The organism is Terriglobia bacterium, assembly GCA_020072815.1.
GTDB lineage: Bacteria > Acidobacteriota > Terriglobia > Terriglobales > Acidobacteriaceae > Angelobacter.
Window position 1 is genome coordinate 57,672 of the sequence record JAIQGE010000018.1, and the last position, 57,671, is coordinate 115,342.

The following is a 57,671-nucleotide window of genomic DNA, read 5'->3' on the forward strand; positions in this document are numbered from 1 at the left end:
TTTGCAACGCGCACTTTCCCTGTGCAGCAAGGATTCCGTGAGCAGCAAGGCTGTGTCTTTCCTGGATCTGCAGACCATGGCGGATGCCGATTTCCCGCATGGCCGGCGCTATTACACGAAATCCGGTTACTTCACTTATCTTGACGACAACAGTATTGATCTCCTGGTGGCCGCCGTCGCCTCGATTCCTTCGCCTGAAACCATGATTGAGCTTGCTTATCTGGGCGGCGCTGCGGCGCAGGTCGGCGCGCAAGAGACTGCGTTCGGTGATCGCAGCGCGCCGTTCGTGATGACCGTGCTGGCGAACTGGCAGGACGCGTCCGATGACGCTGCGCATATTTCCTGGGTCCGCGGATTGTTCCAGCAACTCCGGCCGGCAATGAAGCCGGGCGTTTACGTAAATTTCATGAGTGGCGACGAGCAGGACCGCGTGCCTGAGGCTTATCACGAGCGCTGGGACCGCATGGTCGCGGTCAAATCGCACTACGACCCCAACAACTTCTTCCGGCTGAATCAGAATGTTCCGCCGCGGAAAGTCGCGGAGAAGAGCTGACGCTGAGGTGCACTGTGCTCACTCGAAACACGCTTCATTGATAAAGAGAGTTAGCGCCGGTTCGCATTTACAGCCATGCGCCTTACTGCTCCCATCCGCCACCGAGAGACCGGTAGAGCTGGACAAACGAATTCAGTTCGTTCAATTGCGCCTGGGCCAGATTGAGCTCGGCAGAGAAGTAGTTCGTCTGGCTGGTCAGCACTTCCAGATAGCTGGCCGTCCCGCCTTTGTAGCGGATATCGGAAAGACGCGCGGCATCTTCCGCCGCACGGGTCAGTAGTTCCTGCTGTCGCCGGAATTCCTGGTTCTTTTGGTACGCGATCAGCGAATCAGAAACATCGCGAAACGCCTGCTGAATGGTCTGCCGGTACTCCAGCAACGCTTCTTCCTTCTGCGCCTCTGCAAGTTTCACGCCGGAGCGGAGCCGTCCGGCGATAAAGATAGGTTGCACCAAGCCAGCTCCCAGACTGAAGAAACCCGCTGCGCCGCTGAACAGGCTGGAGAGTGCAGGACTCTGGTAGCCGCCGTCTCCGGTCAGCGAAATTTGCGGAAAGTAAGCGGCTTTGGCGACGCCGATCTGCGCGTTGAAAGCTACCAACCGCTGCTCCGCCTGGCGGATGTCCGGCCGGCGTTCCAGGAGCGAGGACGGCAATCCGGCGGGGACCTGGGGCGCGTGCGGTTGCTCCGTCAACTTCAGCCCTCGCTGGATTGTGCCGGGATTCTGCCCCAGCAACGTGCTCAGGAAATTCTCCTGCTGCGCAATGCGCCGTTGCAGGTCAGGCACTTGTTCGGCGGCGGTGTAGACAAGCTGCTCCGCCTGTCGCACGTCCAGCATGGACGTGGCGCCGTGGTCGGCGAGCAACTGCGTCAGTTTGACCGAGTCCCGCCGCGAAACCAGCGTGCGCTGTGAGATTTCCAGTTCAAGATCGAGTTCCCGCAGCTGAAAATACGCAGTGGCCACGTTGCTGACCAGCGTGCTGATCACCTGCCGCCGCGCCCACTCGCTGGCCAGCATGTTGGCCCGCGCAGCTTCGGTGGCGCGCCGGAACTTGCCCCAGAAATCAAGCTCCCAGGCCGCTGCCACGCTCAAGGAGGTCGCACTGCCGTTGGTCGCCGACGGTTGGGCGGGCTGTGCCGCGTTGCGCTGAACTTTGCTGCCTGCTTCGGCAACTACCTCGGGAAACTGGTTCGATCGGGTAATCCCCAGCTGCGCTTGCGCTTGAAGAATGCGCGTCGCCGCGATGCGCACGTCGTAGTTCTGAGCGATGGCGGTCCGTATCAGTTGTTGCAACTGCGGGTCCTGAAAAAGCTCTGCCCATTTCTGGTCCGCGAGTGACGCAGTTTCCGCCTTCGCGGGATTCTCCTGCTCAATCCCCCGGTGCGCGACGGGAACATCAACCGCCGGGCGTTTGTAACGCGGCCCCACCGTGCAACCGGCAATGGCGAAGGACAAAAGTGCGACGACGGCAATTCTCTTCATTTCGTTCCTAGTCATCAGCCCCGGTCGGAGAGGGATGAGGCATGGTTGAAGTGGTGCGCGAGGTGCGGCGCAATCGCGCCGCAATCTTTTCCACCACCACAAACAACATGGGGATGATAAAAATAGCGATCGTAGTCGCGGCCAGCATTCCGGTGATCACCACGGTGCCCAGAATGCGCCGTCCCGCCGCGCCCGAGCCGGACGCGAACCACAACGGCACGCAGCCCAGGATGAACGCGAATGAGGTCATGAGAATGGGACGCAAGCGAAGCTTGGCCCCGGCGATAGCGGCTTCCACCAGATCGCGGCCTTTTTCATGCTCCATCTTGGCGAACTCCACGATCAGGATAGCGTTCTTGGCGGAAAGACCGATCAGCATGATCAGTCCGATCTGCGCGTACACGTCAAGATCGAAGTGGCGAAGCTGTAATCCAAGAAACGCCCCGAAGACCGCCACGGGAACCGACAACAGAACCGAGAAAGGCAGCGCCCAGCTTTCGTACAGCGCGGCCAGAATCAGGAACACCAGCAACATGGAGAGCGCGAAAATCGGTCCGGCCGCGCCGGAAGCTTTTCTTTCCTGGTAAGAGAGATCGCCCCAGTCGTACCCCATATCGGCGGGAAGAGTTTCTTTGGCTACCTGTTCCAGCGCGTCCATGGCTTGGCCGGAGCTGTAACCGGGCGCAGCGCTGCCCAGCACTTGCGCGGCGCGATAAAGATTGAAGCGGTTGGTGTATTCCGGGCCGGCCGTGGGCTGGATGGTGACCACCGACGACAGCGGCACCATGCCGCCTTTGCTGCTGCGCACGTAGTACTGGCCGATTTTGGCCGTGTTGGCACGGTCCTCACCTTCGGCCTCCACAAACACCTTCCACTGCCGCCCGAAGCGATTGAACTGGTTTACAAACAGACCGCCGAGATACGCCTGCAGGGTTTGATAGACGTCGCCCACGGCAACACCTTGCTTCAGCACCTTATCGCGGTCCACGTCGGCGTAGATCTGCGGGATATTGGTCGAGAAGGAAGCATTGACGCCGCTCAACTCCGGCCGCTTGCGCGCCGCCCCAAGAAATTTCTGGAGGTTCTGGTTGAGATACTCGGCCGATCCGCCGCTGCGGTCCTGCAGCCAGAAGGAGAAACCGCCCGCGCTGCCGAGTCCGGGAATGGCCGGTGGCATGAACCCGAACGCGTTGGCCTCGGGTACTTCAGAAGCCAGACGCCTGTTGAGCTTGTCCAGAATGTGGCGAGCGTCAAGCCCGCCGGAGCGGCGGTCGTCCCATGGCTTGAGGCCCACGAAAAAGAAGCCATTATAAGAAGATGACACGCGCGTCAGCAGACTGAACCCCGCCACACGGCTCACGTACTGCACCCCATCGCTCTCGGCCAGGATCTTTTCAATCTTCTGGCACACCTGGTCGGTGCGCGCCAGAGACGCCGCGGGAGGAAGCTGGGCATTCAGCAGGAAGAAGCCGTAATCCTCTTCGGGAAGAAAGCTGGTAGGCAGCTTGCGGCCGACGAGGCCGTCAATCAGCACAAATCCAACGAGGATCAAGATGCCGACCACCGCCTTGCGAATCAGGCCATGGCTCAAGCTGCCATAGGTTTTCACGCCTTTTTCAAAGTACCGGTTGAAGAGCCCAAAGAAGCGCGCCAAAGGCCCGGTTGATTTCTTTCTGGGGCGCAGCAGCATGGCGGACAACGCCGGCGAAAGCGTCAACGCATTGAAAGCCGAGATCAACACCGAAATGGCGATGGTTACGGCAAACTGGCGGTTCAGCCGGCCCTGAATCCCGCTCATGAAAGCGATGGGCACAAACACTGAAGACAAGATGAGTGCGATGCCGATGACCGGGCCCGACACTTCTTTCATCGCCTGCAGCGTCGCCTCGCGGGGATTCATGCCTTCTTCAATGTGGTGTTCCACGGCTTCCACTACGACAATGGCGTCGTCCACCACCAATCCAATGGCCAGCACCAGGCCGAAGAGAGACAGCGTGTTGATGGAAAAAGCCAGGAACGGAAAGAACGCAAACGTCCCGATCAGCGAAACCGGAACGGCGATCATGGGAATCAAGGTCGCCCGCCAGTTCTGCAGAAACAGGTAAACGACAAAGATCACCAGCACCATGGCTTCAGACAAAGTGAAAACGATTTCCCTGATGCCTTCGCGCACCGGCCGCGTAGTGTCCAGCGAAGTGACATAATCAAGGTCGGCGGGGAAGCGTTGCTTCATCCCGGACATGACCTGCTGCACGCCGTCAGCAACGGCGATGGCGTTGGATCCCGGCGCCTGGAACACCACGATGATGCAGGTCGGCTTGCCGTTCATGCGTGCTACCTGCTGGTAGTTCACAGCGCCCAGTTCGATTCGGGCAACGTCTTTCAAGCGCACCAGCGATCCATCAGAGTTGGAGCGCACCACAATCTGGCCGAACTGGTCGGCGGTAATCAGCCGGCCTTGCGCGCGGACGGTGTAGGTCATTTCGTTGCCCGCCGGCGCAGGCTCCGCGCCCACCTGGCCCGCGGGGTTCACGTTGTTCTGCTGCTGCACGGCCTTGGTGATGTCCGGGACAGTCAGCCCCAGTTTGGCCAGGACGTCCGGTTTGATCCATATGCGCATGGCGTAATCGCCCGCGCCAAAGACCCGGACTTCACCCACTCCGGGTATGCGATAGAGCGCGTCATTGATGTTGATGTTGGCGTAATTGGCCAGGAACAGAGAGTTGTACGTGCCTTTGGGCGAATACAGCGCCACCAGCATCATGGGGAAGCCGGTGGACTTGCGCAGGGTCACGCCGAACTGGTTTACGTCAGGCGGAAGATTGGGCTGCGCTTGCGCCAGGCGATTTTGCACGTTCACCTGGTCAACGTTGGGGTCGCTCTCCACGTCAAAGGTCACGGTTTCTTGCAGCGAGCCGTCATTGGCGTTGGTGGACTGCATGTAGAGCATGTTGTCCACGCCGTTCAGTTGCTGCTCCATCGGCGTGGCCACCGATTGCTCGATGGTGGCGGCGTCGCCTCCGGTGAATACGGTGCCGACGATGATTTGGGGCGGAACGATCTGCGGGAACTGCGCCAGCGGCAGCTTTCCCATGGAGACCAGTCCAGCCAGCACGGTGATAATGGATATCACCATGGCCACAATCGGACGGTTGACGAAAAACTTGGCCATCTGCTGCCTGCCCCTCTCTTACAGGTTCGCTGCTTTGGGTGTTACTACGGTGCCTTCTTTTACTTTTTGCAGACCTTCCACCACGACGCGTTCGCCCGGGTTAAGGCCGCTTTCAATGATCCACATCTTGCCGAAGCTGGGCCCGACCTTCACCGGACGCAGGTTCACTTTGTTGTCGCTGCCCACTACGGCGAGTTGATAGCTGCCCTGCAACTCGGTGACGGCACGCTGCGGGACCAGCAAAGCGGCCTTCCGGGTGCCCATTGCCGCCAGCACGCGGCCGAACTGCCCGGGACGAAGCAGGTTGTTGGGGTTGGGAAACGAGCCCACCACGCGGATGGTCCCGGTGTTGGCGTCCACTTGCCGGTCAGCCAGAAGAAAAGACCCTTCGTGCAGATAAGTGCTACCGTCGGAGAGAACCAGTTTCAGCTTTACGCCCTTCCATGCATCCTTCTGCGGGCCGCTTTTGCCGCCGCCCTGTGACACCATGTATTGCTGCTCGCTGATGGAAAAATAGGCCTTGATGGGGTTCACCTGCGAAACCGAAGTCAGCACCGTGGTGTTGCTTACCAGGTTGCCGATCTGCGTCTGCGCGATGCCCGCAATTCCGTCAATGAGGGACGTCACTTTGGTGAATCCCACGTTGAGATCTGCCTGCTCCACTGCGGCCCGTGCCGTCTCCACCGCGGCCCTGGCGCCAAGCTCGGCTTGAATGTCATTGTCGAACTGGCTCTGAGCAATCGCTTTGGCTTCCGCCAGCGGCCGGTCGCGCTTCACGTCCTGCTGGGCTTTGCCCAACGCCGCCTCCGCCTGCGCCAGTTGCCCTTTCATCTGGTTCAGGATCGCCACAAAAGGCCGCGGATCAATCTCAAAAAGCACTTGCCCTTTGTGGACGTACGAACCTTCCTTGTAATTCTGCTTGATGAGATAGCCGGCGACCCTGGGTTGGATCTGCGCGTTCACGTAGCCATCCAGAGTGGCCGTCCATTCGCTGACGATGGGCACGTCTTGCTGCCGAACATTGGCCACTTCCACGTCAGGTGGTTTCGAGGCGGGCGCATTGGCTTTCACTCCTCCGCATCCGCCGAGCGCCAGCAGCGACAATGCGAGAAGAATGCAGAGGGCGCCTCGCGTCCGCGTGCGACTCAGCAGGGAAGTGCTCTGTCTGGAATTCGCCCGCGGGGAACCCGCAAGTCCAGTATTGAATGCAGAAACTCGCAGCGACATCACAAAGTCCTTTCTTTTCTCAACTTGCCGTCGGACGCAACGCGGCATTAATAAAATGAAGCAGAAAATCAATGTCCTCGCGGGCCGTGGTGGCCGGCGTGGTGGCCAAGCGGCGCTGCAAGGCGCCTGTGGTCAGATCGGCGACGGTCCACGCCAGAATCTCCGCAGGGACGGGCCGGATCTGGTTGCGGGCAATTGCATCTTCAATCGCCACCGTCAGCGCGCGCACCGGTTCGCGCAGCCACTCGCGCGCCTTGGCTTTGCTGAGCACCGGAGATCCCGAGGGCTCGATGTACATGATGCGAAAAAAATCCCGGCGTTCTTCGCAATAGTCAAAGCGGGCGTTGATGTAGGCTGAAATTTTTTCCAGCGCCGTCCCCGCGGCGGCGATCTTTTCCAGCGTCAACCGGCGCAAAGTTTCCAGGTCGTTGGTCATCACCGCGTTGTAAATATGTTCTTTGGACTCGAAGTACAGATAAATGGTGCCCTTGGCCAAGCCCGCGCGGGCGGCAATCTCGTCCACCGTGGCTGAGATGTAGCCCTTTTCCGCGAAGACTTTCCGGGCAGCAGTGATGATTTCAGCTTGGCGAAATTCCCAGACGACTTGCTTCTTCGACTTGGCGAGTTGGGCGAGGTCCGGCATGAATGACCTAATAGTACAAAGTTATGACTGCCCGGTCAATCTGGCGAATGTGCGCGCGGGGGCAAACGCGAAACATCTGCGACGCTGACCGCGGTTGGCACCAGCGGCATTCAGAGCGCCAGCATCAAGCTGACCTGACCATCACGCACTGATCTGTATACTCGTGGTGTAATCTCAGCACCACGATCATGCGCGGGAGAGGGGACGCTCGATGCAAATATGGCGGCGCAAGCGTGTCCGTATTGCGTGCTCAACCTTGATTCTGCTGGCTGCGCTGATGGGGAGCACTCCTCTGTATGCGCAGGACATCGCGGGCGACTGGCAGGGAACCCTCAAGGCGGGTCTGGATCTCCGGATCATCGTGCACATCGAAAAGGGGACGAGTGGCGGCTGGACGGCCATGCTGTACAGCATTGATCAAGGCCCCGATGGCATCCCCATCACTTCGGTGACGCTGAAAGATTCGATCTTGAAGTTCAGTGTTGAGCTGGTGCACGGCGCCTATGAAGGCAAGCTCAGCGCGGACGCACAGACGGTCACCGGGACGTGGACTCAGCGTTTGCCGCTCCCGCTGGAACTGCGTCGCGCAACCAAAGAGACGGCCTGGCAGCGCGATTCGTCGTCGCACACCGCGCAATTTGTGAGCGTGGACAGCAACGTCAAACTAGAGGTGCTCGACTGGGGCGGCTCCGGACGGCCCTTGGTCTTTCTAGCAGGTCTGGGCAACACCGCCCACGTGTTTGATACCTTCGCCCCCAAATTTACCCGCGCGCACCACGTTTACGGCATCACGCGGCGCGGATTTGGCGCTTCCAGCGTCCCCGACTCCGGCTACTCGGCCGACCGTCTCGGCGACGACGTGCTCGCCGTGCTGGACGCGCTCAAGATCAACCGGCCGGTGCTGGTGGGGCACTCCATCGCCGGGGAAGAGTTGAGCTCCGTGGGAACACGGCATCCGGAAAAGATCGCGGGCCTGGTTTACCTGGATGCCGCCTACCCGTACGCGTTCTACGATCCAGCGCTCGGAGATTTCAATATTGACTCCCTTGAGCTGCAAAAAAAACTGGAGCAACTGCGGCCGGGGAGAGCGCAGGCTGATCCCAAGAAGTTGATCCAAGACGTGCTGCAAAGCCTGCCCCGGCTGGAAAAGGACCTGCAAGAGGAGTTGAAAGATCTGGAAGTGGAGCCCGCCAACGCGCGTCAGGTTGAGGCGCCGGCGCCGGCGCCGGCCAAGGCGATCATTGCAGGCGAGCAGAAGTACACGGAAATCCGCGTGCCGGCCCTGGCAATCTATGCCGTGCCGCACTCCGGTGTGCCGGCCGCCGGCAACGACGCTGCCGCGCGCGCGGCGGCGGAAGCCAGAGACACGATCAGCACCGGGGCACAGGCCAAGGCCTTCGAGAAGGGCGTACCCACGGCACGCGTAGTTCGCCTGCCGAACGCGAACCATTACGTCTTCCGGTCCAACGAGGCGGACGTGCTGCGCGACATGAACGCTTTCCTCGGCAGCTTGCCGTAACGGCGAGCAGAAATGCGGCGCATCGCCGGGGATTTGAGATGAAATTTCATGGCGCGCCCTGAGAGATTCGAACTCCCGGCCTTCTGATTCGTAGTCAGACGCTCTATCCAGCTGAGCTAAGGGCGCGCTCGGGTGTAGCGGGACTTCATTGATTTTATAACATGCTGGTGTTTTGCGCACCAGGTTGGGGTCCTCGGCGGGCGCCCAGTGATTTATGCGGTTTCTCCTCTGCTATGCTGGTGCCGGACATTCGAGGAGGCCTTCAAGTGCTCAAGACAAGCCAAAGAATCGTGGTGGCAGCGGCATTGGCGGCAATGATGCTGTGGCTGGCGGGCTGCCGCATGCACACCAGCATCGCCGACATCACCAGTGATCCCGCAAAATTCGCGGGGAAAGACATCACGGTTGCGGGCACCGCGTCCGATTCCTTTGGCGCCATGGGCAACGGAATTTTTAGAGTCGACGACGGAACCGGGAGCATCTGGGTATTGAGCCAGAACTTTGGCGTCCCCGGCAACGGCGTGAAAGTGACCGTTACCGGGCGGGTGGAGCAGGGATTCAATCTGGGCGGGAAGAGTTATGGAGTCATTCTCAGGCAGACTGAAGACCGGCACTGACCATCGGCTAGAGTTCGACAACGAAGGCCTAGGCGATGAAAGACTGGTCGCGAAACGCCGGACAAAAAGTCGTGAACTGTCGTTTGACAGCCACTGATTTCGCTCAGTAAGATTTCTTCACTCATGAACGCGAACTGCCAGAACCGGATGATGCTGATGTGTTGTTGTTGCGACGCGTCCATCCTGCGTTCTGGCGAGTATGTGTCCTGGGTAGCGATCATCATTTAGATCTCTAGAGTTTTACCAGTATCAGCACCCACTCACCAGAAGGTGAGTGGGTTTTTAATTTTAGGCGGGTCTTTTGCCGTGCCGAGTGCGCTGATCCGAGGAAGACAAAAATCTATAACCAACAAGGAGAGTGTCCTGTGACCGAAACAGAGAACAAAGTGGGAATCGAGAGGCAGAATGAAACAAAGCCTGTGCCGCGGCGGCGGCTGTCTTTAGATAGCTGGGCGGTGATCCTGGGTCTGGCCTTGGCGGCGCTGGTCCGCTTGGGCGTGCTCAAACATGTGGCGTGGTAGAGAAAGCAGGAGGGTGATCCAAATGGCAAGTTCGTCGGTTGTAAGCCGGGTAGAGCCGTTGCAGCTACCTAAGAAACTCTTTGCGCTGGTTCCGGGAGTGACGCTGCTGGTGGTTGTGGGCCTGGCGGGCAAGGTCCTGGAGAAAACAATTAATGCGTACTCCAAGGCGCATCATCTTGTGGTACCCAACATCGAGTATGTGCTGTCGGCGAGCCTGATCGGGCTGTTGATATCGAATACCGTTGGCGTGGCCGAAGTCTTCAAGCCGGGAGTGGCTACTTACGAATTCTGGCTCAAGAGCGGCATTGTGTTGCTGGGCGCGCGCTTCCTTCTCGCCGACGTGCTCAAGCTGGGCGCCGTGAGCCTGGTGCTGGTGCTGATTGAACTGGCCCTGTCCATCGCGTTCATGACGTTCCTGGGTCGCGTCTTCAAGCTTAGCCCCAAGTTGACCAGCCTGCTGGCGGTGGGATCTTCGATCTGCGGAGTGTCGGCCATCATCGCCACCAAGGGCGCGATTGACGCCGACGATGAAGACGCGTCCTTCGCCATTGCCGCGATTCTGGCGCTAGGTGCGCTGGCGTTGTTTACTTTCCCGCCTATCGGCCACGCGCTGCATATGAGCGACCGTCTTTACGGCTTGTGGGCCGGCACCGGCGTGGACAACACGGCGGAAGCCGTGGCCGCCGGAGCTCTTTATTCAGACGCTGCGTCCAAGATCGCCGTGCTGGCCAAGACCACGCGCAATGCGATGATCGGGTTTGTGGTGCTGGGCTACGCGATCTATTGGGCGGTGCGCGACCGCCGCCAGATCGTCGGCAGCAAAACGGCTTTCCTGTGGCAGAAATTTCCCAAATTCGTTCTGGGCTTCCTGGCCATCTCAACCCTGGCGAGCTTGAAAGTGTTTTCGCCCGACCAGATCGCAAGCCTGGCCAACCTTTCAAAGTGGGCCTTCCTGCTGACGTTCGCCGGCGTGGGCCTGCGCATCAGTTTTCGCGAGATGAAGAAGCAGGGTCTGCGTCCGTTCATCGTGGGCGCACTGGGCGAAGTGGTGATCGCAGCCATCACTCTGGGACTGGTGCTGGCGGCGAGCGAGCTGGTGCGCATCTGAGAGTGGCCGCTGGCCGAAAAGAATACGCAGACGGGATGCACCAGCACTCCTTGCGGTCGCGATGCGAACGCCAGATTCGGCGCGGAAGCATGTTACATTTGACGACGCATGAATCCCGAACTGCGTAAGCGACTGCAGATCATTTTGCTTGTGGGTGTGGTCCTGGCGTTGGTCCGCGTCGGTTATATGTTCTACGAACGCCGGCAGGTGAGCGAACCGCCGCCCAAAGTCCGCGAAACGTATTCCAGCAACTTGGACGACTACGTCTACCTGCCAAGGATTGTCCCCTTTGATTTGAAATCGGCCGGAAGAGAGATGACCGGCAAAACGGTGTGGGTGCGCAAGGGGTACGCGCTTGCGTACTATGGCTACAATGCGGCGAGCCACCAGGCAGATCTGGGACGCAAGTCCGGCGTGCTGCCGCCGCTGGAAAAACTCCAGATCAAGGACGTTGTGCTGCAACGTGCGCCCGCAAGTGTGTCGCCAGGACAGGTGGTGATTGTGCAGAAGCTGGTGCTGGCCGTGGCGGAGCGGCAGCACGATCCAGGCCTCATCGCCGTGCCGGTGGGAGTAAATGTTGGCGACGACTTCAAATTCACCGCCAACGACGTCTTCTTCTTCGCCGATCCCCATGAACTCTACAAACACTGGCCGCCGGATGTTTGGACGGCTGTGGACAGCCATCAGGCCAAGGAAGGCATGAATGAGCTGCAAGCGGAGTGTGCCTTGGGGGCCAGCGGCATTATCGGCACGGGAGAATACGGGGACCGCACTCTGGAATACTCGAATGGCGGCCATCCGGTGACGGTGACGTTTGTAAAGAACAAAGCGGTTTCGGTGGTACAGGGCAAGGCGCCGTAAAGATGGAAGTCCTTGAGTCGGCGCAAGTCGAAGGGCAATGATCTTGTGAGCGCTAATCTCCCGCCGAACTCTTGCGTCCCTTCTTGGCCGGGCTGGCCGGCTCGTCTGCCGACTGGACTTCACTGCCGGTGGAAGCTTCGCGCACCGAGCGCGGGGGCTTGCGGCCTTCAGCGATGCTCATCTTCAAAGCTTCCAGAATATCAATGACCGGAGCCTTGTGGACGGGCGCTGCGGTCTCCACGATCTCTTTGCCTTCCACCTTGGCCTTGATCATGGCCATCAGGTTCTCGCGGTAGTTGTCTTTGTATTTATCGGGCTCGAAGGGCGCCATCAGGGAATCAATCAGCATTTTGGCCAGGTTGAGTTCTTTGTCCTGGACCATGCTGGTGTCCGTGCGGAACTCTTCCACCTGGCGGATTTCGTCAGGATAGTACATGGTGTGCAGCAGGATGCCCTTCTGTCCGGGGCGGAGAATCACAATGTGCTCGCGGTTGTGCATGGCAATCTTGGCCACGCCGACGCATCCGCTCTTGCGCAGGGCCTCAAAAAGAAGCGCGTAGGGCTTTTCGCCGGCTTCGTCGGGCGCCATGTAATAAGAGCTTTCGTAATAGATGGTGTCCACTTCGGCGGACTTCACAAACTCCAGCACTTCCATGGTCTTGGCGCTCTTGGGCGCGACCTTCTTGATCTCTTCATCGTCAATCACCACGTATTTGTCTTTCTCGTATTCGTAGCCTTTGACGATCTCACTGCGCTCAATGCGTTTGTCTTCCGCTTGACAAAAGAGGACCTGCTTCACACGCGAGTTGTCTGACTTGTGCAGCTGGTTGAAGCTGACCGACTCACTGCGCGCTGCGCTGTACAATTTGACGGGAAGCGACAGCAACCCAAAAGTAAGGTGGCCTTTCCATACGGTACTAGCCATTGCGTTGTCTCCAAAAAACCGGGCGAGGCTAACTTTTTAGCACAATAATTAGTGCATTACAATCTCCGGAATAAGCCATGTCACTAGAAGAATACCGGCAGAAAAGGACCTTTGAGAGGACGCCGGAGCCCGCCGGCAAGGAAAAGACGGACGAAGGTAACCGCTTTTTTATCCAGCGACATAGCGCGCGACGTCTGCACTATGACTTGAGGTTGGAGATGAACGGCGTGTTGCGTTCCTGGGCGCTGCCGCACGGGCCGACTCTAGACCCGGCGATCAAGCGGCTGGCGGTGCTAGTGGAAGACCATCCGATGGAATACGGAAATTTTGAAGGCACGATTCCCGCTGGCAATTATGGCGCCGGCGGGGTGATCTTGTGGGACCGGGGCACATATGAGTGGGCAGGAGAGAAGTCGCCGGAGGTGCAGTGGAAGGCCGGCGACCTCAAGATCAAGTTTCACGGGCAGAAGATCGTCGGCGAGTTTGCGCTGGTGCGGACCAAGCGTGTGCAAGGCAAGAAAGAAGACTGGCTGCTGATCAAGAAGAAGGACTTCGCGGTCCGGCCGGGATGGGACCCGGAGAGCGACATCCGCAGCGTGTTGCAGGCGCCGGCTGATCCTTCGTCCGTTGAAGGCGCGGTGAAAGCCGAGATGCCAATTTCGCTGGAGCCGATGCTGGCCACACTCACCGACGCGAAGGCGATGCCATCGGGGAGCGACTGGCTGTTTGAAGTGAAGTGGGACGGCTACCGCGCCCTGTGCTTTATTTCCGATAACCTCGGTGCCGACAAAAAGATCCGCATGCTGTCGCGCCGCGGCAATGCGATGGAGAAGCAATTCGCGGAAGTCGCCAAGGCGCTGCTGGAGTGCGTGAACGCCGACACGGCGTTGATTGATGGAGAAGTAGTGGCGCTGGATGAAAACGGCGTGCCGAGTTTTCAGCTTCTGCAGAATCATACTGGTTTTCATAAGTCCGCGAGCCTGAAGAACGCGGCCAGCGCGTTGAGCTTTTATGCTTTCGACCTGCTGTATCTCAACGGCTACGATCTGCGCAACGCGGCGTTGATTGACCGTCGCCAGCTTCTCAGCTCCATTCTGCTGCCGAGCGAAACGGTGCGCTATTCAGACCATTTTGCCGGCAAGGGACAAGAGTTGCTGGAGGCCGTGACCGCCAAGGGCATGGAAGGCATTCTGGCGAAACATGCGCAGAGCAAGTATGAATCGCGGCGCACAAGTCAGTGGTTGAAGATCAAGATCGCCATGCAGCAGGACTTTGTGGTCTGCGGATTCATCCTGGGCGAGCGCGAACCCTTCGGCTCGCTGGTGCTGGGATATTACAAAGACAAGAAGCTGGTCTATGCAGGAAACGTTGGCTCGGGGTTCACGCAGGCGTCACTCAAGTCAACTTACGAAGCGCTGGAGCCGCTGATCACCAGCAAGGCCGTGCTGAGCGACGTCCCCAAGGAAATTGGAAAGGTCACGTGGGTCAAGCCGGAGTTGGTGTGCGTGGTGAAGTTCAACTCCTGGACGGCCGACGAACGCTTGCGCGCGCCGGTGTTTCAAGGCATGCGCGCCGACGCCGAACCCAAAGACGTGGTGCGCGAAACCGCCGAGCAACCAGCGGCGATTGCGTCGCCTGAGCCGGAGCCCGAGACATTGGTCCGCAAAGAACCGCTGCTGCCCGCGGGCGAGACCGAAGCCATCCTGACCATCGGCGGGCATCAGCTCAAGTTCACCAACTTGAAGAAAGTCTTCTATCCGGCGGACAACTACACCAAGGGCGACGTCATCAACTTTTACGCGGCCGTCGCGGACTTGCTGTTGCCGCATCTGGAGGGGCGTCCGCTGTCACTGAAGCGCTATCCGAACGGTATTGACGCAGACTTCTTCTTCCAAAAAGCCGCGGCGGCCAGTTTCCCGGACTGGCTGCATACGGAAGATATCGCCACCAGCGAGGATGCTACTACGCGCTTCGTCGTTTGCGATGACAAAGCGTCACTACTGTACCTGGCCAACCTGGGCTGCATTGATCAGAACCCGTGGATGAGCCGCGTGGGTTCGCTGGACGAACCGGACTTCATCCTGATTGATCTTGATCCTTATCACTGCGGCTATGACCAGATCGTGGAAGCAGCCCAGCTGGTCAAGCGAAAGCTGGACGTCATCGGACTGCAAGGCTACCCCAAGACCACCGGCGGCGACGGCATGCACGTGTACGTCCCGGTGGAGAGCGGCTACAGTTACGAACAGACCCGCAACTTCGCGCAGATCCTTTCGCACCTCGTGGTGGCCGAGAGGCCTGATCTGTTCACCACGCCGCGCAACGTGGCAGCCCGGCAGAAGGGAAAAGTATATTTTGACTGGATGCAGAACGCTGAGGGCAAGACCATTTCCGCGCCGTACGTGCTGCGGGCGTATCCGGGCGCGCCGGTGGCCACGCCGCTGGCCTGGAACGAAGTGCGGCCGGGTTTGAAGCCGCAGCAGTTTCACATCGGCAACGTGCTGCGAAGATTTGAGCGCGTAGGCGACCTGTTTGCCGGCGTCCTGAAGAAGCCGCAGGAGATGGAGAAAGCGCTGGAGAAGATCAGCCACATGATGGGAGCAAAATGAGTCAGGACGTACAGAACGCGGTGACAGAGAAGCAGTCATCGGCGGGGAAGTCTGCGCGGGCCAAGCTCCCGCAGCGCTTCGTACGGTTGCTGGCGGGCACGGCGATCCTCTGCTTGATCCTGTTCGGGACCGCGGGCAGGCTGAGTTGGCTGGGTGCGTGGGCGTTTGTCGCGATGTTCCTTTTGTTCCTTTCATTCGTGCTGGTGTGGGGGACGCGCAACGCTCCGGAGCTTCTTGACGAGCGAGCCAAGCCCGGGAAAACGTAAAGAGCTGGGACAAGGTGATTATGAAGATCTACAGCGTGGTGCTGATCAGCTTGTTCGTCGTGGCCGCCCTGGATGCGGGACGCTTCCGCTGGTCGCACATGGCGGCGCTGTGGCAGGCGACCGGCGGGGTAGTTTTTCTGCTGGCCGGCAGCGTGATTTTTTGGTGCATGCGGACCAACGCGTTTCTCTCGGCGCGAGCGCGGATTCAGGATGATCGCGGGCACACGGTGGTCCAGGATGGGCCGTATCAGTATGTGCGCCATCCCATGTACATCGGCATCATGGTCCTGATGCCGGGCGTGGCGCTGCTGCTGGGATCGTGGTGGGCGCTGGTTCCGGCGGGGACCATTGCAATTCTGTTTGTAATCAGGACCGCGCTGGAAGACAAGATGCTTCGCGCGGAGTTGCCGGGCTATCAGGAATACGCGAAAAAGGTGAGGTACCGGCTGGTGAGGGGAGCGTGGTGAATCGTTTCTTTTGGAGCGCGTGGGGATAGCAAATCGAATCCCATCCTTTCGCAAACAACGCGAAAGGATGGGCCATCCGGCAGACCACGCCTTTTTCAGGGCAGTCGAACGGTGATGGGATTCTGCGACCGAAGCGCCACCTGCTGCTTGACGTTACGGACCGAGATCGTCCCTTGCTGCACCGCAGGGTTAATCAGTTGCTTCAATGCGACAAAGCGGTAGCGTCCATTGGAGGTGGTAAATGTGTGGAAAGTGTGCCCGTTGTAGGCGAAATCTACCGGCGCGCCGGCGAACGGCTTACCATTGTGATCGAGCACAACCCCGCTTTGCATGACCGACATGGTCGAAGGATCATAAGGCATGAACAGGAATGTGCCATAAACTACATCCCAAAAAACCTGAAAAATGGTGGGTCCGGTGTAGCCGACCGACGGGCAAACCAGCGTCAGCGCAGCCGATTGGGTCGAGCCCTGACTGCTGGTGTCGGTCTCGCCGCAGGTCCAGGTCATTGAGCCTTCCAACTTCCACTTGGTATTAAAGAACACCGCCCCGGTTTGCAAGGATGCGGAGACAGAATATTCATCCTGGGTTGACTTGGCGTCATCACTGGCATACTCGTTCTTGAGAGTCGCGGTTATGGATGGACAATTATCGCTGGCGTGAAGCGGGGGCTCATAGGGAAGTATCCATGTGGTTGGCCGGAAACGATTGAGGTCGAGGACTGGGGAAGGGCTACCGGTACTGTTCGCGAGTTCGCAAAAGTCCGGACGGATTCCGCCAGGGCCGGTTGATCCAGGTCCCGCAAATGGATCCAGGCACCTTATGGTCTTGAAGTCCGCCGCGGTCAGCCCAGCCTTTGCCAGTTCCCTGGCAACGACCGGTCGCATGCTGGCGGGGTTGCGCAATTCCGACACATATACTTCATAGCGTGCTACGGCATCTGCGGGCTGCCAGAAGATGTTTGTTCCGCCATCGGTTGAAAGCGTGATGGTTGGATTCAAAAGCAACTCAAACATGTCCTGGTCATGGTCAATGCCGTCACCGTTGGCGGGCACCTTGATCTCAAGGCTGGCGGACTTGGTGAGGTTCGTAGACTTGGTATCGCCGGTGGTGCGATTCCAGCCGAAGCTTGCGTCGCCGCCGCCCGTTATCTCATTTCCGAAACTCACCGTCACTTTCAATCCATCCTTGAAGGAATCGGCCATAGTGACCTTTGATCCCATCGAGCTTCCTGAGGAGTAATCGACCAATCCCGGCTGCGAGCAAGGAGAGTTGGGTGTGGAACTTGTGCATCCAGGCGGCGCGTAAACGACGGCCGCTACGATGTACTTTGGATTTATCTTGGCAGTCTTAGGGGGCGGAGGCGGACCTTCGCAGTTGCACTCGCGCTCTCCGCGCGGCAAGCCCTCCACGTTCTTGCAGTGACCCTGGGGAACGCCTGCGGTGCTGCAAGCAGCACCAGGGTGTGTGCATCCTACCTCCGGGTTGCCGGTACAACGCTGCGCACTTGCATTGAGCGTAAATAGGCAGACCATCATGAGCAAGAGAAAGCACCACGGCTCTGAGGCATTCTCATTTCTCTTGAAACCGCGCTTCCAATTGGACATAAACGACGTCCTCCTTGAATCGAGAATCTTTCTGTGAGTATTCGTGATCGAGGATGGAGGAGCGTTACAAAATTTCCTCCGCCGGATGGCCCACGCTTTCGCCCGGTGCTTCCACCCCGCCGCACCAACATCAGGCGCGCCGGGGAACCCGTTCCGCGTTCAACGGCACGACTGAAAGTCATGCCCTGATACCTTCAGCGGCTGAAGCCCGCGCTTGTGGCCATTGCAGGAATTCGCTATTGATTCGCTTGTATAAATGTGTTAAGCTAGAACATTTTCCACGCGCGGAAGGAATAAGGGTAGTGAACCTGGGTTTTTTTACACCGGAGCCGGGCAAACCTCAAAAAACGAGATTTACCGAAAAGGGCTCTAAGAGCGCAAAGAATCAATGGGATAGAGGCATATTATCTGAGTAGTAAACAGTTGGGTCACCGTTGGGTCGAATGGAATAAAGCCTTTGTTTGTAACAGGGATGTATGGGGAGGGGTGGGGGTGGGGTTGGCAGAGTAGTGATTAGCAATATGGCTACCAGGGATCGGGTGATCTGGACATCGGGTGATCGCGATGCAAAAACAGATTCCTCGGGCGGGATCCCTCGGAATGACAATTTCATGGGGCGGATCAGGGCCGCGAAAGGCGGCAAGCAATAGTGTTCTTTGAAAACTGAATAACGTAAAAGATGGACGCAGAGTTCTTTGGTGGTTCGGGATGTCCAGGTTAGTCATCCTCCGGCGCCGGAATCTGCGCCAGATCGCTGATTTCCTGGCCGAATTGCAGGCAATAGCCGTTGTTGTCGCGGATGGCGAATTCCCTCATGCCGTAGGGGAAATTCTCAATGGGATAGACCACGGTTGCTTTGTCTTTGAGCTTTGCCCAGAGGGCGTCCACGTCATCGGTATTGAAATAAAGAGAGCCGGTGAAGGTGGGTTTGTCGAAGGGAACATGCTCGTTGGGAAGCGAGATCATGACTTCGGCTTCGTCTCTGCTCAAAGACGCCCAGCCTCCCATGCGATTCGTGCACTCAAAGCCCAGAAGGTCGCAATAGAAGCGGACGGTTTCTTCAACGTTCGTGACGTACAGAACCGGAGTGGGGCCGTTGAGCTTTATCGCCAAGCCTTCCGCTAGTAATTCAAGTTGAAATCCAGCAAGTTCCAGTAGAGGACGAACCAGACAAAGCCGGCGCAGGCCAGGAGCACCAGGAAATTCCAGAACTTGCTCCACCACCAGAGATTGCGGTCGCGCCAGGAGCGGAAGCAGCCGATCAGGATCAGCACTGATCCGAGCACGCCGAGCACGCCCACCACCTGAATGCTGTGAATGGGGAGATCGAGTTTTTCGCTGAAGTTGCCGGGACTGTCCCCGGTAGCCACCAGCATCAACGCGAGAAAGAAGATAAGGTTCAAGGCGCATACCAGGCGGATCCACAAACGTCCCTGGCGGGTGCTGGCATCCATCTCCATGCGGTGGTGGTAGTGGTCGCGCACCACGGCGCCGATGGGCCAGAAAAGCAGAGTCAAAGCCATGATGCTCAAGGAGGCAATCAAGAGACATCCGTTGACGCGGGCGTCCTGCAGAAAAGTGGCGCGCTGGGAGATGATGGCGGGAAAGTTTGGGAGCAGTTGCAGGCGGCCTTGTTCGTCGCGGCGGAAAGCCAGCAGTTCCTGGCTGTTGACCGCGCGATAGAGAAGCGGCGCAATCTCCTGCCATTTTCTGGGCTGGCCGCTCAGGTCCTTCGCCGAGTCCACGGTGATGACGCCGTCAGAATCGGCGGTCACGCGCTGTTCGCCCAGCCAGTTGCCGGCGCGAAGGAAGCTGGCTTGCGGACGCCGCGACGTCATGTAGCGCCCACTCACGGTCTTGGCGTCGGCTTGCGCGCTGGTCAGCTTGGCCACCGCTGGAGGCTGGTAAGGGAAGTAGCGATCGAGAAAATGTGTCCACAGTGCCGTGCGCGGGCTGATCTCCTGCTTGCCGCCGCTGTTATAGGAAACGTAAAAGCCCAGGCCGGCATCGGGCATGAGATGCAGGTCGCTGTGGAAGAAAACGGTGTCGCCGCCGTGTCCGATGATGCGGTGGCCGTTGCGCGTCTCCTCATAGAAGCCCAGGCACATGCCATTGAGGGCGGGATGCAGTCCGAACTGGCGCGAATGCATCATGCGCGCGGTCTCAGGACGCAGGATTTGCGCGTTGTCCAGTTTGCCATCCTGCAGGTGGGCGATCATGAAGCGCGCCATGTCGGTGGCGGTCGCAGACAAGGCGCCGGCAGGAGCTTCTTCAATGATTTCAAACTTCTCCGCTTTGCCGGACGCGACGTGATATCCGCTGGACATCAACGGCTTCAGGTCAGCAGGCAGCGGCTGGACGAAGGTGGAGTGCGCCATGCCCAGAGGCTGGAAGATGTTGTCGCGGACGTAGTCATTAAACGGCTTCCCCGATACGCGCTCGACAATATAGCCGGCCAGCCCGGCGGCGTAGTTGGAGTACGCCGGCGTGGTCCCCGGAGGAAAGATCCGCTCCGGAACGTGCTGGGTGAGATGCTGCCGCAGCGTCGCCATGGGTTGGCCTTCCGCGTTGATCAGGTCTTTGATCTGTTCTTCAAATCCCGGCGTGTGGGTGAGGACGTTGCGCAAGGTAATAGGCTGGGGAAAGGTGTTGGGAATCTTGAAGTCGAGATAAGTGTTGATGTCCTTGTCCAGGTCAAGTTTGTCTTGCTCCACCAACTGCATCACCGCCGTCCAGGTGAAAAGCTTGGAGATGGAGCCGGGACGGAACAACGTGGCGTCGGGGCTGACCGGCGTTCGTTTTTCCACGTCACTGAATCCGTATCCCTTGGCGACGAGCACTTTGCCGTCTTTAACCACCAGCACCACGGCGCCGGCAATGTTTTCGCGCTTCAGTTGCATGGGGACAAAGCCGTCCAGGAAGGCTTCCACGTCCGCGGCGGTCATCTCGTGCGGGGCTTCCGCAGCGTTGGTGGCGGAAGCTGCTGGCTGCGGCGTAGGAGCCGGCGAGGAAGCGGGCTGTTGCGCCAGTCCAGCCGCACAACTGAAAAGCAACACGAGCAGGGTGCTACGCCAGAAGGCGTTGCGTAGGGAAGCCTGGTTTTTCATCAGGATCACGGAGTCTACTCCGACGGTGTATGGGACTCGCGAAGAACCGGGAAAGGATATCACGCAAGCCACGAAAATTCAGATGAATGGCTAACTGAGCGGCAAGGCTGCGTCGAATTCAAGAGCGGCGCAAGAAAGACAATTTGGCATTTTTGTTCGCGCATTTGCACGCCAGTGGTCAAAGCATCGAGGTTACAATTGCGGCTGCAAGGCGTCTAAATCCAACAACCCAGCACCGCGAGAGATGGAAATGGCCGTTAGGGGGAATCAAAAAGGGACGGAGGTTCCCGAATGAATCCGGCGATCAGCTTCGTTTTGTGTTTCGCCCTTTGGCCGTGGCAGAGCGGCGGCCAGGTTCCACAAGCGCCCGCGACGCCAGCTCGTGGGGCCGCCTCCGAAAGTGACAGCATCGCGTCCGGCAAGAGCATCTTTGTGAGCCGCTGCGCCAAGTGTCACAACGAAGACGCCAACAAGAAGCTGCCGGATGGAACAACTCTGCTGGGGCGTTTAGCAAAGAACAAGGACCCTGAAGGAAGGTTGGGGACTCGGCTCAAGAATGAGCAAGAACGCCACCAGGTGTTCCTCTACATACAGTCGCTGATCGCGCAGCAGCCTGCAGACGCCGGACACAAGTCTCAATAGTTGTGAGATACGGGGGCTTTCCTGGGCGCGTACCGTCGCGATAGGCATCATGATTATTTGCGAAGCGTTGACCGTCTAATCTCACTCGTAGCGCAGGGCTTCAATGGGATCAAGATACGCCGCTTTTCTTGCCGGGTAATAGCCAAATGTGATTCCAACCAGGGCGGAGAAGAACACCGCCAGCAGCACCGCGCCCGGTCCCACCACGGTTGACCAATTTGCCAAACGGGAGATCAGAAATGACGCGCTGACACCCGCGACAATACCAATGACCCCCCCGACAACGGATAGCGTGGCGGCTTCTACCAGAAATTGTGTAAGGATGTCACGCGTCTTGGCGCCCACGGCCTGGCGCAATCCGATCTCTCGCGTCCGCTCGCGCACCGAAACCAGCATGATGTTCATGATCCCGATGCCGCCCACGATGAGCGATACGGATGCCACCGCAGCCAGCATAAGAGACATCACGCGGGATGAACTTTCCTGAGCGGCCAGGATCTCCTGCATGTTGCGGATGGAAAAGTCGTCGTCCTCGCCGGCTTGCAGGTGATGGCGTTGGCGCAACAGGGCCACAGCTTCATCCTGCGCCGCTTGCGTTTGCTGACTGCTGCTGGCCTGCAACATGATGCTGTCAACCGCGTCAGCATTGGCAGATTTTTTCCCGAGGACTTTCCGCTTGGCGGTGGAGATAGGCATGAAGATGAGGTCGTCCTGGTCCTGCCCCATGGGAGATTGGCCTTTGCGCGCCAGAACACCAACCACGGTAAAAGGCACTTTTTTGACACGGATGATTTTGCCGATGGGATCAAGATCGCCGAACAGGTTGTCCGCCACAGTTTGGCCCAAAACGACGACCTTGTTGGCTGAGTCAACATCCTGCTGGGTAAATGGCTCGCCCTTAGCCACCGAGAGATCGCGAATCTCCAGAAACGCTGGAGTGCTTCCCATGGTGGAACTGGCCCAATTGGCGTTTTCATAGACCATCTGTGCGGCGCCCCGCACTACAGGCGCGACAACGGTGATACTGGGACATTGCGTTGCAAGCTCGCGGGCGTCCGCTTCTGTAAGCGTGACGGAACTCCCCGAGCCCATTCGCATGCCCGAACTGGTGACGCTGCCGGGAGTAACGATGATGATGTTGCTTCCAATGCTGGCAATTTGGTCCTGAATGCGCTTTGTGGCTCCGCTGCCGACAGCAACTGTGGCGATCACCGCTGCGACCCCGATCACAATGCCCAGCATGGTCAGCGCCGAGCGGGCCTTGTTGACTTGCAGAGCGCGGAAAGCGATGCGCATGGCGGAAAGCAGGCGTTTCATGAGAACACCTCCACCGGAGAGTCCGCGGGCGCCAGGCGTTCTGCTGCGGCATGGACAACCGGTTGGTCGCTCACCAGGCGACCGTCGAGGAAGCGGACAATGCGGTCAGAATACGCAGCGATGTCATCCGAGTGCGTGATCAGCAGGATGGTGATGCCGCGTTCGCGATTCAAGGCCCGGAAGATCTTCATGACCTCATCACTGGTGCGCGAATCCAACTGGCCGGTGGGCTCGTCCGCGAGAAGGATCTCCGGGTTGTTGATCAGCGCTCTGGCAATCGCCACGCGCTGTTGCTGGCCGCCGGAAAGCTGGCTGGGCAGGCTTCTTTCGCGGCCGGCCAGGCCAACCGATGCCAGCGCCTGCTGGGCACGCTCCGCGGCGTCAGGAACGCTCTGGTCAGTATAAAGAAGAGGCAGTTCCACGTTCTCCTGGGCGTTCACGCGGGGCAGGAGATTGAAGGTCTGAAAGATGAACCCGACCTTTTGATTGCGGATTTCCGCCAGTTGGTCGCGATCAAGCGATTCCACCGGGACGCCATCCAGCAGATAGCGTCCTGACGTGGGGCGGTCAAGACAACCCAGCATGTTTACGAACGTGGACTTGCCGGAACCGGAAGGTCCCATGATGGCCACGAATGAGCCGCGTTCGATTTGCAGGGTCACGTCGTCCACCGCGTGCACCGTGACTTCTCCCAAGTTGTAAATCTTGTGGAGGTTGCGGACATCAATGAGAGGGACCATGTCGGACCTACATTCCCGGCAGCCGGCGGATGGGCGTGCCCTGCGTGGAATTGCCGCTTGACTGGCCCGTGGTGGTGGCCCGGACAACGACCAGGTCCCCTGGCTTCAAGCCAGCGTTGGGCGTGACCGCGGTGAACTTTCCGTCAGAAAGGCCGAACTTCACCGGAACTGCTTTGAGTTTCCCGCTGTTGAGCAGGAAAAGCTGCGTTCCGGGCGGGGCTGAAGCGAGCCCCGAGCTCTTCAACAAGTCAGGTGAAGGACGAAAGCGCAGAGCAGAGTTCGCAACTCTTAATGAGTCGTCAACACGCGCCGTCACGATAGTCACATTGGCGGTCATGCCCGGAAACAGCTTGATGTCGGGATTTGAAACCGCGATCACCACATCGTAGGTCACTACGTTCTGGGCGACGATTGGAGCTTTGCGGACGTCAGTGACTTTACCGCGAAAGACCGTGCCCGGGTATGCGTCCACGGTGAACGAAGCCGGCTGGCCGGTACGGATAGAGCCCACGTCGGATTCGTCCACGTTGGTGTCAACCTGCATCTGCGTCAGGTCCTGGGCGATGTCAAAAATATCAGGCGCCTGAAAGGAAGCCGCAACGGTTTGTCCTACGTCAAAATGGCGGGCGATGACCGTTCCGGAGACCGGAGCGAGGATGCGGGTATGGTCCAGGTTGATCTGCGCCTGCCTGAGCGCGGCCTGGGACTGGCTGGCCTGTGACCGGGCGCCGTTCAGTTGCGTGCTGGCGACGTTGACCTGTGCCTGGACGGCCTGGATGTTGTGGTCCGCGGCGTCAATTTGTGACTGGTCAGCGGTAAGCTGTGCTTGCGAGGCATCATAAGCTGCCTTGGCGATGTCATGGTCCTGCTGCGATACCACACCATCCTTGAACAAGGTTTCTGAACGTTGCCACTGTATTTGCGCATTGAGCGCATTGGCCTTGTCTTTGGCCAGAACGGATTTCAGATTGTCACGGTTGGCGATGGCTCCGGCCAGATCAGCCTTTGCTTTCTCCACCTGCGCTTGCGCGGTCACCACGGCTGATGCCACGGAATCTGCCGCGCCTTTAGCCTGGTCCACCTGGGCCTGGAACATCTGAGGATCAATCAATGCCACCAGTTGGCCCTGCTGCACCTTGGTGTTGAAGTCGGCGTAAAGCGCCTTGATATTGCCTGAAACCTGGCTGCCCACTTGCACGTTCACCACGGCGTTCAACGTCCCAGTTGCCGTGATGCTGGCCTGGACGGCCCCGCGATCCAGTGCAACGGTTTCAAAAGTGACTTTGGCCTGGGCATAAGATTGCCACGCCCACCATCCAGCGACCAACAGCAGAGCCAGAATGATGCCCCAAGCCCATTTGGGGAAATGGCGTCTCTTGCGCAGGGAAATCGGCGTCACTGGCGCCGGGGCAGGAAGAACCACAGGGATTGCTTTGGGGGATTCCTTAGCGGCTGGTTGTTGCGGTGCGGTGGTTGCCATACTCGCGACTCCTTCCCGCAGCCAAGCATGAACCCGAAGCATGCTCAAAGCTGCGTGGGTCCAACATTGATGTTAGACAATGCTGTGGTGATTTGAGGTGACGGAGGTCACAGAGAGTCGTGACCTGCGTTACGCCGCTCAGTTTTTTCGGCCATCAGTTTTTTCGAGAAGAGTAGAAGCGCGAGAAGAGATCCTCGAGAACGATGGGCGATGGCATTCGCCAAGGCAGGACTCTTGCTCAACACGAATTAAGACTTGCATCGAACATCGCGTCTTCACAACCGTTCATTTCCGAACAGTAAAAATCTTGTTCAAAGACTGTAAACATCGCAGGCAGAGCTAACCTGCGGTTCACGTTGTTCGTCTAACGAAGAACACAATCGCATCAGCGATGAAACATTTTGGCTCTGTGGTGCGTATTGGTAGATGAGTTTGGGCCCGGTAGAAACGGGCCCGCGCAGAAGTAAGAAGACGGGTTAAGGGATTGTTCCCGCCCATGGTTTTAGGCGGCCTCAGGCGAGCGCAATCCCCGCGTAGCAACGAAAAGACAAGGGCATTCGTGTGCCACGGCCTTTTCGTTTAACCCTGAGGCAACATTCTAGGCCATCGGCGGAGGAATGCAAGTGGCCAACAGGAAAGAGCGGCCGCCCCCAACCGCTTCCCGACGCTCATTCGGGAAAGAACATAAGGAGCATCCGTAATGAAGTCCAGGTTATTTTCCAAATTCATGATCGCAGTTGCGGCGCTGGCCATGACGGCCGCGGCGTTCGCAGGCAGTAACGCTCATAAAGCAAGCTTCCAGATCGCGGCCCCGGCACAGGTCAACGGCACGGCATTGCCGGCGGGCGATTACGTCGCCAAGTGGGAAGGGACGGGCCCTGACGTCCAGGTCAGCATCGTGCGCGACGGCAAGACCGTGGCCACGGTGCCCGCCAAAGTCGTGGAGTCAGGCCAGAAGGCTTCCACCGACATGGCGGAGTTTGAGAATGCCAATGGATCGGGTACGCGGGAGCTGAGCGCGGTGCGCTTTGGCGGCAAGAAGTACTCGCTGGAGTTCAACGGCCCGGCAACGCAAGCCCGCAAGGCAAACTGAACGGCGCCACGCAATTAGTGTTTTGGGGAAAGTGGTATTGAGGCCCCAAGCCCCATGGCCAGCAGGCTGCGAGGAAAGACCGCGAAGGTGTGCCCGTCAAGCATGCCGATTCCGGTCCGCTCCTAGTGAAAGCAAATTCGTCGCGCAGTTTGCGTTCCTGCGCAGCCTGCTGGCCGTGGGGTTCTTTTGCGCGACCCCGTAGACTTGCGAAACAATTCCATCTGACGCAAGAAAGTCACTCGATTGATGGTATAGTTTGCGCGCTCTTTCTTGTTCTTCGGTTTTTGCGAAGGAGGCAACTGTGCTGATAAGACTTCGTGAATTCGGGCAAGTGACAATTGCCTTGGGACTTAGCGCGCTTTTGCTGGTTTCCGCCGGCCGCGCCGATGAGCATCATATTGTCAGCCGTGCGGAGCTGCAGAGCGAAGCGGTGGCGGCGTCGCAGGCGCGACAGCACAACATTGACTCTGTACGCCGGTTCCTCTCTTCACCCACGGCGGAAGAGGCCATCAAGTCCGCCAAGATGGATCCGCGACAAGTGTGTACCGCGGTGGCCAGCCTGGATGATCACGATCTGCAGCAACTGGCCGCGCGGGCCGGCCAGGCTCAGGCTGACTTTGCCGCTGGAGGACTCAACACAATTCAGCTAGCCCTTCTCATTGTCTTGGTTGCGGTGCTGATCCTGGTCCTGGTCTCTAGCCGCGTACCTTTCTAGCTGTTGCTGGACGCGCTGCGTCCCATCCGGCAGCGAAGTCGCAAAACTTCAGTCACAAAAAAGCGGCGCTTTATGGTCGTGTATACTTTGGTTCTGGCCGAGACATTACTCGGAGGAACCGAACTATGCAGTTTGATTTGCGGCAATCGGCACGCATGGTGATTGCTCTCGTTTTGGTGACACTCTTTCTTGTTCCTACGGACCTAGTGGCGCAGCGCCACGTGGTAAGCCCTGCTGACCTGCAGAAGGAAGTGCTGGCAGCATCGCAGGCGCGGCAGCACAATCTGGACACCGTCCGCCAGTTTCTCTCTTCACCCGTGGCGGAAAAAGCCATCAAATCCGCCAAGATGGACCCGCAGCAGGTACGCACCGCCGCGGCAACGTTGAATGACCAGGAACTGGCGAAGCTGGCAGCGCAAGCAGACAAAGCGCAGGCCGATTTTGCCGCCGGTAAGCTGAGTGACCGGGACCTGATCCTGATCATCCTGGGCATTGCCGTCGTCGTGCTGATCATTGTGGCAGTCCGATAGCGAGATCCTCATGTTAAGACGCGCGCCGCAGAGACTTGCGTTCATCGTATGTCTCTGCGGTTCGTTTTTTGCCTCAGAGAAATCCGGTATTTGGCTGGATGTCCCGTTCGTGAAGCAAGAGAAAGATGGCTGCGGCGCAGCCGTCGTCGCTATGGTCATGCAGTACTGGGCGCAGCAGCGGCCCAAGTCCGCCGACGAATCGCCCGCGAGCGACGCCGCCGCTGATCCAGTGGTCATCCAGCAAGCTTTGTACTCCGCCAAAGCTAAAGGCATCTATGCTTCTGACATGGAGCGATATCTACAAAAGCACGGCTTCCGCACGTTTGTCTTTCGCGCCACATGGGACGATCTGAAATCCCATCTGGAAAAAGGACGGCCGCTGATCGTGGCTCTGAGACCCGTGCCGGGCGAGAAAGCCCGGCATTACGTGGTGTTGGCCGGACTCGATTGGGAGCAGAGCCTGGTTCTGGTGAATGATCCGGCGCAGAAGAAGCTGATCAAGGAAGAACGTAGCGCGTTTGAAAAAGAGTGGGCCGCTGTGGGCCGGTGGACTCTGCTGGTGGTACCGGAATAGGTGCGTCGCCTGTCAAACCCGAAGACTTGCCGCGGATTCGTGAAATTACCTGGCATCTTGCTTTGTCTGGCGTTGGCGGGCCCACCGCTCGTCGCTCACGCGCAAAGCGCTCCTTCTGAACAGCAACTCTTTCAACAAGAACGCTGGACGGAACTGGTCCAAATGCTGGAGAAAATCCCACAGCGTTCCGCAGAGCAGGAATTCGAATTCGGCGTTGCCCTGGCCAATCTTTCGCGATGGGATGAAGCGCGGCACGCTCTCGTCGCCGGCAGGCAGCTGGCGCCGCAGGACAAACGCTTTCCCAGCGAACTGGCGGGCATCGAGTTCAAACAGAAGAAATATGGCGCCGCGGCTGCGCATTTGCGCCGCGCACTGCGGCTTGATCCCAAAGATGAATACGCCAATGACTTTCTGGCCACTCTGTATTTCGTCCAGGGAAATGTTGAAGCGGCGGTGAAGTACTGGAACCTCCTGGCCAAACCCCGTCCGGCCGTGGTTGCGGTTCGCAACGATCCCAAGCTGCGCATCCGTCCCGCGCTGCTGGACCATGCGCTGGCTTTCTCTCCAGCCAGCCTGCTCACGCTGGAAGAGCTGCGGACCAGCGAAGCCCGCATGAACAATCTGGAGATATTTCCCAGCTATCGCCTGGATCTGGTGGCCGGCGACGACGGGAAGTTTGACGCGGTGGTCCGCGCGGAAGAGCTGAACGGCTTCGGCAACGGCAAGCTTGACGCGCTTCTGCGCACTTTCAGCGGCTTGGGAAACCAGGAGATCACGCCGGAGTACTACAACCTGAAGCGTTCGGCGATCAACATTGTTTCAGGGTTTCGCTGGGACCCGGACAAACGTCGCGGGAGGATTTCGCTCTCCGGGCCGCTGGGCTTTCGTTCACCGGCCGACCCACGCTGGCGGTATCGCCTGAGCGTGGATGTTCGCAATGAGAATTGGGACATCCGCAACGGCTTTACCGGGCCGGCGCCGGTGCTGGAGTCGCTCAACCTGCGGAAGGAAGTGGGCTCGGTGGAAATCTCGCGCCTCATCGGCTGGCGCTGGAAGTGGACTCTGGGCGCTGAAGTTTCGCATCGCGATTTCCGCAATGTGGTCCCCGTAAGTTCGCTGGGACCGGTGCTCACGACGCAGATGTTGAAGGAGGGCTATCAGCTCAAAGAAACTGCGGCTCTCGACGCGCAACTCTGGCGCTCGGCGGAGCGGCGGATTACCCTCTCCAGCGGCTTGCGTTCGCAAGCGGGACGGCTGTGGTCGCCGCCGGCTGAGGCCTTTGAAAAACTTCAAGCATCACTTGAAGCCCACTGGCTGCCGGACGTGAAAGGTGACGATTACCAGACCTGGTGGCGCTTGCGCGGCGGCAAGACGTTTGGTGACGTCCCGTTTGACGAACTCTTCATGCTCGGCCTGGGCGCGGACAATGACCTGCCCATGCGCGCCCACGTGGGCACGCGCCACGGACGCAAAGGCAGCGCGCCGCTGGGCCGCGACTACGTCCTCAGCAACTGGGAAACCGACAAGAAGATTTATTCCAACGGAATTTTCGCCGTGAAAATGGGGCCGTTTGCGGATGCGGGCCGGATCACGGACCCTGACCCATTATTGACCCAGCGGAAATTGCTGGTGGATGTGGGCGCGCAAGCCAAGGTGCGCATACTGGGTGTGACCGTGGTGCTCGTGTACGGGAAGGACTTGAGGACAGGGAACAATGAGTTCTTTGCGACCTTGGATCGGTAAGCATCATTTCGGCGGTGCTCTAGAATGTCAGTATGCGCGCGCTGATCATCGGAGGAACACGGAACCTGGGACCGTCCATTGTCCAGGCTCTGCTGGAGCAGGGATACGAAATTGCTGTCTTCAATCGCGGCCAGACTCCGGATGACTTGCCGCAAGAAGTAGAGCGGTTGCGTGGCGACCGCAGTGATCCGGCCCAGCTTCGCCGGGCGATAGGCGGCAGAGACTTCGACCTGGTGGTGGACACAACTCTCTACACCGGCGTCGACGCGGAAGCTGCCGTGGACGTGCTCAGTGGACGCGCCGGTCGTTACATCTTCTTAAGCACCGGGCAGGTGTATCTGGTGCGTGTCGGCGCGCAGAGACCGTATAAAGAAGATGATTATCCGGGCGAGGTGATGGCCGAACCGCCGAAGGCGCATGAGTCCGATCACGCCAACTGGCTTTACGGCTTCGACAAGCGCCAGGCGGAAGATGTGTTTGCGCGCGCGTGGCAGGAGAAGAAATTTCCTTACACCAGCCTGCGCTTGCCGATGGTAAATAGCGAGCGCGACCACTACGACCGCATCTATGGCTACTTTCTGCGCTTGCAGGACGGCGGACCGATTCTGATTCCCGACGAAGCCAACCTGCCCGTGCGCCACGTCTACGGCGAAGACGTCGTGCAGGCTATTCTGCGGCTCGCCTCGCAAAGCGATCTGGGCAAAGGCGAGGCTTACAACATTGGACAGGATGAGACGGTGTCACTCGAAGAATTCTTGCAGCTATTGGCGGAGATCGCCGGGCGTCCGCTGAAGCTGGCGCGCGTGCCGCGAGAGAAATTGGACGCGTTGCAATTGCTGCCTGATTGCTCGCCTTTCAGCGGCCGATGGATGTCGTCGCTGGACAACGCGCGCAGCAAACGCGAACTGGGAATGGAATACACGCCGCTGTCCGTTTATGTAAAGAAGCTCGTCGGACATTTTGCCGCCAGCCCGCGGCGGCAGATTGCCGGATATGAGCAGCGGTCCACTGAACTCGGGTTGTCGAGCAACAGGTGAAGGCTGAAGTGTGAGGCCGGGATTCTTGAGCAATCCGGGGCCCATTCCTGCCTGAGCAACCCCAAAACCTCATTAGAAAACCTTCATACCACTCAAACAGGCAGGCACTTCCGCGTGTCTATGTCCGTGATGGCCGTCACATCTCACCGGAGATGTGACTTGCTACCCTCCATGAAGCCTTAAACGCGCTTGCACAAGCAGGTTTGCATGAGTAATGAAGACCGCGAATACACGCCTTCCTGGTTCGGGACTCCGAGCGTGCTTGCATCCTTTCATCAAATGCTCTTGGCGAACCTCTATGATGGCGTCTATCTGGTGGATGCTGACCGGCGCATCATCTCCTGGAACCATGCGGCCGAAGCCCTGACCGGCTATGCGGCCGAGGAAGTCGTCGGCCGCTTGTGCTGTGACAATTTCTTGGCGCACGTGGACGACAACGGCTGCAAGCTCTGTGAGAACGGCTGCCCGTTCACGGCCGCCCTCCAGGACGGCCAAAGCCACGAGTCGGAAGTTTACCTGCGTCACAAACAAGGGCACCGGGTCCCGGTGAGCGCACGAGTTGTCCCTATCATTGGCGACCATGGGCGCGTGCTGGGAGTGGCTCAGATCTTCAGCGATCTGCGGGCCCGGATCATGGAGCGCAGAACGCTGGAGCTGGCCAAATTGGCGTTTCGCGACTTTCTGACCGGCCTTCCCAACCGGCATTACACTGACTTGAAAGTGCACCAGGCGGCGCAAGAAATGGAAGAAGTCGGGCGAGCTTACGGGATACTGATGATTGATCTTGACGAGTTCAAGCGGGTCAACGACCACCACGGCCACGCTGTGGGCGATGATCTCTTGAAATCCGTGGCCCAGACTTTACAGCGAAGCTTGCGTTCCGAGGACCTGGTGGGCCGCTGGGGCGGAGAAGAGTTTCTGGTCATCGTAGCCGACGCAACTCCATCCGGACTGCATGAAGTGGGCGAGCGTTGCCGCAAGCTGATCGCCCACTCCGAAGTCCGTGTGGGAGCCATGGGCCTTTGGGTGACGGCCTCCGTCGGCGGCGCCATCTTACGGAAAGGCGATTCTGTGGACGCGGCCATCGCGCGCGCCGACTCGCTTATGTATCTCAGCAAGAAGAATGGCGGCAACCGGACGAGCGTGGACTTACCCTCCACCGAGTCTGCATCGCGATCCGGCGGAGGGGGCACGGTGTGGATGGAGCTCATCAACCCGTCCTTTGAATAGACACCATTCGGCGGAACCCCTTGCCGCAGACCGGCGACGCACAAACTCTTAAACTCTTCGTTTTCACCTAGCCCAATGCTGGGCGAGTCCTGCGCCTTTACCAACTCTTACTCATCTTTACAATTTTCCAGAGTGGAGCGGGGCCGACGTGTGTTCCTAGTATGCAAAGGGAAGTCAGAAAGGCGTTAACGCCTAAACATAGGCTTGAATGAATCAGGATACGGAGGGAACGTATGCGATATCTGCGAGGGATATTTTTGGGAGCTGCAATGTTGAGTGGAAGCATCGCCTTTGCCGGAGCACAAGCGATTGTCCCGGCGCAGCGGCATTACGATCGTGACGACCGTTACCGCGACCGCAACTACGTTGCTGATTTTGCTCGGCGCATGGGACGCCAGGACGGCTTCAATGACGGCTTGCGAGACCGGCGCACCGGACACAGCTTCCGTCCGACACACGACAGCAGCTACAAGCACGCCGACAACGGTTATGAGTGGCGCTTCGGCAACAAGAACGAGTACAAGGCGTTCTATCGTGAAGGCTACGCGCAAGGGTACGCGCAGGGCTACAACAACGGCCCGTACCAGAGGCGGTAAGCGGCAGCTTCAAAACTCGGGTGCCAAAAGAAGAGACGCGGACCAGCCCGCGTCTCTTTGCTTTTCTCAGGGAGAACTACCAGACTTCGCATTTATCCGCCGGCGGGCGGACCATCGGCGTTCCGGCTTTGCAGGAAAACGCCTCGGCAAACTCGCTGAGGTTGGAAACCGGACCAATCACGCGATACTTGGCGATGGGATGAGGATCGCCCTGGATCATGACCCGTTGCGTTTCCGGACGGATTTCGTCGCCGCGCCACTGTCCCCAGGCGATGAAGAACTGCTGGTCCGGAGTGAAGCCGTCAATGGTCGGGGCCGGGTGCTGCTTCTGGGCTTTCTTGAACGCCAGGTAGGCAATCTTGGCGCCCGCTAGGTCGCCGATGCTTTCACCCAGCACCAGCTTGCCGTTGTGATGGATGTTGGGCTCAATGTAATAGCCTTCAAACTGTTTGACCACGCAGGCAGTGCGCTCTTCAAAATGCTTGAGATCGTCAGGAGTCCACCAGTTGTTGAGGCGGCCCTGGGCGTCAAATTGCGCTCCTGAATCGTCAAAGCCGTGGCTGATTTCGTGGCCAATGACCACGCCGATGCCGCCATAGTTGACGGCGTCAGCGTTCTCCACGCTGAATGACGGCGGCTGGAGAATGCCGGCGGGGAACACGATCTCATTGAGCAGGGGATTGTAATAGGCGTTGGAGGTGGGCGGCGTCATGCCCCAGCGCCCGCGGTCCGTGGCTTTGCCGATCAGGCCGCGGTCTTCTTCCACGTTCCAGCGGACGGCTGCTTCCTGGTTGGCCCAGTACGATTCGCGGCCCAGCTTGATGGCGCTGTAGTCCTTCCACTTGTCGGGGTAACCGATCTTGGGGTTAAAAGTGGAAAGCTTCTCCAAGGCCTTCCTCTTGGTGTCCGGCGTCATCCATTGCAGGCCTTCAATGGTGTCATGCATCGCCGCCAGGATGTTCTGGACCATTTCCTGCGCGCGCTTCTTGGCTTCCGGCGAAAAATACTTCTCCACGTACTTCTGGCCCAGGGCTTCGCCCAGCAGATTGTCCGTGGCTTCCGCGCAGCGTTTCCAGCGGGGCTTGAGTTCCTTGGCGCCGTTGAGATATTGGCCGTAAAACGCAAAGTTCTCATTGACGAAAGGATCGGACAGGCCGTCGGCAGTGGAATGAAGGAACTGCCAGCGCAAATATGTCTTCCAACTAGCGACCGGAGTTTCCTTGAGCTGGCGGTCCACTTCCTGCATGAACTTGGGCTCGTTGACGTTGAGATCGGCGCGGAGAAGCTTGGCGGCGTCAAAATAAGCGTCCCAATCCATGACTGCAGACAGCTTCTTGAGGTCGCCGAACTTCGTTTTGTGGTCGGTAGCCTGGGGATCGCGCAAGGCAACGTTGTCCAGCGAGGCTTCCGCAAGTTTTTTCTCGAACTCAAACACGGTTGTGGCGCCGGCTTTGGCTTTGGCTTCATCGTAACCGGCGAGCTTGAACATGTTGGTTACGTGGACCAGATACTTTTCGCGGGCGTCCACAAAGCGCTTCTCGGTCTTCAGGTAGTAGTCGCGATCCGGTAGCCCGAGGCCGCTGGCGAATACGGTGGCGATGGTGGTGGCGGGTTCGTGGTTATCCGGCTGGGAAACCAGGCCGAAGGGAACAAAGATCCCCAGAGCGTGCATGTGGCGCAGGGTCTTCTGCAGGTCGGCGGGAGTCTTGATGGCGTCAATTTCCGCAAGAAACGGCTGCGCCGGGGCGAGTCCGGCTTTGTTGATGCGCGCTTCATCGGTGCAGGAGCCGTAATAGTCGCCAATAAGTTGCTCAACGCTGCCCTTAGGCCAGTCGGTTTTCTTCGAGACTTCATCCAGAATGACTTTGAGCTGTTCCTTGGCGGCTTCACCGGCCTGCCAGCGGCGGCTCCAGCGCGACATGGACGCAGGGATGGGATTGTTGGCGCGCCACGTCCCGTTGGCAAACTGAAAGAAATCCGTGCAGGGGTCGGTCTTTCGGTCAAGGTCGCCCAGTTCGATTCCACGTTGCGGGGTTTGTTGGGCGAAGGCTGAGGCACAGCTCAGCAGCAGAACTAACGAATACTTCAAAAAACGCATTTAGCGATCCCTCGGCGAGTGAGATGAGAATAACAATCTTAACAAGAACAGAATTCGGACAAGCCCGCAGGTCATCCAATGCGGAAGCCGATCAACCGCCTGCATCGGCACACGATCAGCGTTCGTCAAACCCAAAGGTGTTGGCACGCGCGCAGCAAACCAAGAATATGCTTAGAGACTGCCTTCCTGCCGAAGAGTAACTGAGCCCTTTTCGCTGCGCAGACGCAGGTGCGTGCCACCCTGGTTGACCGTCCCGCGGACGTCACGGTCCCAGCGGCTGCCGGCATGTGAGGCGAGCGGGAAGTCACTGTGGAAACTGGTGCGGCGGCCGCCGGAGAAATCCACGTCAAAACCGGCATTCTTGGGCAGGCGAAGCATGATCTCGCCCTTGTAGGTTTCAAGGCTGGCGCTGTCGCCCAGGGAACGGACGCTGATATCGGCGTCAGCTTTGTAGGACTTGATGTCCAACGCGCCGCGCACGTTCACGTCGCGCAGGCGGATGGAGTCCTTGTAAGTGTCAATGCGAATCCCGCCGCTGGTGGACTCAATGGCGATGGGCGACTTGTAACTGTGGATGCGGATGTCACCCTGAATGGAAGCGATCCTGATGTCCGGCTTATAGGATTCAATTCTCACGTTGACCTGGCGAGGGACGCGGATTTCAAGCTCCACCGCGGCGGTGTAGTCTTGCCAACAGAAAACACAGGTATAGTTCGGGTATTTGACCGCGATTTCAACTTTCCCGCTGTCATTGTGAAAGTTGATCTGCAGGTTGTCCATCCACCATTTACGGTCGGACTCGCTGCCATCAAAGCGCTTACGGACGTCCACCACAACCTGGCTGCCTTCCGTGCCGGTGACGTGGATGGTGCCTTTGTAGTTGTCCACCACCAGAGCGCCGCCGGCGTCCAGACTGAAGGTACGCTGGAAATGTTCAGCTTTCTCATCGCTCGAAGTCTGAGCGGACAAGGAAAATGGCACGAGAAGAGCTGCGGAGACGACGGCGAGAATAAGAGCGCGCATCTTTTGGCCCACAAGATTCAGGCTTGCAAGATTCATGGGAAACCCCCTTTTTCGGGGCATTTTCGTTTTGCCCTATCCTTAGTACGCCGGAGAACTGTCGCTGGTTCCGTTAGACGCAGAGATTGGGGAAAAGTAACCGGGGCCCAAGCGGCTCCAGTGCTATGAAGGTGATTTGCGGCCCGCTAGCTGGGCCCGTCGCGTTCCAGTGCGGCGAAGATCTTGATGGGCGAATTCGACGGGCTTACCCTCTGTTCGTAGTCGCGGAAGCCTTTCAGTTTCAGGGTGATGGTGCGCTCAGCGCCGTCCGGCTTGCGCAGTAGGGTAAAAGCAAAAGGCGTTTCGCCGATCTTGCTGCCGTCAACAAAGATTTCCGCACCGGAAGGCGACGATGTGACGTCAGTGCGTACGCCCGCCCCAACTGGCTGCGAAACCGCGGCTTTGCCCATCAGATGCTCGCGGATGGCCCGCACGTCGCGCCGGATTCCAAAGAGCTGCATTTGGGCCACAAACGCCGCAATACCCAGGGCCAGTGAGACGAGCCACACGAGAACGATCACACCATCAGCCACGATGCCTCCATACGAGTCTTTTTGGCGGTCAAGATGCTACAGCGCTTTTAAGAGTTTCAGCCACCGGTCCCAGGACTCCGCCCGGGCCTTCTTGTTGGCCGTTGCCATATCGTGCGCTTTTTTGGCGGCTGGATCGTCGCTGGTGTTGGCGATCGCGGCGTCAGCGGCGGGATCTTGTCCGGCGCGCATGAAGCCATGACCCGCGCCCTCGTAAGTGATGGGATCATATTTCTTGCCGCCCGCTTTCATCGCTGCCGTGGTGTCAGGAATGGTGGCGCCGATGCGCGCGTCATTGCCGGCATAGAAACCATAGACGGGGGCATTGATGGCGGTGACCTCTTTCGGCCCGGAGCCGTAAAACACAAACGCGGCGCTCAGGTCCTTGCGGTTGGTGGCGAAGCGGAATGACTGGCTGCCGCCCCAGCAGAATCCCGCGACGGCGATCTTGCCGTTGGCGGCGGGAATCTTCCTGGCGTAGTCGGCGACGGCGTTCAAGTCAGCGGTAACCTTATCGTCGGGCAGCTTGGAGTTGGCTTCACGCGCAGCGTCAACGCTGGGGAAGTCGCTGGACTTGCCGCCGTTCGGCCCCATGCCGGAAAGAAAATCAGGAGCAATGGCAATGTATCCGTTGGCCGCCAGTTGATCAGCCACGCTCCGCGCCCAATCCGACAAGCCGAAGATCTCATGGATCACGATGATCACCGGGGCCTTCTTCTTGACCTCCGGATACACGATGAAAGCATGCACGGTGCGGTTGTCATGCTTGATCTGCACCCACTCGCTGTGACGTGATGATTTTTCCAATGACTGTTTGGCCCATTCCTGCGAGAAGGCCGCGGGAAGACTGAGCAGTAGCACAACGGCGAGAGCGATGGTTCGTTTCATGGCGGAAAGAGTGTACTACGCTCGCAAGAAGCCGACAATCGTGGTCAAGGGAACTCTACCTACTTCGGCCCATTCGTCCTCTTGCTTGTCCTGACGGTCGAGGCTCCGCGCTGCGGCGCCGGCGCACCTTTTGCCGTCTTGCTGTTTGCAAGACCGACCTTCTTGTCGGCCTGTTTGGCCCAGTACTTTTCCAGCTCGCGCATGTTCTTGGTTTTCATGGAACTAGCATGACACATTCGCGTCGCAAAAATCGAGCGGGTTGCAAAAATCACGGATGCAACTGCCCCGCAGGCCAAGGCCGTTCACGCTCAGCCCGAAGCTTCCATGGCTTGGGCTTTTGCGGCACGGAAATGGACACCGCAATCGCTGCAATGGCCACGACCGGCAAAAACGCTACAGCCGAAGGCAGGCTGGAGCGCAAGGCGGCGGTGACTAACGCCGCTAACGCGTATGCCAGAAATACCTCGGCTTGCAGGCTGAGGGAATGTTCGGGATCGCGCATGCCTTCGTCCTTTTGCGGCCCGCTGGAACCGGCGGCAGGCAACCAACGATGCACCAGCCCTGAGAACAGACTGGTGATGGTCCCAGTGATGTACGTCGTGGCGATACCCGGCAAGCTCAGACCCTTGACCGCGGCGCTTTGCAGTCCCATGGCCAGGCCGGAAACGCTGATCATCAAGTTCATCACAGTGCGGCTGTCCGGGCTGTGCGCGAAGCTGAGCGCGCAGAAAACCGCCAGGATCACGGTTTCAACATAGACCGCCCGGCGGACAGGCTTCCAGGTTTTGGCGCGGTCGCCTTCGCCCACAATGATGGCGCCCAGCACCACGCCGGCGATGAAAGCGATCAGCGCAACGAGCGAGCGTTCCGCCGCCGTGCTCTTCAGTTGCCCGGAGGAAATTCCCAGCAGCACCGCGTTGCCTGTCATGTTGGCGGTGAAAACGTGGCCGGATAGGTACATGAGGGCGTCCACGCTTCCGGCGGCCCAGGTGAAGAGAAGCACGGTGGCGCGGCGCGGAACAATGTCAAAGGCGCTTCTGCGGGGCATGTTTGCAACCTCCAGAGCCTTCAGGGCGGAGTCCCAGATGTCTGCGGGATTTTAGCCGCTGGGCAGGGAAGGAAACAACGTGTGAATCGCCGCGTTATAGCGTCAGGACGTCATGGATGATATCCAGTATCTTCTGTGTGCGCCGGTTGACGATGATCACGTCCACTCCAATCACCCGCCGGTCGCAGTAGCAGTCCACGGGCAGGCGAGGCAGCCGGTGTTCCAGCTCTTCAGGAAAAGGCTGAAGACGTTTCTGTAGTCCAGGAGGCAGAGTGCCGTCGCGCTCCAGGTGCTTCTGCAACCCTGGTGGAAGATGCTCGCGTTTAGCGAGCCCAGGCGGCAGATTTGACCGTTGATCGCGAAAATAATCGTGGATGATCTGCTGGTCGTGCCCGCTGAAGCGAACTGTTCCAGCGCTGCTACCGCGATCATCTTGTTGCTGCCCCTTGCCTTTGCCTTTGCCCTTGCCTTGGGCGGAAGCCGGAGTCACGAATAACGCCGCGCAGACTGCGCTGGCTAACATCATCTGCAAGATTCGCCTGGACATGTCGCCCTCCCTCATCGCACCACAGAAGTCCACCATACTCTGGCCGTGGCGCCGTGATCAAGTTGCGCCGGAACCCCACTCGCGTTACCAACGGACTGCCCGAATCAGATTTGCGTTGCTCGCTTCCGCCCGGCGGTTTATAAATGCGTCTACAAGGGGTGCCTATGCCCAGGCACGAGGAGCTTTTACAGGAATTTCAGCTATTCGCCCAGTCGGCCGCCAGCGTGGAAACGCTGATGGAACGCATGTGCCAGCGCCTGCACCACGAGCTGGCGCGCTACAACTGGGTCGGTTTCTACCTGCTGGACCCCAAAGACCACCATTTTCTCGTGGTGGGGCCGTTCGTCGGCAGCTTTACGCCCAACGCGCGCATCCCGCTTGACCGCGGACTCTGCGGCGCATGCGCCACCAGCGGCAAGACCATCGTGGTGCAGGACGTGGCCAAAGACCACCGTTATCTTCCCGGCACGGACATGGTCAAGTCAGAGATCGTGACGCCGGTTTTCGTGAAGAGCAAGTTCGCCGCTGAACTGGACATTGAAAGCTACTTCGCCAACACCTTCGGCCCTGCCGACCAGCAGTTCGTGGAAGCCTGCGCCGCGCTGGTGGGAAAGTACATGGACGGCGCCGGCTCCAAGCCGTAGCTGCGGGACGTCGGCTGTTGGCGGCGCAACCGTTGCCATCAATGCCTGCCGATGAGCGCAAGCACTCCGTCTTGCAGGAAATGCGAGACAATGCCAGGACGCAAGCTGCTGCGCCAGTGTGCCATCAGGCCCAGCATAGTTCCCAGAAGCGCAATCACCAGCGCGTACTGCCCGCCTTGGTACGAATGCGCAGCGCCAAAAAGAGCGCCTTGCAACACCAGCCCGGCTGGTCCGCTTTTCACCATCGCGGAAAGTTGTTTTTGCAGATAACCGCGGAAGACGATTTCCTCGCATATTCCGGCGGAGAGGGAGAGCAAGACCCAAACCGCGATCTCCACCGGGCCCTGCGGCAACATCTGGCCGATGTTGGCCTGCTGTTTGGCGTGGATCAGATGGGTGAACAGCCCCAGAACCACGTTGGACACAACCAGAAAACCCACAGCGATGCCGAAGTCGCGCAGCACCCCAGTCCAGCGCGCCCAACTGCCTCCAACCAGTTCGCGCAGGGTCACGCCGCGCGTCCGTGTACCCAGCCAGACCAGCGCAACGAAAAACCATTCGGCGAATATCACCAGGGCGTAACGCGCCACGCGTCCGTGGATGGCCGACGGCGCAAAGCCGCGGAGGTAGAAACTGCGCCCGGCGTAGGCAGCCAGCGCCAGTAACAGCAGCAGGGTGTGCCACCAGGGAGCGATGAGCTTCCATGGCGATGCGGGTGTTGGGCTGGTGGCGATGCTGTTCAAGGGCCTCCATCTACTGCAAACGGGAATGACAGATTTGGGACTGTAGTTCCTTTGGACGAAAGGGCCACTTCAGGGTAAGCAGACCCAACAGCGATTCCCGTGTGGCACAGGAACTCCTGCCTGTGCGCTTGTTCTTCCGATCAGAGTTGTCAGGCCGGTCTCAGTGTCGAAACCGGCCCGAAAAGTTAGCCCAGCATTCTTCCGCCTCCAGCCACCTGGTCTTACCCCAGTTGGTAGCCGAGCGCCCCCTTCACCCACGGAGCCGGCGTGCCATCCTGCTGGAAGAAGGCTTCCGTGACTTGTCCGCCGGTGGTGATGGTCAGCATGGCAAAGCCGTTCATCACGCGCGGGGGCAGGCTGGGGTTGGCGGTGTTGTCGTAGCATTGCACTTGCGACGCCGGCGCCTGCTGCAGTCCCCAGGCATTGCCGAAGGGCAGTGCTCCGTGGCCCACACAGCGGCCATACACGTTGTTCTTGGTGTAGGTGGGGTTGGGATAAACAATCCCATTGTGGACGTGGCCCCAATACCAGGCTTTAGGCGTGCCGCTGAGAGCCGCCGTGACTTGCGCCCATAGGCAGTTCCCCAGCCAGTCCGTCACCAGCTCTGAGCCGTCATAGGCGATGGGGTTGTGATGGGTGAGCACGATGGCGTTTTGTGCCGCGACTCCGCCCTTCACCAGACCCTGAATGAATGTCGGCTGTGCCAGATATCCGCTTCCGGTTCCTGGTATTCCTTGGATGCTTCCGTCCATGACCATGGGCGAGGGCGACCAAAACGCTGAGTCCAGCCCCAGGATGGTCCACGGTTTTCCCGGCTGCTGGGGATTGGCGTATTGCAAGGCGAAGTAGCTGGCGTTGTTTTGCAGCTTGAAGATGCTGCTGCTCAGGGCTTTGAAGTAGCCGAAGGCGCCGTCATACATCTCGTGGTTGGAGTTCAGGGTAAATGACTTTCCGGAATACGCTGCCGGCCACACCGAGAGCAGGTTGTTCTGTTCTTCGCTTGACGTGCCCGCGTAGTAGACGTCGCCAAGATGAATAATGTAGTCCGGATTCTGCCTGACGATGGCCTGCATCACGCTGGCTGCCGGACCGTTGGAGTAAGGGCCCGTTCCCCAGTCGCCGACGAGCGCGATCTTGACCTGATTCGGGCTGGCGCCGGTGATCGGCACTATCTTCGGAGTCTGCGCAAATGTCGCAAAATCGTCGCCGAAGTAGTGGTAGAGATACATCAGCACCGCCAGGTTCCAGTTGGGGTCCATCTGCCCGTAGGTGCTCTGGCTGTACCAGGTGCCGTCCGGGGCCACCAGTCCGGGCTTGCCCACCGCCACGGCGTTCAACAGGCTCTGGTAGTTGGCGGCGTTGATCTGGGTCACCGGCAGCCCGATCATCGTCTTCCATATGTCTCGCAGTCCTTTCAGAATGGGATCGTTGCCAGGATTGTTCATCCAGTAATCGAGCAGCCCGAATTCCACGGCGCCCTTGCCTCCGGGATTGGTGGCCGGCCCGCTCCACACGCCGGCCTTCTGCATCATCTGGATGACGATGTATTCGCTGGCCTGGACGAAGGTGTTGAAAAAACCTGTAGCCGATCGCAGCACCGGATCGGCTTGTATCCGGGCTTTCATTTTCTTCAGTTGGGGCGCCGTGAAACTGCGTACGGCGGCCCCGGATTTCCCTGCGGTAGTTGCTTTCCTGGACTGGGTGGCTTTCTTGGATGAAGTTGCCTTCTTGCGGGGTCTTGCTTTTGGCATAAATTCTCCTTGCGTATGCCGATCTTTCGATTGGGCGCAGTTAATTCCTCTAAGTTAAGGTGCACCGCGCTTCGCGGCCCCGGCGCAGAACCACCATCTCCCCCTGGCCGGCGCTGGAGAGAGCGATCAGGCTGATGCTGAAACCGCAAAGCATTGGATGAAACCGATGGCGAGAAACTTACTTGCGGGGTCCGTGCCGGCCATCCAGCATTCTCTACGCAAGAAGGGCAATATGCAATAACGCCGATCTCTTCATCCCCCTAGCCCCTCCCGTTCATCTTGAGCCGTTTTGCGGGCGTGAGCGCAGCGGGAGCCCGCAGGCGAAATCCTGAGCGAGCGGAGCGAGTCGAAGGACCTCTACCCCCATCGGCTTCATCCCCGGAAAATAAAGACTTAGCTCAAGTCATCCCCGGCGATGATTTTGTCATTCCGAACGGAGTGAGGAATCTGCTTTTGCCTTTCCGATCACCCGATGACCCGATCACCAGATCACCCGATCAGGCGCGCTTCGCGCACTCACACCCTAGGGCGCGGCCCATGATAGCGCAATTCCAATAGCGAATCAATAACGAAGTAGTACATGTCCACTGCGCGGGTCTAAGATCGATGCTGTTTTGTGACCCTCAGCCTGCATGGGTCAGCCCACATAACCACGATCTGCGCCGCAGGCGCGAAAGAGCCTAGCCCAGGTGCGTAAAGCCCTGGGGCGGGTTGAGGGAAGGGATCAAACCCGTAAGCAGTGACAGCTCTGCACGTCTTGACCGACATACTTCGCGCAAACCAAGGCATGTGGGGAAACGACGCTCGACATCTTGAGTGTAAACAGCAGGCACAACATGAGAGAATCATGCAGAAACGAACGATATGTCTAAACTCCACGACACCTTGCTGCAATATCCGCAGTTTTTTAAGGATAAACTGGAATCTGCCCCAAAGATCCGTGCTGCCGTAGACACAACTATCGGGCTGGTAAGCGATGTGCTTCTGGTAAGCAAGCTTCCATTCTTCCAGGACTATACGGACCACGGTTATCAGCACCTGTCAAAAGTCTTGGAAATTGCGGACAAACTCATTCAAGAGACAGCGAAAGACGTTTGCAGTCCAGAAGACATTGCTGTCCTAGCTTTTTCGATATTGTTGCACGACTTGGCTCTCCACCTCAGTGAGGCAGGTTTTCTTTCCCTAGTTGCACCTCAAGGGTGCGACGCTGGGGAAAAAGCGCCCATTCAAGATTGGCCGAGGCTGTGGGCGGAATTCTTATCGGTAGCCAGACATTGGGACGATCGCAAACTTGTCGAAATATTTGGCGCAGATGAATCTGGTGCACCCCTTGCCCTCGTAAGGAATCCCCTGGATCATTACGGCAATTTAACTGAGAGTGACCGTAAACTGATCGGTGAGTTTATCAGGCAGCATCATGCCCAAATGGCTTATGAATTTGCGATCGCGGGCTTTCCAGGCTCTGGGAGCCAACGCTTGAAGTTTGAGGCATTTGACCCTGAGCTTAGGGAAATAGCAGGTATTGTGGCACGCAGCCACGGATTCGCATTGCGTGACGGCATTCGAAATCTTGAGGACCGACAGATCAGCAAACTGGAACAAGATAATATTCATCCCGTTTTCTTAATGGGGATTCTTCGAGTCGCTGATTTTCTTGAGCTCGGTGCTGACCGGGCGCCTCTAATAGCGTTTACATACAAAGAATTCAAAAGTCCTGTATCAAAAAAAGAATGGCGAACGAATCAAGCATTTCGCGCGATTAGTTGGTCTAATCCTGATGCTGAATCCATTTATGTGCCAGCCAAGCCGAAAGATGTCTATTCGTTTTTGGAGCTTAGGAGATGGCTGCAGGCTATACAGTCCGAGCTTGATATGGCGTGGGCCGTTATGGGAGAGGTGTATGGGAGCAACACAAAATTCTCGAAGTTCGGTTTGACGATTCGGAGGGTTCGCTCAAATATTACCGATGATCTGGCGGCATTTGCCAATCTGTCCTCCTTCGTGCCGCGACGAGTCGAGCTTGGCGTTGCGAGGGCGGGCGTCTTAAAGCTTTTCATTGAGCCGTTGTATGGAGACAAGCCGGAAATAGGCATTCGCGAACTCATTCAAAACGCTGTCGACGCCGTTCGCGAGCGTTGGGAATTTGAAAAGAAACATGGTCTATCGGGTTCGCTGTCCGCACCCGAGGAAGATGATGTCGAAGTTTGGCTCGATGAGCCAGATGAGAATGGCGCGTCCACGCTGACCGTCACTGACAAAGGCATCGGAATGACCGACGAAATAATTACGAATTATTTTTTGAAGGCTGGCGCATCATTTAGGAAGAGCATCGCATGGAAGAAGGAGTTTGAAACCGGGACAGACGCGTCCGAGGAGCCAAAGTTAAAATCTCAGGTACTCAGATCTGGCCGCTTTGGAATCGGGGTATTAGCAGCTTTCTTGCTCGGTGACAGAATTGAGGTTGCTACAAGGCACATCACAAGCGAGCGGGGTCTTCGATTTTCCTTACACCTAGATGTGCAGCCTGCAGCGCTTGAGTTGGAGCCCATTCAATTGAACTACGACGCAAATCTGCCAGTTGGCACGACCATAAAGGTCACCGTCACAAAGACTAAAAAAGAAGACCAGCCAGAAGGACTGAAGAGCCCAAACATCTTCTCAGATTCGGATCTTTGGGACTGGTATTGTCTGGAAACGCCGTCGGTCGCCCGATTCTTGGGAAGCCAAAAAAAGAAGCTTAAACAGTCAGTCACTCTTCCTGACGAGGGAGGTCCCTTGCCGGCTGGCTGGCACTCTTTGGAATCGAAGGAATATAGGACTGTTCACGCGCTGGCGCCTAAGGTATCGGCTACCAATCTATTGCGTCTTGTCTGCAACGGAATCAGGATTCCGCACGGTGTTCCTTACGCTAGCATTACCCGCGCAATTGACGATCTGCAGAAGGATGACTTCCAGGAAGAGCGAATTTTCTGGTTGGACATGCCGAGCTTTTCGATTTTTGATCCCGACGGTAATTTGCCGCTAAACCTTCAGAGAGAAGAGCTTACGAGTATTCGCCTCGATTTTTTGGAACCGGCGCTCGCTGTTCAGGCGAGAGCGTGCTTGGCATTGCTTCTGCTTACTGCTCCTGCAAGAATGCGACTAACAGCCGAATTAATACACGCGATTGAAAGCGTAGGGCATTTTCATCATACGATGCCGGTTTTCTTCACACACACCGGCACAGGTTTGCTCACGGCAAGAAACCTGCAGCTCGCAAAAGTCAAGCGTTGCCTGCTTGTGCATGCAACGTTATTCGATGAGGGCTTGTTTTCAAGCGTAACCCCAAAGTACGACGCAATATTGGTTGCCCGACAAGGCAGCCAAAGCACTTCAGCATACTACTCTCTTAACGAGTTGAATCGTTGGATTGCGAGTGCTCGCGTCCTAACAAGATCGGCTGAACGTTTTGTTGTGGGGAGGCCCCTGCGCTTTGTACGTCAGCGTTCAGATAGCCCTCTCCATTTACATCGTACTTGGAAGTGCCCACACAGTCTGCTTAGTCCTGATGATCTGAGAGGGATACACGACTTACTTTCGAGACCGGAAGGTGCGTTTCGTTCAATTGAAAGTGATTTTGTCGCGGCGGAGTTGTACCTGAAAGACCCGGTGGAAGCGACAGAGCCCCGGAAGATGTCTCTCGGACACTATTGGAAAGAGATAATCCGCGAGCCGCTTATTCCTTTTGACAGAATGGCGCGAGAAGAGCAGCTCAAACATGCCTATGACTCCCTAGAAAAATTCTTCCCTGACGCGAACGCAATAAGGGCTCGCATTGTGGAAAGACTCAATGAACGCGCCGAAGCCGCTCTGAGACCTGCGAATGTGGATCACATATTCGTCAAGGCAGGGTGTCCGCATTGCGGGAGGCCCCTTCGTACGCCAATGGCAAAGCAGTGCCGCTTCTGTGGCGCCGACTGGCACGAACCAGCGGAGCCCTCGGGGGAATCTTCGTTGTGACCCTACCTCATCTTTACGCCTAAGCGCATAATTACCTCATGCCCACTTCACCCACCCGCCTCGCGCCGTTGCCCATCGCTGACACTCACGACGTCCAGAACCAGGTCCCGCCGCTCACCGGCTACAATCTCTTTCTCACCGACCGCGTTCTGGTGGAAGCAGTGCGGCGCGAAGGCGCGGGCTGGGCGGAACGGCAGATCTCTGAACTGGGGCACTTGCTGGGCAGCCACGAAGCCCAGCGCTGGGGATTTGAGGCCAATGAAAACAAACCGGTGCTGCACACCCACGATGCCACCGGTAATCGTCGCGACGAAGTGGTCTTCCATCCCGCATGGCACAATCTCATGCGTGCGTCCATCGAGCACAAGCTGCACAGCCTGCCGTTTATGCACAAACGCGTGGGCGCCAACGTGGCCCGCGCCGCCAAGTTGATGATCACCGTGCAGAATGAAGCCGGCCACACCTGCCCCATCTCCATGACGTTCTCGGGCATGGCCGCCCTGCGCGTTGAGCCTGACCTGGCCAGCGAGTGGGAAGCCAAAGTTCTAGCGCCCACATACGACCCACGTTTTCTTCCCGCGCGGGAAAAATCCGGCGCGCTGCTGGGCATGGGCATGACGGAGAAGCAGGGCGGGTCAGACGTCCGCGCCAACACCACTCGCGCCGAGCGCCTCAGCGACCGTGGCCGCGAATTTCTCATCACCGGACACAAATGGTTCATCTCCGCGCCCATGTGCGACGCATTTCTTATCCTGGCGCAGGCGCCCAAAGGTCTGACTTGTTTCCTGCTGCCGCGCTGGACGCCCAGTGGCGACAAAAACAATTTCCATATCCAGCGGCTCAAGGACAAAATGGGAAACCGCTCGAATGCGTCCGGCGAAGTGGAATTCGCGAGCGCCTGGGCCCGGCAAGTGGGCGAAGAAGGCCGCGGCGTGAGCACCATCATTGAAATGGTGAACCATACGCGCCTGGATTGTGCCATCGCCTCCGCCGGGCTGATGCGTCAGGCCCTGGTGCAGGCCGTGCATCATTGCCGGCATCGTCAGGCCTTTGGCAAATTGCTGATCGAGCAGCCACTCATGCGCCAGGTGCTGGCAGATCTTACGGTCGAGTCGGAAGCCGCGACGTTGCTGGTCGCGCGGCTGGCAGCCTCGTTTGATGCCCGCGCCGCCGACGCCCAAGGACGCGCCTTCAGCCGCATCGCCACCGCCATCTGCAAGTACTGGCTGTGCAAGCGGTCGCCGCTGCATGTTGGAGAAGCGCTTGAATGTTTGGGCGGCAACGGTTACGTGGAAGAATCCATCATGCCCCGACTCTATCGCGAAGCGCCGCTGTACGGCATATGGGAAGGCTCGGGCAACGTGATCTGTCTGGACATCCTGCGCGCGCTGAGCAAAGATCCCGCCACGGCCGAGGCTCTGCTTGCCGAATTGAAAACCACCGCAGGCGCCGATCCCCGGCTGGACCGCTTCGTCGCCACGATTCAGGCTGATCTGCACGACATTCTCAAGCCGTCTTCCGGCAAGATCGGTGGGCATGAATCCCGCGCGCGCCGTCTGGCGGAGCGGCTGGCGTTGGCCCTGCAAGCGTCATTGGTCGTCCGGCACGGACGGTCGGAGGTCGCCGAAGCTTTCCTGGCGTCACGCATCGCCGGCGACCACGGCCACACCTTTGGGACCCTGCCGGAAGAAAGCAAGATAGCGACAATTCTGGAGGGATAGGAAGGGTGAGTTTAATTTGGCCCCTGCTCGCAGACGCCGGACGTCGAACAGATTTTGGGACACTAAAAGAAAAAGATCTTCGCGGCGGTCTTGCTGCCGCGAAGATTGAACCACCAAGGCAAAGAAACAAGAAAGGAGCAGAGGATTTTGAAGGAGCCAGGTGGGTCCTCTGCACCCTCCACAATGGTTCTCCGTTTGATTGGTAGTGCTCCCAACCGGCAAAGCGTTTCACACCGCGCCGTAAAATTTTAAAAAAAATGCCCAGTACGCCGGACGCAGGGGCACTAGGGCGCTCACTTGGGCACATAATCGCCAGTTTCCACGCCAGTCTTAAATCTTTCTAACCAAACGACCAAGGCGCACCCATGAAACTGCGATTCCATCTGCTGATTACATTGCTTTTAGCTGCATTTCGTCCGTTCTGCTGGCTGTGTGGGCGTGGAACGTGTCGGAGACGCCGCCACCGTTGCCGCAGCACGCGCCGAGCGCAGGGAGAAGATAAAAGAATCGACTAGCAGCTAGCCGCTAGTTGCTAGCTGCTTCCTCACACCGACTTCACCGGAATCAGCGTCAGATCGTCCACCAGCCCGACTTCCTTCTGCACGAACGGCTCAGCGTATTTCACGCCGGCCAGCAGTCCGTAGAAGCCGGCCATGGTCTCCAGGCGCGAACGGATTTCTTTTTCCGAAGGGAAGATGTCACTGCCGGCGCTCTGCTCGCTGTATTGCGACTTGTACGCCATCAGCGCGTTCAGCCGCGTTTCAAATTGATCGGTAATATCCACGACGAAGGTCGGCCGCACGTCATAGTAGAGACTGGCGTAGATGATCTTGAACGGGCGATGCGGCGCCCGGTGGCTCACCGCCTCCCCGAGCGCGCCCCCCAGCGAGCCCGGCTTGTCGCCCAGTTTCTTGAGTCCGGCGAGGAAGCATGCTTCATAGCCCAGCGTCGCGCAGTTGTAGTGGTCCGGATGGCGTCCTTGCCAGTAGGGAAGAATCACCACCCGCGGGCGTTGTTCGCGGATCACGTTGGCGATCTTCAGCCGGTTTTCCCAGCTGTTTTCCACGCGGCCGTCGGGGATATCCAGCGCCTGACGGAAACTGGCCCGCAAAATCTTGGCGGCTTCAGCGGCTTCGCGGGCGCGATCATCAGCCGTGCCGCGTGTTCCCATTTCGCCTTGCGTGAGATCGAGGATGCCGGTGCGCTGCCCGCGCTGCGCCATCTTCAGCAGGGTTCCGCCGCAGGTCTGCTCCACGTCATCGCGATGCGCGGCAATAGCCAGCACGTCCAATGCAGGCGTGCTCAATCCGCTTCTCCTTCAATGGTGACTTTTTCGCGGACGATCAAGCGATGCCCGGCCATCAGCTTGATCTGCGGAATCACGCGGTCAACATGTTCAGCCTTGTCAATGAAAGTCAGGACCAGGGGAAGTTTTCCCCCGGCGTCCACCAGCGTGGACGTCTTGACCCGGCTGTGCCCGGTAAAGCCGGCGACGGCATGCAGCACGGTGGCCCCCGCAATCTCCTGCTCGCGCAGGTACTTCAGCAGTTCCAGATGGAGCGGACGGCGATGCCATTCATCCGCCTCATTCAAATACACCGTCACTTGCACAGCGCTGCCGGTTTCAGTCATAGAGACAGAAGTTTCTGACAAGTTTCAGGCCCCATCAGGATTCTACGCTAATGGCCGCTTAAATCGCCCGGGCAATCGCTGCGCCCGCCAGCACAGCGCCCAGGCACAAGAGATTGTTGGTGAGGATGTTGGCGGCGAACAACGTCCAGTGGCCCTGTTCAAAGTACGCCATGGTTTCAAAGGCGTAGCTGGAAAACGTTGTATACGACCCGCAAAAGCCAATCGCCACCAGCAGCCGCCACATCGGATTCGCCAGTACGCGTTCCGTGGTCCAGACCAAGAAGAAGCCCAGAAGGAGGCTGCCGCTGATGTTGATGAGCAGCGTGCTGTAGGGAAAGGCGAAGTCGCCAAAGCGGACGATCATCTTGCTGACGATGTACCGCAGGTTCGCGCCCAGAACGGCGCCCAGGGAGATCCAAGCGTAAGCTTTCCACTCCACCAGAGTTCGCATCAATATGGCTCCAATATTAAGTTGTAGGAGTCATCAGCCACCGGGGCGGTTTAAGGCGAACTCCATCGCCTGCCAGTTATTAATAGCATATCTCCTGGAAATAATGCCGAGTTTTGCAGAAACTTTGCCCCAAATCTGGTGCGATTCGCGCCAGAACGAGTCACAACCTATCTTGTAACGTCTGGGAGTGATGTTTATCCTAGACGGTTCGGTTCTTCCCTCTCCCATGAGTCCGCTGGAAAAAACTGCCCGCAAGCTTCGCAAGGACTTCCGCTCGTGTGTAGCGCGCATGGACGATGGCCGGGATCTCTCTGCCCGGAACGTGCACCGCTTGCGCGCGACTATCCGCCGCGTGGAAGCTCTGGTCGGATTCACCCAGCCGGACTTGACCGGGAAGCGTCGCCAGACCCTGCTTGACCTGGACAGCCTACGCAAACGCGCAGGCAAGGTGCGCGATCTGGACGTGCAAATGGGCCTGCTCGGCGCTCTGGCCAGCGGCTCCGCCGGAGCGGACCGTCGTGCGCTGTTGCAGGCGCTCAGCCACCGGCGGCAACGGCAGGTAAGCCGGCTGATCGCCGCGCTGGGCAAGGTCAACAAGCAGAAGTTCTTTGCCCGCGTTGAGCGCCTTACGGAAAACGCGCGGTCTAACACGGCAAGCGTCACGGCTGGTCCTGTCAAAGCATTTCCTGTGAACCATGGCCCTCTTGAAAGCGCTGTCGGCGGTGTCCGGCAGTTGGCTCGACGGCAAACCGGCGACAAGACACTCAAGCCGCGGAAGCTCCATCAAGTCCGGATAGCCTTGAAGAAGCTTCGCTACGTTGCCGAGTTGGCGGCCGATTCGCCGCAGCAACAGCGCTTTCTCGGCGAACTCAAACCGGTGCAGAAAGCCATCGGCGAGTGGCATGATTGGGAGTCGCTGGCTCGCGCCGCTGAAAAACATTTCAGTGATCGCATCAATTGTCCGCTGCTGGTGGAAATCCACGCTCTTTTTGCCGCCAGCTATTCCGCCGCCACCGCCGCCGTCAGTCATTATCTAAACGCATACCGTTTGATCGAGCCTGCCGCTGTTCCGCCGGCCAAGCCACCCAAATCGGCGCCGTCCGCCAGCGCGCTGGCCCGCACGGCGTAACTGGCCTATGCCGGTCTTTGCCGCAGTAGACATCGGCTCCAACTCAGTCCGGTTGAGCATTGCTGAGTTGCGCCGCGGCCGCCTGGTTCCGCTGCACGAGGACCGCGAAGTCACCCGCCTGGGGGAGCGCGTCTTTCGCGACGGCAGTCTGGATCCGCAGGCCATGGCTTACACCCTGAAAGTCCTGCGCAGGTTTCATCGCATGGTGCAAACCTACGCCGTAACGCGGACGCGGGTCGTGGCCACCAGCGCCTTGCGTGACAGCCTGAACGCGGCGGTCTTCGCCGAATGGGTCCGGGCCACCACCGGTTGGAACCTGGAAGTAATTTCCGGCCTGGAAGAAGGCCGGCTGATTCACCTGGGCGTGGTGGGTAGTCTGCGAGTTCGTCCCGCCAAGCTGCTGCTGATTGATCTGGGTGGCGGCAGTTGTGAGCTGACTCTGTCCGCGCGCGGCCACATCAGAGAAATTGCCACACTACCTTTGGGCGCGGTGCGGCTCACCCAGGAGTTCATCCAGCACGATCCTCCGCGCAAAGATGAGCTGAAGCGGTTGCATGACTTCATCGCTGAAGAGGTGGCCCGCCTGCCCCGGCAGATCGTCCGCTCGGACGCAAAGATTGCCATCGCGACTTCGGGCACGGCGGCTGCGCTCTCCTCCGCCGCGCACGTGCTCAAACTGTCACGCAAAATGGTGACCCGCTTGGCGGCCGGCAAGCTGGCCAAGCGGCTGGCCAAGCTCACCCATCGCCAGCTCGCCTCCATCAAAGGCATCAACCCCAAGCGGGCGGAAATCGTGATCGCCGGCGCCGCGGTCTACACCCAGCTCATGAGCGCATGCGGACTGCGCAGTTTTCGCTATTCGCCGCTCGGCTTGCGCGACGGCATTCTGGCGCAGATGGCGGCGGAGCATGACCGCCACACGCGTTCCCGCCGGCAACTGGAATCGGACCGCGAAGACGTGCTCATCAACATCAGCCGCCGCTACGGCGTGGACCTGAACAACGCCCACCAGGTCAGCAAGCTGGCGCTCAGCATCTTTGACCAGTTCCGCTCCGTGCATCGCCTGGAAAAAGATTTTCGCGAATGGATTGCCGCCGCCGCCGTGCTATATGAAGTGGGGCTCTATGTGAATCCAGTGGGCCGGCACCGCCACGCGTACTACATTATTTCCCGCTCAGAATTGTTTGGCTTCACTCCGCTGCAGCGCCGGATCATCGCGACCATCGCGCGCTTCCAGGGGAACTCACGCCCGCAACTGCGCGACCGCCTGATCAAAGTGCTGCCGGCCGGCTCGCGGTCTGACGTGATCAAAGCCACTGCTATCCTGCGCGTGGCCCGCGCGCTCAACCACGGGCGCCGGTCCGCGGTGCGCGCGGTGCTCGTGCTGGCGCGCGATGGACAAATCACCATCAACGTGAAGCCCGCGCGCGGCGGGGCCGCTCTGGAATTGTGGGCGGCGGAAAAAGAAGTGTCTTACTTCCGCGAGGTCTTTGGGCGCGAGCTGAGCTTCAAGCTGGCTTGAAGCGTTCGCGCGATCTTGGGCGTGACCAGCCATTGCAGCGTGCCGTTGCGCCCGGTCATCTCCACCTTGGCGATGGAACCCTTCTTCAAGTCCACGCGGGCCGTGCTGGGCGCGGCGATCAATTTGCTCAGAAATTCCGACAAGCTCGGATTGTGTCCCACGACCATCACCGCGTCGAACTTCCGGCAGCGCGCAGCCAGGTCCTGGAATTGTTCCAGCTCAGCGTCCGGCAGCAGGGCCTCGTCGGTCTGCACCGGAGCTTCAAACGCCAGTTCGTTGGCCACCAGGGAAGCGGTCTGCAAAGCGCGCCGCAGAGGGCTGCTGATGATCTGGTCCACCTGAACGTCAAGGTTGGCCAGCAGGCGGCCGGCATACCGGGCCTGCAAAATTCCTTCTTCGTCCAGCGGACGATGCTCGTCCTTTCTTGCATTCTGGACGCTCTTGCCGGCGGATGCGTGGCGCAAAAAGTAGAAGACCATAGGCTCTTAGTTTTCCACCGCCTGCATCCTTCTCTTGGCAGAACCCGCGCGGGACGTGGGCTCTACCGGGGGCGGAATATCCGCGGCCGTGGCCGTTCCTTCCGCCAGGGCCATCAGAAACTCCTGGGCGACAAAGCTTTTCTCTCCGCGCCGCCGCGGCAAATGGTGATAGTTTCCATTGCGGTCCAGAAAGCGTGACTTGGTGTTGTCCGCCAGGTACGCGGCCAGAATCTCTTCCTTCACGCGCTGCTTTAGCACCGGGTCGAGAAGCGGGCACAGCACTTCCACACGCTCGTAGAGATTGCGCGGCATCCAGTCCGCGCTGGAGATATAGATCTGTTCGTTGCCGCCATTCTCAAAATAGAAGATGCGGCTGTGCTCCAGGAACCGGCCCACAATGCTGCGCACCACAATGTTGTCGCTGATGCCGGGCACGCCGGGACGCAGGCAGCACATGCCGCGTACGTTGAGGTCAATCTTTACTCCGGCTTGCGATGCCCGGTACAACGCCTGGATCACATTTTTGTCCAGCAACGCGTTCATTTTGGCGATGATCCGTGCCGGACGTCCCGCCCTGGCATGCTGAGCCTCCCGCTGTATATGGCCCAGTGATGTTGCCGCCAAATCGATGGGCGAAATGGCCAGCGGTCCGTAGCTGGGCGCTTCCGAGTACGCCGTGAGGTAGTTAAATACCTGGTGCACCGCCGACGTGATCTGCGGTGAGGACGTAAGCAAACTCACGTCAGTATAGAAACGTGACGTAGTCGGGTTGTAGTTGCCGGTGCCGATATGGGCGTACCTGCGCGTGACGCCGTCAGCGTCATGCCGCACCAGCAGGCAAAGCTTGCAATGGGTCTTCAGGCCCACCAGTCCGTGATAAACCGGCACGCCTTCATCTTCCATCATGCGCGCCCACTGAATGTTGGACGCCTCATCGAACCGGGCCTTGAGCTCCAGGACGGCGGTGACTTCTTTTTCCGCTGCCGCCGCGTTGATCAATGCGTTCACGATGGGTGAATCGCGACTGGTGCGATAGATCGTCTGCTTGAGCGAGATAACGTCGGGATCGCTGGCCGCGCTCTCAATGAAGTCCACCACAGCGTCAAACGAGTCGTAAGGATGGTGGAGAAGGATGTCGCGCTTGCGCAGCTCGGCAAAGATGTTGCTGCTGCTCTGCGGCAGGCGCAGCTCGCGCGCCACAAAAGTTTTGAACTTGAGGTCGGGACGCTCGGTGAGATCGTAAAAGTTGAATAGCCGCGAGAGGTTCACCGGACCTTCGGTGTAGAAGACCTGCCAGTCGTCCAGCTCAAAAGTTTGCTGCAGTCGGCGGGCGATCTCGGTGTTCACCCCGGCGTCAATCTCCAGGCGCACGGCATCGCCCTTGCGCCGGCGATGCAACTCCGTGCGCACGGATTCCAGCAGGTTGCGTGCTTCTTCCTCTTCCAGATACAGATTGCTGTTGCGCGTGACACGGAACGACGCCGCGGAGACAATGTCATACCCGCGGTACATGCGCGCGGCGTAGTAGGTGAGCATGTCAGCCAGGAAAATGTAGTCAATGCCTGACTTGGAAGGCAGACGAACCAGCCGCGGCAGGACGCGGGGCACTGTGATCACGCCCATGTAGGTGCCGGTCGCGCGCCGCTTGCGCTTGAGCAGCAGCGCGATGCACAGCGCCTTGTTCAAAACCCGGGGGAAAGGGTGCGAGGGGTCCACGGTCACCGGCGTGAGCAGGGGGTCAACTTCCCTCAGGCAATAAGCGTCAACGTAGGCCACCTGTTCGTCGTCCAGCTCTTTGAACTCCAGCACCCGGATGTTCTCTTTGGCCAGCGCGGGCAGCAGCTTGTCATTCCAGCACTCGTACTGCTTGCGCAGAAACTCGCGGGTCTGCTGGGCGATCAGGTCGCGCTCCTGTTGCGCGGTGAGAGCGTCCGGGCCGGAATCTATAAAGCCTTCTTCAATGCGCTGCAACAACCCGGCCACGCGGACTTCAAAGAACTCGTCCAGATTACTGGCGGAAATGGCCAGGAACTTTACCCGTTCCAGCAGGGGATTGTGTTCGTCGTCAGCTTCTTCCAGCACGCGCCCGTTGAAGGCCAGCCATGAGGTTTCGCGATTGATGTAGAGTGACGGATCGTCAACAGAGCGGTTCATAGAATCAAGTGGTCTGTGATGGGTGGTAACGGGCCTTGAGGGGATTGAAACTCTGCCCGGCCAACCCGCCCCCGTATCATCATTGTAGCTTTTTCTGTGGCTTTTCTCCCCACCCAAAGGTCCCAATATACTTCAACTAATACTTTATGTATTACTTGTAACTATTTGACTTCCTGAGCACGATGTCTTACGTCTGCACCCCGTACCCAGAAGATAACGTCCTCGGCGATGTTGGTAGCATGGTCGGCCACGCGCTCCAGGTTGCGGGCCACGATCAGCGTGTCCAGGGCGTCGCGATGCGTTTCCACCTGGTGGGTCATGGCGTAGTCGGCGGCCTCAAAAATTTCGCGGTTCATGTTGTCCACCAGGTCATCGCGCTCGAGCACCGACTGGGCCATGTCGGCGTTGGCGGTGAGAAAAGCGTTCAATGCATCGCGCACCATGTTGATGGCCAGGCTGGCCATGCGCGGGATGTCCACGTTCAGGCTGGACCGCGGATGGGACATCATATCCATGACTCGTTCGGCGATGTTCACCGCCTGGTCGCCCACGCGCTCCAGGTCAGAGTTGATCTTGATGCAGGCGATGATGAAGCGCAGGTCCACGGCCATGGGCTGCTGCATAGCCAGTAGGTCAATGGAGAGCTCATCCACTTCGCGTTCCACCGCGTTGATCTGGGCTTCATCGCGCAGCACCAATTCGCACACGGAAATATCACGGTTCTGGAAGGCGCGCACCGCGCGTTCCACCGCCTGCTCAGCCATGCCTCCCATGGCCAGCAGCTTCTGTTTCAGGTCGTCGAGTCCTTGATGGAAGCGAGTTCGCGTCATCCAAACCTCCCGGTAATGTAGTCTTCCGTCCGCTTGTCAGAAGGCTTGGTAAACATCTTCTCGGTCTTATCGTATTCGACCATGGTGCCCATCAGAAAGAAGGCTGTAAATTCAGCCACGCGCGCGGCTTGTTGCATGTTATGCGTCACAATCACAACCGTGTATTGTTTCTTCAGTTCAAAAATCAGGTCTTCGATTTTTGCGGTGGAAATGGGATCAAGCGCGGAAGCCGGCTCGTCCATGAGCAGGACGTCCGGTTCCACCGCCAGCGCCCGTGCGATGCACAAGCGCTGCTGCTGCCCGCCGGAAAGGCTGGCGCCCGACTTCTTCTTCAAATCGTCTTTGACTTCATCCCACAGCGCGGCTTTCTTGAGCGATTCTTCGACAATCACGTCAAGTTCCCGGCGGTTGGAGAAGCCATTCAGCTTCAGCCCTGAAGCTACATTGTCATAAATAGACATGGTGGGAAAAGGGTTGGGCTTCTGGAACACCATGCCAATGCGCCGCCGCACGGTGACTGCGGCCACGCCCTTGCCGTAGATGTCCATATCGCCCACCGTGACTTTGCCTTCCACGCGCGTGTCCGGCAGCGTCTCATGCATGCGGTTCAGGCAGCGCACAAAGGTTGACTTGCCGCACCCCGAAGGCCCAATGATGGCCGTGGTGTGCTTGTCCGGCAAATCAAGATTGATGCTGCGCAGCGCCTGCGTCTTGCCGAACCAGGCGCTGAGGTCTTTTACGTGGATCCCGGCGTCCATTAGTTGGTCCCTTTCAATACGCCCCGGCTGGCAACAGCGCGGAAGATAATTACCGTCCCCATAATGATGGTGATCAGCACCAAGGCGCCCGTCCATGCTTGCCGGTGCGCCTGGTCATACGGCATGGTTGCGTACTTGAAAATCTGCAACGGCATAGCGGCGACCGGCTGATTGAGCTTGAAGCTCCAAAACTCGTTGCCCAGCGCGGTGAACATGAGCGGCGCCGTCTCGCCGGCGATGCGGGCAAAAGCCAGCATGATGCTGGTGATGATGCCGGAACTCGCCGTGGGGATAACCACTGAAAGCGTGGTCCGCCACTGCGGAATACCCAGCCCGAAGGCCGCTTCGCGGATGGACTGCGGCACCAGGAGCAGAACTTCTTCCGTGGTGCGGGCGATGACCGGAATCATCATGATGCCCAGCGCCACCGAGCCGGCAAACAGCGAGAAATGCTTCTGGGTCGCCACTACCAGGGCCCAGGCGGTGGCGCCGATCACGATCGACGGCACTCCGTTGAGCACGTCGGCGGTGAAACGCACCGCGTTGCCGTACATGTTGCGCCCGTATTCGGCGAGAAAGACTCCGGAACCAATTCCCAGCGGTATGCCAATAGCGCTGGCCACCACCAGCAGCATCAGTGTGCCCACGATGGCATTAGCCATGCCGCCGCCGGTCTCGCCCACCGGCACAGGTATCTGCGTCAGAAATGCCCAGTTCAACTCGGTGATGCCGTTTTTGACCACGGTCCCCAGAATCAGGAACAGAGGCACGGTGACGATCAAAGCAAAAAAGGTGATCACCCCGAGTGCCAGCCAGTTGGTCGCCCGACGTCGCCACTGAATGTTCTGTGTGACCGGGTTAGGCATTCACCCTCGCAGGCATTCCCCGGGTGATGGACCAAACCAGCAAGCTGGCCAACGCGTTCACAATAAGAGTCAAGACAAACAGGACCAATGCCAGCTCTACGACGGCGCTGAGATACATATCGCCCACCGCTTCAGAGAATTGGTTGGCGATGGAGCTGGCCAGCGTGTCACTGGGCGCGAACAGTGATTTGGCGATCTGTGCGCGATTGCCGATCACCATGGTCACTGCCATGGTCTCGCCAAACGCCCGGCCCAAGCCAAGAATGACGGCCCCCAGAATTCCTGGGCGCGCATTGCGCAGAACGCTGATACGCAGCATCTCCCACTTGGTGGCGCCCAGGGCCAGCGCGGCTTCACGCTGCTGCCGAGGCACCGCCGACACAACTTCCCGCGTGATGGACGCAACGATAGGCAGGATCATGATGGCCAGGATTACACCTGCC

Annotated in this window: 51 protein-coding genes and 1 tRNA gene (2 of these 52 cut by a window edge); 23 read left to right on the forward strand and 29 right to left on the reverse strand. The window is 58.7% G+C overall.

Annotation, left to right across the window (positions count from 1 at the left end; all coding sequences use genetic code 11):
- Window positions 1-553 carry the 3' end of an FAD-binding oxidoreductase gene (locus tag LAO20_19305; GenBank protein ID MBZ5533583.1) on the forward strand. The gene continues 848 nt to the left of window position 1, outside the view, so the window shows 553 of its 1,401 coding nt (coding positions 849-1,401); its start codon lies beyond the left edge, outside the window; its stop codon occupies window positions 551-553.
- An 82-nt stretch (window positions 554-635) separates the two neighbouring features.
- Here the strand turns inward: LAO20_19305 and LAO20_19310 are convergent, their stop codons facing one another.
- The 4 genes from LAO20_19310 to LAO20_19325 are packed head-to-tail and all read right to left on the reverse strand — an operon-like array spanning window position 636 to window position 7,075.
- Entirely contained in the window at window positions 636-2,033 is a 1,398-nt protein-coding gene (locus LAO20_19310) for an efflux transporter outer membrane subunit (protein ID MBZ5533584.1), read from the reverse strand.
- Window positions 2,034-2,040: 7 nt separating this feature from the next.
- The gene (locus LAO20_19315; protein MBZ5533585.1) at window positions 2,041-5,205 is read right to left on the reverse strand and encodes a multidrug efflux RND transporter permease subunit; all 3,165 of its coding nucleotides are present in this window, start codon (window positions 5,203-5,205) and stop codon (window positions 2,041-2,043) included.
- An 18-nt stretch (window positions 5,206-5,223) separates the two neighbouring features.
- Window positions 5,224-6,432: an efflux RND transporter periplasmic adaptor subunit gene (locus LAO20_19320; GenBank protein ID MBZ5533586.1), complete on the reverse strand. Its 1,209-nt coding sequence runs from the start codon at window positions 6,430-6,432 to the stop codon at window positions 5,224-5,226.
- A gap of 19 nt (window positions 6,433-6,451) precedes the next feature.
- A complete protein-coding gene (locus LAO20_19325; protein ID MBZ5533587.1) occupies window positions 6,452-7,075 on the reverse strand; it encodes a TetR/AcrR family transcriptional regulator in 624 nt (207 codons plus the stop codon).
- Window positions 7,076-7,286: 211 nt separating this feature from the next.
- Here LAO20_19325 and LAO20_19330 point away from each other — a divergent pair, with 211 nt between their 5' ends.
- On the forward strand, window positions 7,287-8,594 hold the full coding sequence (locus tag LAO20_19330) for an alpha/beta hydrolase (GenBank protein MBZ5533588.1): 1,308 nt from the start codon (window positions 7,287-7,289) through the stop codon (window positions 8,592-8,594).
- A gap of 49 nt (window positions 8,595-8,643) precedes the next feature.
- Here the strand turns inward: LAO20_19330 and LAO20_19335 are convergent.
- Window positions 8,644-8,720, reverse strand: a tRNA-Arg gene (locus LAO20_19335).
- A 140-nt stretch (window positions 8,721-8,860) separates the two neighbouring features.
- On the opposite strand from LAO20_19335, the gene LAO20_19340 reads away from it, so the two are divergent.
- The 4 genes from LAO20_19340 (at window position 8,861) to LAO20_19355 (ending at window position 11,701) form a co-directional block, all read left to right on the forward strand.
- Window positions 8,861-9,211: a hypothetical protein gene (locus tag LAO20_19340; GenBank protein MBZ5533589.1), complete on the forward strand. Its 351-nt coding sequence runs from the start codon at window positions 8,861-8,863 to the stop codon at window positions 9,209-9,211.
- 365 nt (window positions 9,212-9,576) lie between these two features.
- On the forward strand, window positions 9,577-9,732 hold the full coding sequence (locus tag LAO20_19345) for a hypothetical protein (protein MBZ5533590.1): 156 nt from the start codon (window positions 9,577-9,579) through the stop codon (window positions 9,730-9,732).
- Window positions 9,733-9,754: 22 nt separating this feature from the next.
- Window positions 9,755-10,840 (forward strand): YeiH family protein, encoded by a 1,086-nt coding sequence (locus LAO20_19350; GenBank protein MBZ5533591.1) that lies wholly within the window; start codon window positions 9,755-9,757, stop codon window positions 10,838-10,840.
- A 108-nt stretch (window positions 10,841-10,948) separates the two neighbouring features.
- Complete coding sequence (locus tag LAO20_19355; GenBank protein ID MBZ5533592.1) at window positions 10,949-11,701, forward strand: hypothetical protein; 753 nt, start codon at window positions 10,949-10,951, stop codon at window positions 11,699-11,701.
- A gap of 52 nt (window positions 11,702-11,753) precedes the next feature.
- Here LAO20_19355 and LAO20_19360 read toward each other — a convergent pair whose 3' ends face one another.
- A complete protein-coding gene (locus LAO20_19360; protein ID MBZ5533593.1) occupies window positions 11,754-12,626 on the reverse strand; it encodes a Ku protein in 873 nt (290 codons plus the stop codon).
- 77 nt (window positions 12,627-12,703) lie between these two features.
- On the opposite strand from LAO20_19360, the gene ligD reads away from it, so the two are divergent.
- From ligD to LAO20_19375, 3 genes are read left to right on the forward strand one after another with little or no spacing between them, the layout of a single operon-like run.
- Window positions 12,704-15,235 carry a DNA ligase D gene (gene ligD, locus LAO20_19365; GenBank protein MBZ5533594.1) on the forward strand — a complete coding sequence of 844 codons (2,532 nt, stop codon included), beginning with the start codon at window positions 12,704-12,706 and terminating at the stop codon, window positions 15,233-15,235.
- Window positions 15,232-15,501, forward strand: a complete 270-nt coding sequence (locus tag LAO20_19370) for a hypothetical protein (protein MBZ5533595.1) — start codon at window positions 15,232-15,234, stop codon at window positions 15,499-15,501. The genes ligD and LAO20_19370 overlap by 4 nt, the downstream gene beginning before the upstream one ends.
- A 20-nt stretch (window positions 15,502-15,521) precedes the next feature.
- Window positions 15,522-15,968, forward strand: coding sequence for an isoprenylcysteine carboxylmethyltransferase family protein (locus LAO20_19375; protein MBZ5533596.1), 447 nt, complete (start codon window positions 15,522-15,524; stop codon window positions 15,966-15,968).
- Between the two features lie 95 nt (window positions 15,969-16,063).
- Here the strand turns inward: LAO20_19375 and LAO20_19380 are convergent, their stop codons facing one another.
- Both LAO20_19380 and LAO20_19385 read right to left on the reverse strand, forming a co-directional pair.
- Window positions 16,064-17,173, reverse strand: coding sequence for a carboxypeptidase-like regulatory domain-containing protein (locus LAO20_19380; GenBank protein ID MBZ5533597.1), 1,110 nt, complete (start codon window positions 17,171-17,173; stop codon window positions 16,064-16,066).
- Between the two features lie 1,119 nt (window positions 17,174-18,292).
- Complete coding sequence (locus LAO20_19385; GenBank protein ID MBZ5533598.1) at window positions 18,293-18,985, reverse strand: VOC family protein; 693 nt, start codon at window positions 18,983-18,985, stop codon at window positions 18,293-18,295.
- Between the two features lie 1,988 nt (window positions 18,986-20,973).
- Between LAO20_19385 and LAO20_19390 the strand changes: the two genes are divergently transcribed.
- Entirely contained in the window at window positions 20,974-21,324 is a 351-nt protein-coding gene (locus LAO20_19390; GenBank protein ID MBZ5533599.1) for a hypothetical protein, read from the forward strand.
- Window positions 21,325-21,405: 81 nt separating this feature from the next.
- Here LAO20_19390 and LAO20_19395 read toward each other — a convergent pair whose 3' ends face one another.
- From LAO20_19395 to LAO20_19405, 3 genes are read right to left on the reverse strand one after another with little or no spacing between them, the layout of a single operon-like run.
- Entirely contained in the window at window positions 21,406-22,641 is a 1,236-nt protein-coding gene (locus LAO20_19395; GenBank protein ID MBZ5533600.1) for an ABC transporter permease, read from the reverse strand.
- A complete protein-coding gene (locus tag LAO20_19400) occupies window positions 22,638-23,381 on the reverse strand; it encodes an ABC transporter ATP-binding protein (protein MBZ5533601.1) in 744 nt (247 codons plus the stop codon). The genes LAO20_19395 and LAO20_19400 overlap by 4 nt, the downstream gene beginning before the upstream one ends.
- A 7-nt stretch (window positions 23,382-23,388) precedes the next feature.
- Window positions 23,389-24,861, reverse strand: a complete 1,473-nt coding sequence (locus LAO20_19405; GenBank protein MBZ5533602.1) for an efflux RND transporter periplasmic adaptor subunit — start codon at window positions 24,859-24,861, stop codon at window positions 23,389-23,391.
- A gap of 700 nt (window positions 24,862-25,561) precedes the next feature.
- On the opposite strand from LAO20_19405, the gene LAO20_19410 reads away from it, so the two are divergent.
- From LAO20_19410 to LAO20_19445, 8 genes are all read left to right on the forward strand, one after another.
- The gene (locus LAO20_19410; GenBank protein ID MBZ5533603.1) at window positions 25,562-25,954 is read left to right on the forward strand and encodes a hypothetical protein; all 393 of its coding nucleotides are present in this window, start codon (window positions 25,562-25,564) and stop codon (window positions 25,952-25,954) included.
- Between the two features lie 301 nt (window positions 25,955-26,255).
- Window positions 26,256-26,669 carry a hypothetical protein gene (locus LAO20_19415; GenBank protein MBZ5533604.1) on the forward strand — a complete coding sequence of 138 codons (414 nt, stop codon included), beginning with the start codon at window positions 26,256-26,258 and terminating at the stop codon, window positions 26,667-26,669.
- Window positions 26,670-26,794: 125 nt separating this feature from the next.
- Window positions 26,795-27,199, forward strand: a complete 405-nt coding sequence (locus tag LAO20_19420) for a hypothetical protein (protein ID MBZ5533605.1) — start codon at window positions 26,795-26,797, stop codon at window positions 27,197-27,199.
- 109 nt (window positions 27,200-27,308) lie between these two features.
- Window positions 27,309-27,773: a C39 family peptidase gene (locus LAO20_19425; GenBank protein ID MBZ5533606.1), complete on the forward strand. Its 465-nt coding sequence runs from the start codon at window positions 27,309-27,311 to the stop codon at window positions 27,771-27,773.
- A 162-nt stretch (window positions 27,774-27,935) separates the two neighbouring features.
- Window positions 27,936-29,516, forward strand: a complete 1,581-nt coding sequence (locus tag LAO20_19430; GenBank protein MBZ5533607.1) for a tetratricopeptide repeat protein — start codon at window positions 27,936-27,938, stop codon at window positions 29,514-29,516.
- Window positions 29,517-29,548: 32 nt separating this feature from the next.
- Window positions 29,549-30,553, forward strand: a complete 1,005-nt coding sequence (locus LAO20_19435) for an SDR family oxidoreductase (GenBank protein MBZ5533608.1) — start codon at window positions 29,549-29,551, stop codon at window positions 30,551-30,553.
- 207 nt (window positions 30,554-30,760) lie between these two features.
- Window positions 30,761-31,783 carry a sensor domain-containing diguanylate cyclase gene (locus LAO20_19440; GenBank protein ID MBZ5533609.1) on the forward strand — a complete coding sequence of 341 codons (1,023 nt, stop codon included), beginning with the start codon at window positions 30,761-30,763 and terminating at the stop codon, window positions 31,781-31,783.
- Between the two features lie 269 nt (window positions 31,784-32,052).
- Window positions 32,053-32,379, forward strand: coding sequence for a hypothetical protein (locus LAO20_19445; protein MBZ5533610.1), 327 nt, complete (start codon window positions 32,053-32,055; stop codon window positions 32,377-32,379).
- A gap of 76 nt (window positions 32,380-32,455) precedes the next feature.
- Here LAO20_19445 and LAO20_19450 read toward each other — a convergent pair whose 3' ends face one another.
- The 7 genes from LAO20_19450 to LAO20_19480 all read right to left on the reverse strand — a co-directional run bounded on the left by LAO20_19450 (window position 32,456) and on the right by LAO20_19480 (window position 38,549).
- Complete coding sequence (locus LAO20_19450; protein MBZ5533611.1) at window positions 32,456-34,477, reverse strand: M13 family metallopeptidase; 2,022 nt, start codon at window positions 34,475-34,477, stop codon at window positions 32,456-32,458.
- Window positions 34,478-34,648: 171 nt separating this feature from the next.
- Complete coding sequence (locus tag LAO20_19455) at window positions 34,649-35,536, reverse strand: DUF4097 domain-containing protein (GenBank protein ID MBZ5533612.1); 888 nt, start codon at window positions 35,534-35,536, stop codon at window positions 34,649-34,651.
- A gap of 146 nt (window positions 35,537-35,682) precedes the next feature.
- The gene (locus LAO20_19460; protein ID MBZ5533613.1) at window positions 35,683-36,069 is read right to left on the reverse strand and encodes a PEGA domain-containing protein; all 387 of its coding nucleotides are present in this window, start codon (window positions 36,067-36,069) and stop codon (window positions 35,683-35,685) included.
- Window positions 36,070-36,105: 36 nt separating this feature from the next.
- Window positions 36,106-36,954, reverse strand: coding sequence for a dienelactone hydrolase family protein (locus tag LAO20_19465; protein MBZ5533614.1), 849 nt, complete (start codon window positions 36,952-36,954; stop codon window positions 36,106-36,108).
- Window positions 36,955-37,013: 59 nt separating this feature from the next.
- Window positions 37,014-37,172, reverse strand: coding sequence for a hypothetical protein (locus LAO20_19470; GenBank protein MBZ5533615.1), 159 nt, complete (start codon window positions 37,170-37,172; stop codon window positions 37,014-37,016).
- A gap of 50 nt (window positions 37,173-37,222) precedes the next feature.
- Window positions 37,223-38,002, reverse strand: coding sequence for a DUF1275 domain-containing protein (locus tag LAO20_19475; protein MBZ5533616.1), 780 nt, complete (start codon window positions 38,000-38,002; stop codon window positions 37,223-37,225).
- Between the two features lie 94 nt (window positions 38,003-38,096).
- Window positions 38,097-38,549 carry a hypothetical protein gene (locus LAO20_19480; GenBank protein MBZ5533617.1) on the reverse strand — a complete coding sequence of 151 codons (453 nt, stop codon included), beginning with the start codon at window positions 38,547-38,549 and terminating at the stop codon, window positions 38,097-38,099.
- A 164-nt stretch (window positions 38,550-38,713) separates the two neighbouring features.
- Between LAO20_19480 and LAO20_19485 the strand changes: the two genes are divergently transcribed.
- Entirely contained in the window at window positions 38,714-39,193 is a 480-nt protein-coding gene (locus tag LAO20_19485; protein ID MBZ5533618.1) for a GAF domain-containing protein, read from the forward strand.
- 38 nt (window positions 39,194-39,231) lie between these two features.
- On the opposite strand, the gene LAO20_19490 is transcribed toward LAO20_19485, so the two are convergent.
- Window positions 39,232-39,936 carry a CPBP family intramembrane metalloprotease gene (locus LAO20_19490; protein MBZ5533619.1) on the reverse strand — a complete coding sequence of 235 codons (705 nt, stop codon included), beginning with the start codon at window positions 39,934-39,936 and terminating at the stop codon, window positions 39,232-39,234.
- Between the two features lie 221 nt (window positions 39,937-40,157).
- Window positions 40,158-41,687 carry a metallophosphoesterase gene (locus LAO20_19495; protein MBZ5533620.1) on the reverse strand — a complete coding sequence of 510 codons (1,530 nt, stop codon included), beginning with the start codon at window positions 41,685-41,687 and terminating at the stop codon, window positions 40,158-40,160.
- 864 nt (window positions 41,688-42,551) lie between these two features.
- Here LAO20_19495 and LAO20_19500 point away from each other — a divergent pair.
- A complete protein-coding gene (locus LAO20_19500; protein MBZ5533621.1) occupies window positions 42,552-45,686 on the forward strand; it encodes an ATP-binding protein in 3,135 nt (1,044 codons plus the stop codon).
- 74 nt (window positions 45,687-45,760) lie between these two features.
- Entirely contained in the window at window positions 45,761-47,407 is a 1,647-nt protein-coding gene (locus LAO20_19505) for an acyl-CoA dehydrogenase family protein (protein MBZ5533622.1), read from the forward strand.
- Between the two features lie 544 nt (window positions 47,408-47,951).
- Here the strand turns inward: LAO20_19505 and bshB1 are convergent.
- Genes bshB1 through crcB form a run of 3 tightly spaced genes read right to left on the reverse strand, consistent with a single transcriptional unit; the run spans window position 47,952 to window position 49,490 of the window.
- Window positions 47,952-48,713, reverse strand: coding sequence for a bacillithiol biosynthesis deacetylase BshB1 (bshB1, locus tag LAO20_19510; GenBank protein MBZ5533623.1), 762 nt, complete (start codon window positions 48,711-48,713; stop codon window positions 47,952-47,954).
- Window positions 48,710-49,039 (reverse strand): DUF190 domain-containing protein, encoded by a 330-nt coding sequence (locus tag LAO20_19515; protein ID MBZ5533624.1) that lies wholly within the window; start codon window positions 49,037-49,039, stop codon window positions 48,710-48,712. Before LAO20_19515 ends, bshB1 begins: the two co-directional genes overlap by 4 nt.
- A gap of 58 nt (window positions 49,040-49,097) precedes the next feature.
- Window positions 49,098-49,490, reverse strand: coding sequence for a fluoride efflux transporter CrcB (gene crcB / locus LAO20_19520; protein ID MBZ5533625.1), 393 nt, complete (start codon window positions 49,488-49,490; stop codon window positions 49,098-49,100).
- A gap of 190 nt (window positions 49,491-49,680) precedes the next feature.
- Here crcB and LAO20_19525 point away from each other — a divergent pair, with 190 nt between their 5' ends.
- Both LAO20_19525 and LAO20_19530 read left to right on the forward strand, forming a co-directional pair.
- Window positions 49,681-50,619 (forward strand): CHAD domain-containing protein, encoded by a 939-nt coding sequence (locus tag LAO20_19525; protein MBZ5533626.1) that lies wholly within the window; start codon window positions 49,681-49,683, stop codon window positions 50,617-50,619.
- 7 nt (window positions 50,620-50,626) lie between these two features.
- A complete protein-coding gene (locus LAO20_19530) occupies window positions 50,627-52,141 on the forward strand; it encodes a Ppx/GppA family phosphatase (protein MBZ5533627.1) in 1,515 nt (504 codons plus the stop codon).
- Here the strand turns inward: LAO20_19530 and sixA are convergent.
- From sixA to pstC, 6 genes are all read right to left on the reverse strand, one after another.
- Entirely contained in the window at window positions 52,093-52,620 is a 528-nt protein-coding gene (gene sixA / locus LAO20_19535; GenBank protein MBZ5533628.1) for a phosphohistidine phosphatase SixA, read from the reverse strand. The genes LAO20_19530 and sixA overlap by 49 nt on opposite strands.
- Before the next feature lie 6 nt (window positions 52,621-52,626).
- Entirely contained in the window at window positions 52,627-54,774 is a 2,148-nt protein-coding gene (ppk1, locus tag LAO20_19540) for a polyphosphate kinase 1 (protein ID MBZ5533629.1), read from the reverse strand.
- A 161-nt stretch (window positions 54,775-54,935) separates the two neighbouring features.
- The gene (gene phoU, locus LAO20_19545) at window positions 54,936-55,604 is read right to left on the reverse strand and encodes a phosphate signaling complex protein PhoU (GenBank protein MBZ5533630.1); all 669 of its coding nucleotides are present in this window, start codon (window positions 55,602-55,604) and stop codon (window positions 54,936-54,938) included.
- On the reverse strand, window positions 55,601-56,362 hold the full coding sequence (gene pstB, locus LAO20_19550; protein MBZ5533631.1) for a phosphate ABC transporter ATP-binding protein PstB: 762 nt from the start codon (window positions 56,360-56,362) through the stop codon (window positions 55,601-55,603). Before pstB ends, phoU begins: the two co-directional genes overlap by 4 nt.
- Complete coding sequence (gene pstA, locus LAO20_19555; protein ID MBZ5533632.1) at window positions 56,362-57,228, reverse strand: phosphate ABC transporter permease PstA; 867 nt, start codon at window positions 57,226-57,228, stop codon at window positions 56,362-56,364. The genes pstB and pstA overlap by 1 nt, the downstream gene beginning before the upstream one ends.
- Window positions 57,221-57,671, reverse strand: partial view of a phosphate ABC transporter permease subunit PstC gene (gene pstC, locus LAO20_19560; protein ID MBZ5533633.1) — the final stretch only. Its footprint extends 602 nt past the window's final position; the window shows 451 of its 1,053 coding nt (coding positions 603-1,053); its start codon lies beyond the right edge, outside the window — the gene reads right to left on this strand; the stop codon is at window positions 57,221-57,223. Before pstC ends, pstA begins: the two co-directional genes overlap by 8 nt.

Bases quoted from the DNA above. Each gene is read 5' to 3' on its own strand.
- LAO20_19355 (MBZ5533592.1), top strand. From the start codon at position 10,949: ATGAATCCCGAACTGCGTAAGCGACTGCAGATCATTTTGCTTGTGGGT.
- LAO20_19410 (MBZ5533603.1), top strand. From the start codon at position 25,562: ATGAAGTCCAGGTTATTTTCCAAATTCATGATCGCAGTTGCGGCGCTG.
- ligD (MBZ5533594.1), top strand. From the start codon at position 12,704: ATGTCACTAGAAGAATACCGGCAGAAAAGGACCTTTGAGAGGACGCCG.
- phoU (MBZ5533630.1), bottom strand. From the start codon at position 55,604: ATGACGCGAACTCGCTTCCATCAAGGACTCGACGACCTGAAACAGAAG.
- LAO20_19530 (MBZ5533627.1), top strand. From the start codon at position 50,627: ATGCCGGTCTTTGCCGCAGTAGACATCGGCTCCAACTCAGTCCGGTTG.
- LAO20_19430 (MBZ5533607.1), top strand. From the start codon at position 27,936: ATGCTGGAGAAAATCCCACAGCGTTCCGCAGAGCAGGAATTCGAATTC.
- sixA (MBZ5533628.1), bottom strand. From the start codon at position 52,620: ATGGTCTTCTACTTTTTGCGCCACGCATCCGCCGGCAAGAGCGTCCAG.
- LAO20_19525 (MBZ5533626.1), top strand. From the start codon at position 49,681: ATGTTTATCCTAGACGGTTCGGTTCTTCCCTCTCCCATGAGTCCGCTG.
- LAO20_19370 (MBZ5533595.1), top strand. From the start codon at position 15,232: ATGAGTCAGGACGTACAGAACGCGGTGACAGAGAAGCAGTCATCGGCG.
- LAO20_19380 (MBZ5533597.1), bottom strand. From the start codon at position 17,173: ATGGCCGATTCCTTCAAGGATGGATTGAAAGTGACGGTGAGTTTCGGA.
- LAO20_19470 (MBZ5533615.1), bottom strand. From the start codon at position 37,172: ATGAAAACCAAGAACATGCGCGAGCTGGAAAAGTACTGGGCCAAACAG.
- LAO20_19405 (MBZ5533602.1), bottom strand. From the start codon at position 24,861: ATGGCAACCACCGCACCGCAACAACCAGCCGCTAAGGAATCCCCCAAA.
- LAO20_19400 (MBZ5533601.1), bottom strand. From the start codon at position 23,381: ATGGTCCCTCTCATTGATGTCCGCAACCTCCACAAGATTTACAACTTG.
- LAO20_19435 (MBZ5533608.1), top strand. From the start codon at position 29,549: ATGCGCGCGCTGATCATCGGAGGAACACGGAACCTGGGACCGTCCATT.
- LAO20_19385 (MBZ5533598.1), bottom strand. From the start codon at position 18,985: ATGCGCCTTGAACCTTATCTTCTTTCTCGCGTTGATGCTGGTGGCTAC.
- pstA (MBZ5533632.1), bottom strand. From the start codon at position 57,228: ATGCCTAACCCGGTCACACAGAACATTCAGTGGCGACGTCGGGCGACC.
- LAO20_19515 (MBZ5533624.1), bottom strand. From the start codon at position 49,039: ATGACTGAAACCGGCAGCGCTGTGCAAGTGACGGTGTATTTGAATGAG.
- LAO20_19420 (MBZ5533605.1), top strand. From the start codon at position 26,795: ATGCAGTTTGATTTGCGGCAATCGGCACGCATGGTGATTGCTCTCGTT.
- LAO20_19440 (MBZ5533609.1), top strand. From the start codon at position 30,761: ATGAGTAATGAAGACCGCGAATACACGCCTTCCTGGTTCGGGACTCCG.
- ppk1 (MBZ5533629.1), bottom strand. From the start codon at position 54,774: ATGAACCGCTCTGTTGACGATCCGTCACTCTACATCAATCGCGAAACC.
- pstB (MBZ5533631.1), bottom strand. From the start codon at position 56,362: ATGGACGCCGGGATCCACGTAAAAGACCTCAGCGCCTGGTTCGGCAAG.
- LAO20_19450 (MBZ5533611.1), bottom strand. From the start codon at position 34,477: ATGCGTTTTTTGAAGTATTCGTTAGTTCTGCTGCTGAGCTGTGCCTCA.
- LAO20_19315 (MBZ5533585.1), bottom strand. From the start codon at position 5,205: ATGGCCAAGTTTTTCGTCAACCGTCCGATTGTGGCCATGGTGATATCC.
- LAO20_19310 (MBZ5533584.1), bottom strand. From the start codon at position 2,033: ATGAAGAGAATTGCCGTCGTCGCACTTTTGTCCTTCGCCATTGCCGGT.
- LAO20_19445 (MBZ5533610.1), top strand. From the start codon at position 32,053: ATGTTGAGTGGAAGCATCGCCTTTGCCGGAGCACAAGCGATTGTCCCG.
- LAO20_19480 (MBZ5533617.1), bottom strand. From the start codon at position 38,549: ATGTCCAGGCGAATCTTGCAGATGATGTTAGCCAGCGCAGTCTGCGCG.
- LAO20_19495 (MBZ5533620.1), bottom strand. From the start codon at position 41,687: ATGCCAAAAGCAAGACCCCGCAAGAAGGCAACTTCATCCAAGAAAGCC.
- crcB (MBZ5533625.1), bottom strand. From the start codon at position 49,490: ATGCGAACTCTGGTGGAGTGGAAAGCTTACGCTTGGATCTCCCTGGGC.
- LAO20_19455 (MBZ5533612.1), bottom strand. From the start codon at position 35,536: ATGAATCTTGCAAGCCTGAATCTTGTGGGCCAAAAGATGCGCGCTCTT.
- LAO20_19360 (MBZ5533593.1), bottom strand. From the start codon at position 12,626: ATGGCTAGTACCGTATGGAAAGGCCACCTTACTTTTGGGTTGCTGTCG.
- LAO20_19395 (MBZ5533600.1), bottom strand. From the start codon at position 22,641: ATGAAACGCCTGCTTTCCGCCATGCGCATCGCTTTCCGCGCTCTGCAA.
- LAO20_19485 (MBZ5533618.1), top strand. From the start codon at position 38,714: ATGCCCAGGCACGAGGAGCTTTTACAGGAATTTCAGCTATTCGCCCAG.
- LAO20_19375 (MBZ5533596.1), top strand. From the start codon at position 15,522: ATGAAGATCTACAGCGTGGTGCTGATCAGCTTGTTCGTCGTGGCCGCC.
- LAO20_19350 (MBZ5533591.1), top strand. From the start codon at position 9,755: ATGGCAAGTTCGTCGGTTGTAAGCCGGGTAGAGCCGTTGCAGCTACCT.
- LAO20_19330 (MBZ5533588.1), top strand. From the start codon at position 7,287: ATGCAAATATGGCGGCGCAAGCGTGTCCGTATTGCGTGCTCAACCTTG.
- LAO20_19320 (MBZ5533586.1), bottom strand. From the start codon at position 6,432: ATGTCGCTGCGAGTTTCTGCATTCAATACTGGACTTGCGGGTTCCCCG.
- LAO20_19325 (MBZ5533587.1), bottom strand. From the start codon at position 7,075: ATGCCGGACCTCGCCCAACTCGCCAAGTCGAAGAAGCAAGTCGTCTGG.
- LAO20_19475 (MBZ5533616.1), bottom strand. From the start codon at position 38,002: ATGCCCCGCAGAAGCGCCTTTGACATTGTTCCGCGCCGCGCCACCGTG.
- LAO20_19390 (MBZ5533599.1), top strand. From the start codon at position 20,974: ATGAATCCGGCGATCAGCTTCGTTTTGTGTTTCGCCCTTTGGCCGTGG.
- LAO20_19500 (MBZ5533621.1), top strand. From the start codon at position 42,552: ATGTCTAAACTCCACGACACCTTGCTGCAATATCCGCAGTTTTTTAAG.
- LAO20_19465 (MBZ5533614.1), bottom strand. From the start codon at position 36,954: ATGAAACGAACCATCGCTCTCGCCGTTGTGCTACTGCTCAGTCTTCCC.